A 56,557-nucleotide genomic window follows, 5' to 3' on the forward strand; every position below is an offset into this window, starting at 1 on the left:
AGGCCTTTTACGAACGCGAGATCACTGAGCGCGAACGGGCAGCCCTGCCGCCCTTCGGCAGGCTTGCCGGCGTCATCGTCAGTGCGGTGACGCGGGCCGAGGCCGAAGGCCACGCGCGCGGCCTGCGCCGTGCAGCACCCCAGGCCAGCGACCTGTTCGTGCTCGGCCCGGCCGAGGCGCCGCTGTCGCTGCTTGGTGGGCGCCATCGTTTCCGCTTGCTGATCCAGGGTGAAAAGCGCGCCGACATCCAAGGCTTCATCCGCACCATGCTGGCCGAAGGGCCGAAGCAGCGCGGCTCGGTTCGCGTGCAGGTCGACATCGATCCGCAGAGCTTCTTGTAAGCACAAAGGCTGACGACGCCGCCGGCTGCCCTATGCCGTTTTGTCAAGAAAGCTCAACATCTTAGCGCCGGCTAAAATGCGCGCCGTTCATGTACCCGGCTCCCATCCGTTCGCTGACTAATCCTGATTTGAAAAGCCACAAATAAATGTTGACTCGTTTTATCATGAATTATAACTGGGCCTTTCCGCTCTGGCGCTGGGGACCAGGGCATAGATGGGGACAGCATGCGCAGATTTTTCAGTACGCTTCTTTGGTCATCGGCTTTGGGTTCGTCGATTATGGCAGGCGCGGCATTTGCCCAGGAAGCCGCTCCGACGGACCAGCAGGGAGCCACCGTGCTCGATCAGATACTGGTCACCGGCCGCAATGAAAGGTCGATTTCCAGCGTCGCTCAGTCTGTCCAGGTCGTGGAACAGGAACAGGTCGAGGAAGCCGCGCAGGAAAATATCGACGCCGCGACCCTGATCAGCCGCATCGTCCCCGGCTACGCGCCACGCAACCAGACCATTTCCGGCGCTTCGGAAACCTTCCGCGGGCGCAGTCTTCTCATCATGGTCGACGGTGTGCCGCGCAACACACCGCTGCGGGACGTCTCACGCATCCTGTCGATGATCGACCTGAATTCGGTCGAGCGCATCGAAGTCATCAATGGCGCGTCCAGCCTTTATGGCGCCGGCGCCACCGGCGGCACGATCAACTTCATCACCAAGCGCGGCGACAGCGACAAGCCGAAGGTGACGGTGCGCACCGGCGTCACCGCCTTCACCGAAAACCCCGGCAAGTCGGCCGGGCCAAGCACCAGTGTCTCGGTCGAGGGCAAGAAAGGCGATTTCGACTATTTCTTCTCGGCGTCCGGTGATCTGTCGCGCCTCACCTATGACGGCCACGGCAACGAGATGGCTTCGGACGCCATGCTTGGCCAAGGCGGCGGCGACCGCACCGGCACGGGCAATCTCTTCGGCGTGGCCGGCTACCAGTTCGATTCCAGGCGCTTCGAGGCCAGCGTCGACTGGACCTATGGCAACCAGAAGCCGGACTGGTTCACCGATTACACGACCAATCCCGTCTCCCCGGATTTCGGCGATCCCTATGAAGGCAAGCCGCTGAAGGAAGATTCGAAATATCTGACCGCCAAATACACCGACAGCGACTTCGCGCTCGGAAACCTCGAGGTCAAGGCGTTCTACAACGACATCTTCAAGCAGTCGCCCTTTACCAAATTCTCGGCCGTCAACAGCCAGGTGTATTTACCGACGAACCCGACGCGGCCGGTGATCCTGCCGCCGGGTACGGACCCGACCGCCGACTTCAACCAGACGGCGCTGCAATCGCGGCGCAGCGGCGTCAACCTGACCGTCAACACTCCGATGGACTTTATCACTCAGGGCAGCACGCTGACCTGGGGCGCCGACCACGTCTTCGATGCCACCGATCAGCAGCTGACCAACGGCCAGGACGCCATCTCGCCCACGACCCAGAACTCGGTCGCCTTGTTTGCGCAGGGCGAAATTCCGGTGACGGATCGCTTTCGCATCAGCGGCGGCGCGCGCTACGACCAGTTTTATCTCAACGTTGAAGACTTCACCCGGCCTGCCGCTGCCGTTCTGCTAGGCCGGAACATTATCGGCCTGCCGGCGATCCAGGTGACCGGCGGCTCGTTCGACTACGACGCCGTCACCTTCAACGCCGGCGCCGTCTACGATCTGACCGAAAGGATGCAGCTTTTCGGCAATTTCTCGCAAGGCTACAGCCTGACCGACATTGGCGGCTTCACCCGCCGGGCCGGGTTGAACTCCAACGCCGAAACCTGCGACGCCTATGGCACCGCCATCCGGCCGCTGCTGCCGTGCACCAACGCGCCGGATTACGCGATCAGCTATGCCGATATCGCGCCTGAACCCCAGCTGGTGAACACCTGGGAAGCCGGTCTGCGCGGCGACTGGGGCGACTATCGCGGCGGCGTCAGCGCCTATCTGTCGACCTCGGACAACGGCGTCAGCTACGACATCGTCAACAACCGGGTATCGCAGCAGAAGGAACGCATCTGGGGCGTGGAAGCCAATCTCGAGGCAGATCTCAGCGGCATGTTTACGCTGGGCGGATCGGTCGGCTATGTCGAAGGCAAATACGATGCGGATCACGACGGCCACATCGAAGCTAACGAGTATCTGCCGAACAACCGTATCCCCTCGACCTACAAGGGCCTGGTCTATCTCACCACCCGTTTCGAGAACGAGCTGACCCTGCGCAGCGAGTTGGAGCTGTTTTCCGGGCGCGACCGCATCGCCACCCAGGACCTGGACGGCGCTGCGCTGGTCAATCTCGCCGTATCGAAGACGTTCGCCAATGAAAGCGTGCTGAACCTTGCCGTGCGCAATGTGTTCGACACCTACTACATCAACCCTTCCGCATCGGCGACGCGCGGCGCCGACGTTCCGGGGCTGGGGCGTTCGGTCGCTCTGTCCTACCAGATCACATTCTGAGGGCGGCGATGGCGGTGTCTCTCCAACGAAACGGTGCATTGGTCTCGCTGCTGGCAGAAGCGCCCGCCGATCCGGCGGATGGCGCGCGCTATATCGAGGCGCTCGGCCGCCTTTCGCAGGAACTAGAGCCGTTCGTGCTGCTGGTCGATATCGGCATCGAGATCGCGCTGAGCGACGCCCAGCGCAAGGCGCAAAACCTCTGGTACAAGGCGGAACGCGAGCAGCTCGAAAAGATCTGTCGCGCCTGCGCACTGGTGCGCACCGCCGCCGACGAGAACATGCAGCGCGTCTGGCAAAGCCTGTTCGGCTTTCCAGTGCTCGTCACCCGCAGCCGGGCGGAGGCCGGCGCCTTCCTGAACGGTTACGCACCGAAGGACTATGTCAAATGAGCGGCGACACAGACCGGCCGGCGCCCGCCGGGCTTTCGCGCCTGCGGCTTTTCGTCGTTCTCGCCTGCCTTTATCTGGCGCAGGCCATCCCGAGCTATCTGTTTGCCGCGACGATCCCGCCGATCCTGCGCGAGCAAGGCGTGTCGCGCACCGCCATCGGCATGATGGCGCTGCTGATGCTGCCGCTGGTGCTGAAATTCCTGTGGGCGCCGCTGGTCGATCACTTTCGGCCAGTGGCCCGCGCCCATCGCGCCGGCTGGGTCATCATCACCCAGATCGGCGTCATCGCCGGCATCGCGGCCATGCTTTGGATCGAGCCGACCGATGTCGCCGGTATCTTTGCCGTCGGCCTTGTCGTGAGCCTGTTGATGTCGACCCAGGACATCGCCACCGACGGCTACGCGGCCAAATATCTCGACCCGAAGGACAGGCCGATCGGCAATGCGATCCAGGGCGGCGCCGTCGCGCTCGGCGTCGTTCTCGGCGGCACGCTCGGCCTGTTGGTTTATCATCATGCCGGCTGGCAAACCATGGTGGCCATGGTGGCCGCGCTGTCCGTCATCCCGCTGTTTGCTGCCTTCGCCATGCGCGAGACCGATCCCGTCGCCAGCGCGCTGCAGGCGGCCATCGACCGCCCCTCGATCCTGCGTTTCCTGCGCCGGCCCGAGGCACGCCAGATCCTGTGGATCGCGCTCATCTACCGCGCCAGCGAGGGGCTGGTGAAGTCGATGGAAGGCTCCTATCTCGTCGATGCCGGCGTGCCGCTCGACATCATCGGTTATCTCTCGGGCGGCGCCGCGCTCACCGTCGGGCTCGGCGGCTCGGCGCTGGCGGCATGGCTGCTGCACAAAAGGGGCGCCGCCTCGGTGCTCGGCCTGCTCGGCGCGCTGCGCACCATCTGCTTCCTGATCTTTGCACTGCATGCTTTCGGCGCTATCGCCGGCTTCTGGCCGATCTTCGGCGCCTCGTTCCTGCAGACGCTGGTGCGCTACATGGAGATCGTGGCGCTCTATAGCCTGTTCATGGCCGTGACGTCGTCGGACCAGCCGGGCACCGACTTCACCATCCTGTCCTGCGCCCAGCTTATCGTCTACCTCGTCGGCTCCATGCTTGCCGGGCGCCTCGCCGACATGCTCGGCTACTCCGCGCTGTTCACCCTGGCGACCGTGCTGTCGGGCATCGCCGTGGTGGCGACCTATCGCATGTTGAATGCCCATTTCGCCGATACCGCAAAAGCCCAACCGGGTACTCCGATGCCGCCATTGCCGGAGCTCGCCGAATGAGCGCGGTTTGGCTAGTGCTTGCGAACCATGGCAGCGAGACAGGCAGCGGCCAGCGCCAGCGCCGCGCAGTCGGCCAGCGGCGCAAAGGGCCAGAGCGTGAAGGCAAAGCCGCCGGCCAATGCGCCGATGCTCTGGCCGAGCACATGGGTGCTGGTGAGCCAGCCGGCCGCCGCGCCCTGCTCGCCGGGCTCCAGGCGCTTCATCAGCCAGGCGGTGTAGCCGGGTGTCGCCAGGGCAATGCCGGCCGCCGCCACCACCAGAGACGCTGCCGAGGCAACATGGCTGGCCGTGACGGCCAGCGCCGTCATGCCGACGCAAACCATGAGACAGCCGACGACGACGCTGTTGCGCTCCGCCAGCCGCAGGCGCGCCATGAGCAGTCCCTGGACCAGAACCATGACGATGGCGACCAGCATCAGGGCCAGGCCGGTCACCGTCGTGGCCTGCGTCGCACCAAGGCCAAAACGCTGCTGGGCCATCGGGCCGAGCATCATCTGCACCTGTCCGAAGCCGAGCGTCAGGCACAAGCCCATCGCCAGGCAAGGCAGAGCGCGGCGATCGAAGGGCGATATTCCACGGCCAACGTCGGCCGCCCTGCCGTCGGTCCGTCCGCCGGCTTCCCCTTTGCCCCGCGCGAGCCACAGCAACAGCGGGCTGAACAGGAACAGGATGGGCGGCAGCAGCGGCGACAGGACGGCAGCCGTTGCCGCCAGCGCGCCGGCCAGCCGCCCCATGCTGACGCCGGCGCCAAGCAGTCCCAGCGCGGCCTGTCGCCTGTCATCGGCAACCGAGCGGCTGGCCCAGACCTGCGCCGTCGGCATGACGCCGGACGCGGCAAAACCGTACACGGTTCGCGAAAGCATCAGCAAAGCGATGCCCAGCGCGGCTCCCGTGCCGGCTATCAGCAGAATGGCGAACACCGCCTGGCCGGCCAGCATGGCGAGGCCGAGCAAGCGCAGCAGCCTGGCATGGCCAAGCCGCTCGCCCATGCGACCCCACAGCGGCGAGCCGACCAGAAAGGCCGCCGCGCCGACAGCAGTTGCCGCGCCGATGGCAAACGTGTCGAGCCTCAGCCGCTCCATCACCAGGGGAACGAGCGATACGAAGGCCGACTGGCCGAAGCCGATTGCCGAGACCGCGATCGCCAGGCGGCGCAGAAGCGAAGATCGATTTTTCATACCGGTCGTCATAAGACCAAGCTTATTTCTCGTTTATAATAGTTAATCAACATAAATGTTTAAAGACGACGACTTATAGATGTAATCTGCAGTATTATTAGGATTTATCGAGATGCACATGGAACAAGTAGGACCAGAATCTTCCTCTGCATTAAGCCCGTTCCTCAACGCGTTGCTGCGGGAATGGGATGGCTGGGAATTCGTCGACGCCAGCCAAACCGGGCTGTTTCGGCCGCAGGCGGCCGTGCTGCGTCTGAATTTCCCTGCCTCGCGCGCGGCGGTGCTCGTCGAGGCGCGGCATCGCTCGAAGGTTGGTTACCACGATTTAGCGATGCCGCTCTGGCGCCTCGATATTAGCAACGAGGGGGCCGATGGCGAAGCGACCGAGATCGACCTTTTCAGCCTTTTGGCGCTGATCCTGGCGGATCCCGACATTGCCGGCAGGGCGACAGCGAAAAGCCGACTGACCTTCCTGCGCCGCAGCTTGGCCAGCATCGCCGCAATCGCTGAGGCGACTGCGGCGCGTGGATCTTCGCGGCCCTTCTCCGAAGGCGATCCTGATTTCATCGATGCCGAAAGCGCCCTGCGCTTCGGCCATGCCGTGCATCCGGCGCCTATGAGTCGCGAAGAGTTCACGCACACGGATTCCGCGCGCTTCGGGCATGAATACTGCAATGCGTTCAAACTGCGCTGGTGGGCCGTCGACCCGACCATCCTCACTGGGGGCAGCGTCGAGCCGCTAGATGTCACCGAGATGGTCCGCGGGCTTGCCGCCAGCGATCCGCAGCTGCTTGCTCGGGCTGGCAAGCAACAGGGCAAGGTTTTCGTTCCGATGCATCCGTGGCAGGCCGTACGGCTCATACTGGAAGACCGCGTCGAGCGCCTGTTTCGCGCCGGCCGTATCGTCGATCTTGGGCTCGGCGGACCAGCGTGGCGGGCCACGACCTCGCTGCGCACGGTTCATTCAGCTGAAGCCGAGTGGATGCTGAAATTCTCGCTCAGCCTGCGCCTGACCAATTCCAGGCGCATCGTCGAGGAGCATGAGTGCCGGCGCGGCCTTTCGGTGCACCGGCTGGTCAAGGGCAAGCTCGGCTATGCCTTGCAGCGGCGCTGCCCGACCATGACGGTGCTGGGTGAGCCCGCCTGGTTCGGCCTGCGTGACGAAGACGGCCGGCTGATGACGTATACCATCGTCTCGTTTCGCGAAAATCCGTTTCGCGGCACGGGCAATCCGCCGGCTGCCGTTCTCGGCGCGCTTTGCGAGCGCCATCCCGGCCGTACCGAAAGCCATCTGTCCGACCTGGTCCACCGTATCGCCCGCGACGAGAAGCGACCTGTCGAGGAAACAGCGCGTTTGTGGTTCGAGCGTTTCCTTCATGCTGCCATCGAGCCGTTTATCGTTGCCTTCTCGGAATTCGGCCTGCTGTTCGGCGCCCATCAGCAGAACCTCGTCGTCGGTCTTTCCGGAGGCTGGCCGAATGCGCTCTATTTTCGCGACTGCCAGGGCACCGGTTATGTCGAGGAATTCCTGCCCAGGCTGCGCGAATTAGTGCCCGAGGCTGGTCAGGCGGGCGATCATGTCTTCCCAGCGGAAGCGGCCGCGAAGCTGTTCGGCTACTATCTGGTCGTCAATGGCGCTTTCGCCGCCGTCGCAGCCCTTGCGGCCGCTGGCCTCACCAACGAAGACGATCTGCTGGCGATATTCCGCCGCTCGCTCGAGCGGCTGGCCGCCACGCCGATGGCTGACCGGTCCTGCGTCGACTATTTGCTCAACGCGCCGACGCTTGCCGCCAAGGGCAATTTCCTGATCGCGCTGCGCGACATCAATGAGAACACCGAGGTGACCGACCCGCTGGCCGGTTACGTCGAGCTTCCCAACCCCCTGCATGTGAGAGAATACGCATGAACATCGAGGCTGCGAAAAACTGGTCACCCGCCACCGTCGCCGGCAACGAAGGATGGCAGCATCTGGCCTCGGCCGCGGAGCCGCTCGCCATTTGTGCCGGCGATGGCCATGTCAGCCTGGTCAACGCTGAGGGAACAGCGGTGGGACAGGCCCGCATCTCCGACGCGGATGGCCGCCTGCTCATCGACGATGTCGCGTTTATTGGCGGCCGCCTCGACCAACCGCAAATCCTGGCAGGTCTCGTCGACGCCGCGCTGCGCCTGCATCCTTCCTTCGACTGCGCCTTCCTGCCGGCGGCCAAGACGCTGTGGCCGGTTTCGGCGCTGGCCACCGAGACGGTTCCGGGTGAACCGGAACGCGCCGTCATCCATCGCTCGGTCCTGCGCCAGCTGCCGCTGCTGTGGCGCAGCCAGGCCTCGCATGTCACCTATCCGGCATTGACGACCGCTATCGGCCCGGAAGACCGGCTGCCGCGATTGCGCCAACCGCGCCCCTGCGGCCCGATGTACGAACGCTGGATTCCGGAAATCGGCCTCACCGTGTCGCTGCGGCCGATCGACCGCCGGACCGATCTCGACCTCTTCCATCGCTGGATGAACGATGGCCGCGTCGCCTTCTTCTGGGAACTTGCCCAGAGCCATGAGGATCTCGACAAATATCTCGCCGAGCAGGAAAGCGATCCGCATATTTTCGGCGTCATCGCCAGCTTCGACGGCGAGCCGACCGGCTATTTCGAGTTCTACTGGGCCAAGGAGGACCGGCTCGGGCCCTATTATGAGCCGCTCGACTGGGACCGCGGCTGGCATGGGCTGATCGGCAATATGCGCCATCTCGGCCGGCCGAAGACGCTGTCACTGTTCCGCTCCGTCACCCACTATCTGTTCCTCGACGAGCCGCGCACGCAGCGCGTCGTCGGCGAGCCACGCGCCGCGCACCAGAAGATGCTGAGCTATTGCGCCGGCGCCGCCTACGACAAAGTCAAGGAGTTCGACTTCCCGCACAAGCGCGCGGCGCTGGTCTGCTGCGAACGCGAGCGCTTCTTCCGCGAGGTGCCGCTGTGACGGTGCAGCAACCGATTGCCAAAGCGGGGGAGGCGACACGCTGGGCCGCGATCAACCGCGACGCCGTCGCCAAGGCCATTTCCGAACTGACCTTCGAGGAGTGCCTGTCGCCGCGCGAGCTTTCGCCCGGCCGATGGGAGCTGACGCCCGGCCCCGGCGTGACCTATCGCTTTGCCGCGACGCGGCGCCTGTGGGGCCAGATCGCCGTCCGTCCGGAGACGCTGACTCGCGACGCCGGCATCGAGCTGCCGGTCGACGATGCGGTCGCCTTCTTCGCCGACGCGCGCGAGACGCTCGGCATGTCGCCGGCAACATTCTGCACCTATGCGAAGGAGCTTTACAACACGCTGATGGCCGACATGCGGATCGCCAAGGCACGCGGCAATCGACCGGCCGCCGATCTAGCCGCGCTGCCGGATACCGAGTTGCAGGCATTGCTCGACGGCCATCCGAAGGCCCCTGCCAACAAGGGACGGCTTGGTTGGGGATGGGACGACTTCGAGCGCTACGCGCCAGAATCGGCTACCGCATTCCAGCTCTTCTGGCTTGCCGCCGCCAGCGATCGCTGCCTGCTGGCGCTTGACTGCGGGCTCGACGAAGAGGCGCTGCTGCAGGCCGCACTCGGCGACTACGAGCGCGCAAGGCTCGAAGCGGCTTTCAGCGCCGCCGGGATCTCGCGATCGACGCATAGGCTGCTGCCGGTCCACCCCTGGCAGTGGCAGGCGATGATCGCCTCGCAATATGGTAGCGAGATCGCCGCCGGCCGGCTGGTGCCGCTTGGCCAGTTCGGCGATCCGTTCCTGCCCTTGCAGTCGCTGCGCACGCTTGCCAATGTGGCACGGCCCGAGGCGCTGCACGTCAAGCTGCCGCTGACCGTCCTCAACACCTCAGCGTGGCGCGGCGTGCCGGGCAAATACATGGCGATCGGCGCCGATCTGTCGCGCTGGCTGGCCACGGTGGCGGCCGCGGACCCGGTGCTCAAGGACGTCAAGGTCTTGCAGGAAGTCGCCGGCGCCTTCTATCCGCATCCGCACTATACCGGCGTTGAAGGCGCGCCCTATCAGTTTTGCGAGATGCTGGGCGCCATATGGCGCGTAAGCCCCGAAAAGGATCTGACAGCGGGCCAGCGGCCGATGATGATGGGCGCCCTGCCGCAGCGCGACGCCCATAGCAGGCCGATCGCCAGCGCCCTGATGGAGCAGTCCGGCCTTGGTCCGGAGGCATGGCTCGATCGCCTGTTCTCCACGGCCTTTGTGCCGCTCTACCACTTCATGTGCCGTTACGGCGTCGGCTTCATCGCCCATGGCCAGAACGTCACCATCATCCTCGACGGAGCGACGCCTCTCGGCGTGGCGGTCAAGGATTTCCAGGGCGACCTCGATCTCGTCGACCAGCCGTTTCCCGAACTGGCCGGCCTCGACCCCAAAGTCCTGTCGACGCTGAAGCGCCGGCCGCCGGCACATCTTCTCCAGCATCTGCAAACGGGACACATCGTCAGCGTTCTGCGCTTCCTATCCGAGGCGCTGGCCGCCTATGACCGCTTCGACGAGAGGACTTTCTACGCCATCCTGGCCGCCGCCATCCGGCGCTACCAGGCGCAGAACCCTGAGCTGTCGGAACGGTTCGCGCTCTTCGATCTGTTTGCTCCGAAGATCCCACGCATCGCCATCAACAAGGTGCGCTTCGCCATCGGCTACGGCGACAGCGGCGAACGCCCTCTGCCCGACCTTGGCACACCGCTCGACAATCCGCTTAACCCCGAGTCAGCCCGGCGATCTCCCATCAGCCCAGCCAGCTCCATAAGGAGTTCGCCATGACCCATACGCTTGACCTCGCAGGCATCGGCATCGGGCCGTTCAATCTCAGCCTCGCCGCCCATCTCGACGCGGTGGACGGCGTCGAAGCGCGCTTCTTCGATCGGGCGACGCGGCTCGAATGGCACCCGGGCATGATGCTGCCGGGCGTCGAACTGCAGACATCCTTCCTCAAGGATCTCGTCACCGCGACGCATCCGACCAGCCCATGGTCGTTCATGTCCTATCTGGTCGCGCAGAAGCGGTTCTATGAATTCCTCAACGCGGATTTCTCAGCCATCCCGCGGCCGGAATTCGCCCGCTATCTCGGATGGGTCGGCGAGAACTTGTCTTCGCTGCGCTTCGCCAGCGCCGTCGACCGGATCGACTTCGACGGAACGAATTTCAGGCTGCGTATCGGCCGCGAGCAGGTGAACGCGCGCAATCTCGCCATTGCCGTCGGGCTGGTGCCCAACATCCCCGCCTGGGCGCGGGCGGCGGCCTCCGATCAATGCTTCCACAACGCCCAGGCCGCCAACCGCCTCGATCGCCTGAGCGGACAGCGTGTCGCCGTGATCGGCGGTGGCCAGAGCGGCGCCGAAGTGCTTCTGCATCTGATCTCCTCCGACCGCTTCGCCGGCCGCGAAATCGAGTGGATCTCGATGCGGCCGAATTTCCTGCCACTGGACGACTCGCCTTTCACCGACGAACTCTTCACGCCGGGCTATGTCGAAAGCTTCCATCGGCTGCCGCAAGGGCGGCGTGAGACGATCCTGGAACAGCAACTGCTTGCCGGTGACGGCGCATCGACGAGCACACTGAAGGCGATCTATCGCCAGCTTTACACGCTGCGGCACCTCTCGGAGGAAACGACGGCGGTCAACATGACGCCGCACCGCGAAGTGCTGAACGTGACGCGGGAAGGCAGCGAATACCGGCTGATCATGCGCAACGGCTTCGACGGCGCCATCGAGACGCGCACCGTCGATGCGGTGGTTCTGGCCACCGGCTATGCCTTTGCCATTCCTGATTGCATGGCACCGCTCATGAACAGGATCGCGTTGGACGAGCGCGGTCATTACAGGCTCAACGCCAGCTTCGAGGTCGAATGGGACGGGCCCGACGACCGCCGGATCTACGCACTCAATGCCGGCCGGCTCAGCCATGGCATAGCCGAGCCGCAGCTCAGCCTGATGGCTTGGCGCAGCGCCAAGATCGTCAATTCGCTGCTCGGGCGGGCACAGTTCGATCTCGATCTGCCCGATCCGCCGGTTGCCTGGAGTTCAAGGCACACGACACAAAGCCTGCATCATCTCGGCGCCAATGCGAGGATGACCGAATCGGGCGCGCGGTGATGTTTGTGGAGGCGGGCCAAAGAGCGTGGTACGGCGCGCGTTAAGGTTGACATCGACCCGTAAAGCTTTTCTGTGAGACAGATCGTTCGGTCCTGCTGGAGGCTCAGCGCATGAAAACCCTTGGCCTCATCGGCGGCATGAGCTGGGAATCGACGGCGATCTATTATCGCCTGCTCAACGAGATCGTGCGCGAGCGGCTGAGCGGGCTGCATTCGGCAAAGCTGTTGCTCTATTCCTTCGACTTCGCCGAAATCGCCGACCGGCAGCATCATGGCGACTGGGACAGTGCGGGCGTGCTGCTGGCGGATGCGGCGCGCAAGCTGGAGGCGGGCGGCGCAAAGGGGCTTTTGATCTGCACCAACACCATGCACAAGCTCGCCGACCGGGTGCAGGCGGCGGTGTCGATCCCGCTTATTCACATTGCCGACGCCACGGCCGTCGCGGTCAAGGGCGCCGGCGTCAAGCGGCCGGCGCTGCTGGCGACCCGCTTCACCATGGAGCAGGATTTCTACAAGGGCCGGCTGACGGAGAAATACGGGCTGCAGCCCGTGGTGCCGGACCAGGCCGGGCGCGACATGGTGCACCAGGTAATCTACGACGAGCTCTGCCAAGGCATCGTCAGCGCGGCATCGAAGGCGGCCTATGTCGATGAAGTCGCCCGCTTGCGGCGCGATGAAGAGATCGACGGCGTCATCATGGGTTGCACCGAGATCACCATGCTGATTGGCGAGCGCGATTTCGACATTCCGGTGTTCGACACCACGCGCATCCATGCTGAGGCGGCGGTCGCATTCATGCTGCCCTGAAGGGTCAAAACAAGGATCAGGGCTGGGCAGCCGCGGCGACATTGCCGCTGCCGACCACTTTCAGCTTCCATCGATCTGCTTCCGTGCCGGCCAGATTGAGGTGCCCGGTCAGGAAATAAAGGCGATCGGTGTCGGGGCCTTTGGCTGTGCAAAACCGGTCCTGCAGATAGGAGTGAGGCATCGCCTGACAATACAGGTTGGCCACGATGCTGGCCGGACGCGCGCGCGGCCTAAACAGCCTTCCGCTCCTTCACGAATTGCGTGCCAAAACTGCCGCGCGCTTGACTTCTTTTTGCAGCGACATTCAATACATCCGGCATTGCTGTGAGGGGATGAAAGCAAGATGGAATTTGCGTTTCCGTGGCCGACCAGCCAGGGCGAATGGCTGGCTTGGTCCAGCGCCGTCGTCACCTTGGCGCTCGGTCTGCTGTTTTTCCTCGCGCCAGGGCTGGCATTTCGGATTCTGCGGCTGCAGGTCCGGCCCGAAAGGGCAGCGGCAATCGCGGAAGGGCGCGGCCGGATGTCGGGCTTCTATCTCGGCGTCAGCCTGTGCTGCATTCTGTTGGCGCAGCCGTGGCTCTATATGGCACTCGGCTTTTCCTGGCTGTTCACCGCTTTTGGCCGTTTGCTGTCGATGATGTCGGACGGCGCCAACACGCCTTTCAACTGGGCGTCGATCGTCGTCGAACTCGTCCTGGCCGCGTTGCCGCTTGCCTTCGTCTTCGGCTTTCTGCCCTGAATCGGCAGCCAATCCAAAGGCTTCGGTTGAACTCTGCGGCCGGATGCGACAATAGTGCCCGAAAAGCATGCGGGACGACGCATTGCGGTCTTAAAATGCCTGTGCTAGACGGCAATCGACTTTCGGCCGGGGATAGCGGAAGCCGCGCCTCCGTGCTTGGAAAAACTTAGTAAGGTCAAAGATTTAGCCAGAGTTTTTGCTCGCGCCAACAATCTGCGGCCCCTCAGACAAGAGAAAAGACGGTCCGTGGCTCAATCGTCATCGCCAATCTCGGGTGTCGCAGAACGCTACGCGGGTTCGCTGTTCGAACTTGCGCGGCAGTCGAATTCGGTGGCCAAGGTCGAGGCCGACCTCGACAGTTTCGCCAGGATGCTGGATGACAGCGCCGACCTGACGCGCCTCATCAACAGCCCGGTGTTCTCCAGCGAGGACCAGGCCAAGGCAATCGCGTCGATCGCCGACAAGGCCGGCATCACCGGCCTGACCGGCAATTTCCTGCGCGTCGTCGCCCGCAACCGCCGGCTCTTCGCGGTGCCCGGCATGATCAAGGCTTTTCGCAAGATCGCCGCCGAACAGCGCGGTGAGACATCAGCCGAGGTCACTTCGGCGCATGAACTGACGGCTGCCCAGCAGACCGAACTCAAGGCCGCGCTGAAAGGCGTCGCCGGCAAGGACGTGGCCATCACTGTTACCGTCGATCCGTCGCTGCTCGGCGGGCTGGTGGTCAAGATGGGCTCGCGCCAGATCGATACGTCGCTCAAAACCAAACTCAATTCGCTCAAGCTTGCACTGAAAGAGGTCGGCTGATGGACATCCGCGCCGCGGAAATTTCCGCAATTCTCAAAGACCAGATCAAGAATTTCGGCAAGGAGGCCGAGGTCTCCGAAGTCGGCCAGGTGCTGTCCGTCGGTGACGGTATCGCTCGCGTCTACGGCCTCGACAATGTCCAGGCCGGCGAAATGGTCGAATTCCCCGGCGGCATCCGCGGCATGGCGCTCAACCTCGAAGCCGACAATGTCGGCGTCGTCATCTTCGGCGCCGACCGCGACATCAAGGAAGGCGACATCGTCAAACGCACCGGCGCCATCGTCGATACGCCTGTCGGCATGGGCCTGCTCGGCCGCGTCGTCGACGCGCTCGGGAATCCGATCGACGGCAAGGGCCCGATCAAGGCGACCGAACGCAAGCGCGTCGACGTCAAGGCGCCAGGCATCATCCCGCGCAAGTCGGTCAACGAGCCGATGTCGACCGGCCTCAAGGCCATCGATGCGCTGATCCCCGTTGGCCGCGGCCAGCGCGAGCTGGTCATCGGCGATCGCCAGACCGGCAAGACCGCGATCATCCTCGACACGATGCTCAACCAGAAGGCCGTGCACGACAACGGGCCGGAAAAGGAAAAGCTCTACTGCGTCTACGTCGCCATCGGGCAGAAGCGCTCGACGGTCGCGCAGTTCGTGAAGGTTCTCGAAGAGCGCGGCGCCCTTGAATATTCGATCATCGTCGCCGCCACAGCTTCCGATCCGGCGCCGATGCAGTTCCTGGCGCCGTTCACCGGCGCCACCATGGGCGAATATTTCCGCGACAACGGCATGCATGCGCTGATCAGCTATGACGATCTGTCGAAGCAGGCCGTCGCCTATCGCCAGATGTCGCTCTTGCTGCGCCGCCCGCCGGGTCGCGAAGCCTATCCGGGCGACGTGTTCTACCTGCATTCGCGCCTGCTCGAGCGCGCCGCCAAGCTCAACGACGATCTGGGCGGCGGTTCGCTGACCGCGCTGCCGATCATCGAGACGCAGGCCAACGACGTGTCGGCCTACATCCCGACCAACGTGATCTCGATCACCGACGGCCAGATCTTCCTCGAAACCAACCTGTTCTTCCAGGGCATCCGTCCGGCGGTCAACGTCGGCCTGTCGGTCTCGCGCGTCGGTTCGTCGGCGCAAATCAAGGCGATGAAGCAGGTCGCCGGCTCGATCAAGGGCGAGCTCGCGCAGTACCGCGAAATGGCTGCGTTCGCGCAGTTCGGCTCCGATCTCGACGCCGCCACGCAGCGCCTGCTCAACCGCGGCTCGCGCCTGACCGAACTGTTGAAGCAGCCGCAGTTCTCGCCGCTCAAGGTCGAGGAGCAGGTCACGGTGATCTTCGCCGGCGTCAACGGCTATCTCGACAAGCTGGCGCTGAACCAGGTCGGCAAGTTCGAGCACGGCCTGCTCAGCCATATGCGCTCGGCCGGCAAGGACGTGCTGGACGGCATCCGCAAGGAAAAGGCGCTGTCGGACGATCTGCGCGCCAAGCTGAAGGCCGAGATCGACGCCTTCGCCAAGACCTTCGCTTGAGAAGAAGCCGGACGCTCGGGATCAGGTTTGAAGCATGCCTTCATTAAAAGACCTTCGTAACCGTATCGCCTCGGTCAAGGCGACGCAGAAGATCACCAAGGCGATGCAGATGGTCGCCGCGGCGAAGCTGCGTCGCGCGCAGGAAGCAGCGGAGGCGGCGCGTCCCTATTCCGAGCGGATGGGTGCGGTGCTGGCCAATATCACGCAGGCGATCGGCGGCGGCGGCGATGCCCCGGCGCTGATGACCGGCACCGGCAAGGACGATGTGCATCTGCTCGTCGTCTGCACGGCCGAGCGCGGCCTGTGCGGCGGCTTCAACTCGCAGATCGCACGTCTGGCCCGCGACCATATCCGCCGGCTTCTGGCCGACGGCAAGCAGGTCAAGATCATCTGCGTCGGCAAGAAGGGTTTCGACATTCTGCGCCGAGACTATGCCTCGCTGATTATCGACCGCGTCGACCTACGCGATGTCAAGAAGCTCGGCTTCGTCAATGCCGATGCGATCGCCCGTAAGATCATCCATCTGTTCGGCGAAGGCGGCTTCGATATCTGCACGCTGTTTTATTCGCAGTTCAAGTCGGTGATCAGCCAGATTCCGACCGCGCAGCAGATCATTCCTGCCGGCGTGGCTTCGGCTCCCGCCGAAGCGACCGCCGGTGGCAATGCCGTCTACGAATACGAGCCGGAGCCGGGCGAGATCCTCACCGACCTCATTCCGCGCAACATCTCGGTCCAGGTCTTCCGCGCGCTGCTCGAAAACGCAGCCGGCGAGATGGGCGCCAAAATGAGCGCCATGGACAATGCAACGCGCAATGCCGGCGACATGATCAACAAACTGTCGATCACCTATAACCGCCAGCGGCAGGCGCAGATCACCAAGGAACTGATCGAAATCATTTCGGGCGCCGAAGCGCTCTAGGCGCGACCGCCAGGAGGTCATCGACCTTCTGATGGAGCGTGAGAAACAAAGGACGAGAAGGGTAAAGACGATGGCGAAAGCAGCGACCCCCGCGAAGACGGCCCCCAAAGCGGCCGCAAAGGCTCCGGCAGCAGCGGCGAAGGCCGCTCCGGCCAAGAAGGCGGCCGCGCCCGCCAAGGCCGCGGCCCCGGCAGCGAAGACGACGAGCGTTGCCGTCAAGAAGACCGGCGCCATCGGCAAGGTTCGCCAGGTCATCGGCGCCGTCGTCGACGTGCAGTTCGGCGATCATCTGCCGGCCATTTTGAACGCCATCGAAACCTCCAATGTCGGCAACCGCCTGGTGCTCGAAGTTGCCCAGCATCTGGGCGAAAACACCGTGCGCTGCATCGCCATGGATTCCACCGAAGGCCTGGTTCGCGGCCAGGACGTCTATGACACCGGCGCGCCGATCACCGTTCCGGTCGGCCCGGGCATGCTCGGCCGCATCATCAACGTCATCGGCGAGCCGGTCGACGAAGAAGGCCCGGTCGACGGCATCGAGATGCGCGCCATCCACCAGCCGGCGCCTACCTATGTCGAACAGTCGACGGAAGCGCAGATCCTGATCACCGGCATCAAGGTGCTCGACCTTCTGGCGCCCTACGCCCGCGGAGGCAAGATCGGCCTGTTCGGCGGCGCCGGCGTCGGCAAGACGGTTCTGATCCAGGAGCTGATCAACAACGTCGCCAAGGCGCATGGCGGCTTCTCGGTCTTCGCCGGCGTCGGCGAGCGCACCCGCGAGGGCAACGATCTTTATCACGAGTTCATCGAGTCCGGCGTCAACAAGAAGGGCGGCGGCGAAGGCTCCAAGGCGGCACTGGTCTATGGCCAGATGAACGAGCCGCCGGGCGCGCGTGCCCGCGTCGGCCTGACCGGCCTGACGGTCGCCGAATATTTCCGCGACCAGGGCCAGGACGTGCTGTTCTTCGTCGACAACATCTTCCGCTTCACGCAGGCCGGTTCTGAAGTGTCGGCGCTGCTCGGCCGTATTCCTTCGGCCGTGGGTTACCAGCCAACGCTGGCCACCGACATGGGTGCGCTGCAGGAACGCATCACCACAACGACCAAGGGTTCGATCACTTCGGTGCAGGCGATCTACGTGCCGGCCGACGATTTGACCGACCCGGCGCCTGCGACCTCGTTCGCCCACCTGGACGCGACGACCGTGCTCAACCGCGCGATCTCGGAAAAGGGCATCTACCCCGCCGTCGATCCGCTCGACTCGACCTCGCGCATGCTCGATCCGCTGGTCGTCGGCGAGGAGCACTATGCCGTCGCCCGCCAGGTGCAGTCGATCCTCCAGCGCTACAAGTCGCTGCAGGACATTATCGCCATCCTTGGCATGGATGAGCTGTCGGAAGAGGACAAGCAGACGGTGGCCCGCGCCCGCAAGATCGAGCGCTTCCTGTCGCAGCCGTTCTTCGTCGCCGAAGTGTTTACGGGTGCGCCGGGCAAGCTGGTCGACCTCGCCGACACAATCAAGGGCTTCAAGGGCCTCTGCAACGGCGACTACGATCACCTGCCGGAAGCCGCCTTCTACATGGTCGGCGGCATCGACGAAGCGGTCGAGAAGGCTCAGCGCCTGGCGGCTGAAGCAGCGTAATCAAGGCAATAGGGAGTAGTCAGTAGTCAGTAGTGAATAGCGGCCGGGTGATCAGGACAGCTGTCCTCTCCCTACTCCCTACTCACTATTCCCTACTCACTAAATTGACATGGCTGAAGCTTTCAAGTTCGAACTGGTCTCGCCGGAGCGCCTCCTGGTTTCCGAGCAGGTCGAGTCCGTCGTCATTCCAGGCGCCGAAGGTGAAATGACAGTCATGGCGCACCATGCGCCAGTCATGACCACGATCAAGCCGGGCGTCGTCACGCTGAAGACCGCCGGCGGCAAGGAAGAGCGCTATGTGGTGTTCGGCGGCTTTGCCGACATCGTCCCTGCCGGCTGCACGCTGCTCGCCGAATCGGCGGTCGCCGTCGGCGATATCGACCGCGCCGATCTCGCCCGCCGCATCCAGGAAGCCAAGGAAGACGCCGCCGACGCCAAGGACGACCAGAGCCGCAGCAAGGCGGAGCAGTTCCTTAGCCAGCTTACCACGCTCGAAGGCGCGCTGCTGCCGGCGTAAGCCGCAGAATGACTTGAAGAAAAGGCCGGGCTCAGCCCGGCTTTTTTGTTGCGGCCGCCATCCTGGATCGTCTCGCATAGGCGCAGGGCCTTGGCGGGATTTCAGGGCGGGCAGCCAGCATGATCAGATCGGGTGGCGGCATGCCGGCTGCCAGTCAGGGCGAGATGAGCTTGTATTAGGCGATGGCGCCGGCGGAACCGCGATTTGGCTGCGGCGGTACAGTCGGATCGGGGCTTGCCCCTGCTTTCTGGTTGTTCGACAATCCGGCTGTCTATCGATTTGGGGTGGCCGATGACGGAACAGACAACGCAACCGGAAGCGGCCTCGCGATCCCGGTGGACGACGGCGCTGATCGCGGCCTTTGGCGGTCCGTTCGGCGGGTTCCTTTGGATCGGCGCCGGCCGGCCGGCGGTTGCCAGCCTGGTGGTGATCAGCGCCATAAGCATTGCGCTGACATATGTGGGATTCCCGGTTCTGCCGGGGGTCGATCTCGCCTGGCTGGTGGATCTCTCCAGTTTAGGTCTCATGGTCCTGTGGGTAGCGCTCGTCGTGCCTTTCGCGTCACGATACAGACCGAACCGGTGGTATTCACACGGCCTTTCGGTGCTGCTGTTGGCCGTGCTGACCTCCTACGGAGCCGCGTTAGCGATCCGCACATTCCTCTTCCAGCCGTTTTCGACCCCGGCAGGCAGCATGACACCAACGCTGGAACTCGGCGACTATTTCTTCGTCTCGAAGTTTGCCTATGGTTACAGCCGCTACAGTGTTCCTCTTGGGCTGCTGCCCTTCGAAGGCCGGATCTTTGCCGCCGAGCCGAAGCGCGGAGATATTGTGGTGTTCAAATTTCCAGCGGATCCGAGCATCGACTACGTCAAGCGGGTCGTTGGACTGCCGGGCGACAAAATCCAGATGGTCGACGGAATCCTTCGCATCAATGGTGTGGCGGTCAAACTCGAGGATGTTGGTCCGTACAGCTCCGAGGACTCTCCCCAAAGCGCCAGACTGCAACGTGAAACCCTCCCCAACGGCGTTTCCTATTCCGTCATCAGTCTTACGGACAATTCAATAACCGACAACACGCGGGTGTTCGACGTGCCCGAAGGCCACTATTTCGTGCTTGGCGACAACAGGGATAATTCCTCCGATAGCCGGCTCAGTGTCGGCTTCGTTCCTGCCGAAAACCTGGTCGGCAAGGCAGTGCGACTGTTCTGGAATTCGCAAGGCACGGAGTATTCGTCGCGGCAGAGGCTGGACGCTCCGGCGGGACAATAGGCTTGAAATGGGCGGTTCCGGACCAGCTTCAGCCTACGTTTGTCGGCTCCGGTATGCCGAGCGCTGAGAGCGCAAGCACGATCCCGCCTTGCAGGATATGCTCGCGATGAGCGGCGACCAGTTCGATCAGCGTCTGCCGCTCGGGCTTGCCGCTGGCGAAGCCGGCCCAGTCGAACACCGCCGCTACTCGTTCCAGCATCCGTCGTTCGTCGAGCGCCGCCAGCGCCGCGTCGAGCGGATCGGTAAAGTGGGCTTCCGGCAGGTCCTTGCCGCGCGCCTCGCAGGCGGCGATCCAGGCGGCCATCACCAGCGTCAGATGCTCCGGGACCAGGCCGGCCTGGATGCGCTCGATGGCGGTAGCGACAATGCGTTGCGGCAATTTCTGGCTGCCGTCATTGGCGATCTGCGCCGTGCGGTGGGCCAGCGCTGTGTTGGAGAAACGTTCGGCAAGTTCGGCCGTATAGGCTGAGGTGTCGAGCCCGGCATCCCCAGGCAAGGTCGGGATGGCCTCGGCCCAGAGCCGGTCGACGAACGCGCGGATCGCGGGATCCGCGAAGGCGCGGTCGACCGTGACGTGGCCGCTGAGCAGGCCGATATAGGCGATGCCCGAATGGGCGCCATTGAGCAGCCGAAGCTTCATGTCCTCGAACGGCCGGACATCCTCGACCATGGTGACGCCGAATTTCTCCCAGGCCGGCCGTCCGGCTGGAAACCTGTCCTCAATCACCCATTGCCGGAATGGCTCGGTCATCACCGGCCAGGCGTCCTCGAGGCCGAGTTCGACCGCGATGCGCGCCCGGTCGGCATCGGTGGTTGCCGGCACGATGCGGTCGACCATGCTCGATGGGAATGCAACGTCATCGGCTATATGACCGGCGAGGGCAGCGTCGCCTGAAGCAGCAGCGCCGGCATCGCGCAGTTTTGCAAACCCGACCAGCAGCCGGTGCAGCGTGGCGCCATTGGCCGGCAGGTTGTCGCAGCAAAGCACGGTGAAGGGCGGCGTGCCGGCGGCCCGGCGTCGCACCAGCGCTTCCGCCAGGAATCCATGCGCTGTCCTGGGAGATCCGGGATTGCCCAGATCGTGGACGATATCGGGATGGTTTTCGTCGAGGCTGCCGTCGGCGGCCCTGAGATAGGCCTTTTCGGTGATGGTCAGGGTGACGATGCGGGTGCGCGGGTCGGTCAGCGCGGCCAGCACCGCGCCGGGGTCTTCCGGCGCGACCAGCATCGACTGGATCGAGCCGATAATGTGCAGCGCTTCGCCATCGCTGCCGCGCACCGCCAGCGTGTAGAGCCCGTCCTGTGGCGTCAGCGCATCGCGCGTGTCGGGGCTGCGCAGCGAGACGCCGACAATGCCCCAGCCGGTCTCGCCGGCCGCTAGGCAGTCATCGACATAGGCGGCCTGATGGGCACGGTGGAAGGCTCCAACGCCGAGATGGACGATGCCTGGGGCGACACTGGCGCGATCATAGGGGGGGACCGCGACCGAGGCCGGCAAGGATTGCACTGTTGCGTTGGAAAGGCGTGTGCTGGTCATGGCTTGGCTTGTTGGGCGCGGCTTGTCGCTGGATGGTGTGCGGGGCGGGATCTGCTAGCGGCGTAACATCCGCTCTTCCGCTGCACAATGACCTGACGCCGGTTAAAAGTCATCATACAACAATCCAGTTTTTGTATGTTGACATTATTTCTTTCCAATCCTACCGATATCGCCCCTGGGAGGAACGACGTGGCGGGACTGACCGATCCGGATCTGCTTTTTGCCGCCGCAGGGCGCGCGCTGTCGATCGCGCGCGATCTCCATGCCGGCATCAAGGACCTGCCGATCATCAGCCCGCACGGCCACACCGATCCGCGTTGGTATGCGCTCAACGAACCATTCCCCGATCCCGCGCAATTGCTGGTGGTGCCCGACCACTACATTTTCCGTATGCTGTTCAGCCAGGGCGTGCGGCTGGAAGATCTCGGCGTCCCGACCCTCGACGGCTCGCCGGTCGAGACCGATCCCAGGGCGATCTGGCGGCGCTTCGCCGAGCACTATTACCTCTTCCGCGGCACGCCGACGCGGTTGTGGCTCGACCATGTGCTCGAGCATCTGTTCGGCATCGAAGAGCCGCTCAACGCCAGCGCCGCTAGCCGCCATTACGACACCATCGCGGCGCTTTTGCAGCGCGACGATTATCGCCCACGCGCGCTGTTCGAGCGCTTCAACATCGAGGTCATCGCGACGACCGAGGGCGCACTCGACGATCTCCAATGGCACAAGACGATCCGCGACAGCGGCTGGCAGGGCCGCGTCATCACTGCCTACAGGCCGGATGCTGTCGTCGATCCCGACTTCGAAGGATTTTCGGCCAATCTCGATCGTCTGGGCGAGATCACCGGCTGCGACACCGGCACATGGGCCGGCTATCTCGACGCGCATCGCAATCGCCGCGCTTTCTTCAAAAGCTTCGGCGCAACCTCATCGGACCACGGCCATCCGACGGCCGAGACCGCCAATCTTTCCGATGCGGCGGCGGAAGAGCTGTTCAACCGCATCCGCCGCGGCTCGGACGACGAGCGCGAGCGCAAGCTGTTTCGCGCCCAGATGCTGACCGAGATGGCCAAGATGAGCCGCGACGACGGGCTGGTCATGCAGATCCATCCCGGCTCATGGCGCAACCATTCGCCCGGAATTCTTCAGAGATTCGGCCGCGACAAAGGCTTCGATATTCCGACCCGCACCGACTATGCCGCGGCGCTCAAACCCTTGCTCGACTGCGTCGGGCTGGAGCGCGACCTCTCCATCATTCTGTTCACGCTCGACGAGACCAGCTACGCGCGCGAACTGGCGCCGCTGGCCGGCGTCTATCCGGCGTTGAAGCTCGGGCCGGCCTGGTGGTTCCACGACAGTCCGGAAGGCATGCGCCGGTTCCGCGAGATGACCACCGAGACCGCCGGCTTCTACAACACCGTCGGCTTCAACGATGACACCCGTGCCTTTCCGTCGATTCCCGCCCGTCACGATGTGGCGCGCCGGGTTGACTGCGCCTTTCTCGCCCGTCTCGTCGCCGAGCACCGGCTGCGTGAGGACGAGGCGCATGAGCTGGCGCGGGAGCTTGCCTACACGCTTGCCAAGAAGGCGTACCGGCTGTGAGCCGGGCGCGTGGAATTTTAAAAGGGAGGAAGACAGTCATGTTGCATTTTTCAAAACTGATGGCAGCCACATTCGCCTTCGGCTCGCTGATGATCGGCGTTGCCGGCGCCCAGACCGTACTGCGCTCGGCCGACACCCATCCGGACGGGTATCCGACCGTCGAGGCGGTCAAATATCTCGGCGAGCTCATCAAGGAGCGCACCGCCGGCCGCTATTCGGTCGAGGTCTATCATTCGGCGCAGCTCGGCGAGGAAAAAGACACGATCGAGCAGACGCAGACCGGTGTCATCGATCTGAACCGCGTCTCGATGGGTCCGTTCAACGGCATCGTGCCGGAAACCGCGGTGCCGTCGCTGCCCTACATGTTCCGTTCGGTCGAGCACATGCGCCATGTCATGGACGGGCCGATCGGCGACGAGATCCTCAAGGCCTTCGAGACGCATGATCTGGTCGGCCTTGCCTTCTACGATTCCGGCGCCCGTTCCTTCTACAACACCAAGAAGGACATCACCTCGATCGCCGATCTGAAAGGCATGAAGTTCCGCGTCATCCAGTCCGACGTGTTCGTCGACATGGTCAACGCGCTTGGCGCAAACGCCACGCCGATGGCCTATGGCGAGGTCTATTCGGCGCTCGAAACCGGCGTCATCGACGGCGCCGAGAACAACTGGCCCAGCTTCGAATCCGCCAAGCACTACGAAGTCGCCAAGCACTATACCGTCGACCAGCACCAGATCGTGCCGGAAGTGCTGGTGATGTCGAAATCGAGCTGGGACAGACTGACGCCGGAAGACCAGGCGATCGTCAAGCAGGCGGCCAAGGATAGCGTCGTCAAGATGCGCGAATTGTGGGACGCGCAGGAGAAGAAGTCGCGAGAGATCGTCGAGAAGGCCGGCGTCAAGGTCAGCGAGATCGACAAGCAGCCGCTGATCGATGCGATGAAGCCGGTCTACGACAAGTATCTGAAGACGCCGGAGCTCAAGGACCTCGCGACGCGCATCCAGGCGACCAAGTGATTTTCTGGCGGGGCGGCATGGCGCCGCCCCGCCAATCGCTTTTAGGGGACGGAAAGACCGGGAGGATCGGATGACTGCGGGAACGGCCAGGAGCGGAGCGCCACCGCGCTTCAGCGCGGTGCTTTCGAAGATTTGCGACGGTGCGCTCTATCTCGCGGGCATCGGGATGGTCGCCATGACCGCGCTTGTTGCCTACCAGGTGTTTTCCCGCTTCGTGCTCAACGCGTCACCGAGCTGGACCGAAGTCACCGCCATCATGCTGATGAACTGGTTCATCTTCCTGGGCGCTGCCGTCGGCGTGCGCGAGAATTACCATATGGGCTTCGACGTGCTGCTCTATATCCTGCCCAAGGGCAGCAAATGGGCGCTGCGCACCCTGTCCGACCTGATCGCGTTCGGCTTCGGCTTCGGCATGGTCTGGTACGGCTGCAAGCTGGTCGGGCTGACCTGGCACACTGTCATCCCGGCGCTCGAACTTCCCGGCGGTTTCGACTATCTGCCGCTGGTTGCCGGCGGCTTTCTGATCTGCCTGTTCTCGGCCGAACGCATCGCGCTGCGCTGGTCCGGCGCCGACATCGACAAGGATATCAATCTCGAAGAAGTGCCGGAAATGCCGGCCGTGCAGGAGGCCTAGATGGAACTCTGGATCCTGTTTGGCGTCTTCACGCTTTTGATGTTTGCCGGCACGCCGATCGCCTTTTGCCTGGGTGCGGCGTCCTTCGCCACCGTGCTTTATCTCGGCCTGCCGCCCCTGGTGGTGTTCCAGCAATTGAAGTCGGGCATGTCGGCGTTCTCGCTGATGGCGATCCCGTTCTTCATCTTTGCCGGCGACCTGATGGTGCGCGGCGGCATCGCGCAGCGCATCGTTTCCTTTGCCGGCTCGCTGGTCGGTCATGTCCGCGGTGGGCTCGGTCAGGTCAACATCATCGCCGCGACGTTGTTCGGCGGCATTTCCGGCTCGGCTGTGGCGGAAGCCGCTGCCGTCGGCGGGCTGATGATCCCGCAGATGAAAGCGCGCGGCTACGGAGCCGACTATGCCGTCAACGTCACCTCGATGGCGGCGCTGATCGCGCTGCTTCTGCCGCCGTCGCAGAACATGATCATCTATTCGATCGCCGGCGGCGGCAAGATTTCGATCGCCGACCTGTTCACCGCCGGTATCCTGCCTGGTCTGCTGTTCGCCGCTTCGCTGATGGTCACCGCCTATTTCGTCGCCCGCAGCCGCGGCTACCCGGTCGAGGCTTTTCCCGGCTTCTCGCGTGTCGGCCAGCTGGCGGTCATCGCCATCCCCGGACTTCTGCTCATCGGGATCATCTTCGGCGGCGTTCGCTCGGGCATTTTCACGGCGACGGAAAGCTCCTGCATCGCCATCATCTACGCTTTGCTGGTCACCGTCTTCGTCTACCGGTCGATGGCCTGGGGCGATTTCGTCCATGCCACAAAGGGCGCGGTGCGCACGACCTCAATGGTGCTGCTGATCATCGGCACGGCGGCCTCGTTCAGCTGGCTGATGGCCTATCTCAAAGTGCCGGTGTTGCTGATCGCAGGCATGAACGCCATCTCCACCGATCCGCTGGTGGTGCTGCTTCTGCTCAACGTCTTGATGCTGCTGCTCGGCACCTTCATGGACATGGGGCCGATGATCATCATCTGCACGCCGATCTTCCTGCCGCTGGTCACCCATTACGGCGTCGACCCCGTGCATTTCGGCGTCATCACCATCCTCAATCTCGGCATTGGCCTCAACACGCCACCGGTCGGCACGGTGCAGTTCGTCGCCTGTGCCGTCGGCAAGATTACGGTCTGGGAAGCGATGCGCTCGATCTGGCCGTTCTATGGCGCGGGCATCCTGGTTCTGGGGCTGGTGACCTATATTCCGGCGATTTCGCTCTGGTTGCCGAGCGTGTTCAAATAGGCGTCTTCAAACAGGGGTGCGATATGGCATCGGATAGCGCTGTTGATCTCAGGGTCGAGAGAAAACCCAAACTGTCGGAGACCGTCGTTGCGGCGATCCGCAAGCAGTTGCAGGCGGGCGAGATCCTGCCCGGCCACAAATTGCCGACCGAGGGCCAGCTGACCGAGACCTTCGGCGTCAGCCGCACCGTCATCCGCGAAGCGCTGGCCAAGCTCGCCGCCGACGGGCTGGTCGAGGCGCGCCAGGGCGCAGGCGTGTTCGTCACCGAGCACATCTCAACGATGTTCGGCGCGCTCGCCGCCGACATGGGCAGCAAGGATTCCATCGCGCTCAATGTGCTCGAAGTGCGCCTGGCCGTCGAAATCGAATCGGCCGGGCTCGCCGCCATTCGCCGCAACGCCGCGCAGGAAGCAGCGATCCAGGAAGCGTTCTTCGAATTCGAACGGCTGCTTCTCAACAGCGAGCCGACCGGTCCGGCCGATCTCGCCTTCCACCGGGCAATCGCCAGCGCCACCAACAACCCGTTCTATGTCGAGATGCTCGATGTGCTCGGACGCCGCGCCATTCCCTGCGACGTGACCTCGCCCTGGTCGACGGAACTTGTGCAATCCGACAGCTATCAGCGCGGGCTGCAGCGCGAGCATCTGGTGATCCTGAATGCGATCACGTCAGGCGACGCCGAAGCCGCGCGCGAGGCGATGCGCACCCATCTCACCGCCAGCCAGCAGCGCTACCGCGAGCGCCTGCACGCCCGCCAGGTCTTTTATGCCGACTCGGTCAGGGCGACGGCATCCGAATAACCATTTCAGCCGGAGCAGTAATGTCTCAAAGTCACCCGCATACCGATTTCACCTCGCGTTTCGCCATCGACCCGGTTGCCGCGGCTTCTATGGGCACCGACGAACTGCGGCACAACTTCCATATTGACGACCTGTTCCAGCCGGGACGCGTCAGCCTGACCTATGCCCATTATGACCGCATGATCGTCGGCGGCGCCGTGCCGGAAGGGACAGCGCTGCCGCTGGAAGCGATCAAGCCAACGGGGACCAGGAATTTTCTCGACCGCCGCGAGCTGATCATCGTCAACATCGGCGGCGCCGGCTCGGTGACGGCAGATGGCGACACCCACCAGTTGCAGGCGCGCGACATGCTCTATCTAGGCATGGGCAGCACCGACGTGGCGTTCGCGTCGGCCGACAAGGCAGCGCCGGCCAAATTCTATCTGCTCAGCGCCCCGGCGCATCACGCCTATCCGAACCGGCTGATCCGCATCGGCGACGCCAAGCGGCTCGACCTCGGCAGCAAGGAAACCTGCAATGAGCGCTCGATCTTCCAGTTCATCCATGCCGATGGCGTCAAGACCTGCCAGCTGGTCGTCGGCATGACGCAGCTGGCGCCGGGCTCGGTGTGGAACACCATGCCTTGCCATGTGCATGACCGGCGCATGGAGGCCTATCTCTATTTCGACCTGCCGGAGACGGCGCGCGTCTTCCATTTCATGGGCGAGCCGGACGAAACCCGCCACATCGTCATGGCCAATGAGGAGGCAGTGCTGTCGCCCGGCTGGTCGATCCATTCAGGGGCAGGCACCTCGAATTATTCCTTCATCTGGGCGATGGCCGGCGACAATGTCGACTACACCGATGTCGACCCGGTGCCGCTGGGCGAACTGCGTTGAGCGGCCCTTCCTCCTTCAGCCTGGCCGGCAAGCGCGTCCTGGTCACCGGCGCAAACACCGGCATCGGCCAGGGCATCGCGGTCTCGATCGCGCGCGCCGGCGGCACCGTCATCGGTGTCGGCCGCTCGGCGATGGACGACACGGAAAGACAAGTCGCGGAAGCCGGCGGCCAGTTCGAGACTGTGCGGTGCGATCTCGCCGATCATGTTGCCGCCAAGGCCATGCTCGACCAGGTGTGGGAGAAGACCGGCCCGATCGACGGGCTGGTCAACAATGCCGGCATCATCCGCCGCGCCGATGCGGTCGATTTCTCGGAAACCGACTGGGACGACGTCGTCGACGTCAATCTGAAGACGCTGTTCTTTCTCAGCCAGGGTTTTGCCAGGCGCGTGCTGACCGACCCGAGGCGGCGCGGCAAGATCGTCAACATCGCCTCGGTGCTGAGTTTCCAGGGCGGCATCCGCGTCGCGTCCTATACCGCGTCGAAACATGGCGCGCTCGGCATAACCCGGCTGCTGGCCTGCGAATGGGCGGCAAAAGGCATCAACGTCAACGCCATTGCGCCCGGCTATATCGAAACCAACAACACCGAGGCGTTGCGCGCCGATCCCGACCGCAGTGCTGCCATCCTGGCGCGCATTCCGGCGGGACGTTGGGGCGGGCCGGAAGACATAGGCGATGCCGCCGTGTTCCTGCTGGCGCCAGCGTCCGACTATATGCATGGCGCGGTGGTTCCCGTGGACGGCGGCTGGCTGGCGCGATGAGGAGATGGTCATGATTGAAGCCAAGATTTTCGCACAGCCCGGCGAGAGCGCGTGGACGCCGACGCCGGACGGCAACAGGCGGCGCGTTCTCGTCTCCACCGATGAGCTGATGATGGTCGAGTTCGGCTTCGACAAGGGCGGCGTCGGCGCGCTGCATTCGCACCCGCATGTCCAGGCCAGCTATGTCGCCGAAGGCCGCTTCGAGGTGACCATCGACGGCCGCACCGCGACCATCGAGACCGGCGGCAGCTTCATCGTGCCGTCCAATCTGGTGCACGGCGTCAAGGCGCTGGAGGCCGGGCGCCTGGTCGACAGCTTTACCCCGCACCGCGCCGATTTCCTGGCCTGACCTTTTTCGGCAATTCCAGAAACAGGAAACCCGCGCCTCCTGGGGAGGCGCGGGCTGTTGCCTGTGCGCTCGTGGCGCAGCGGTACTCGAAACATCGCCGCAGGGTTGGACGGTGCCGCAACATGGTGAAGATAGGTTTAACGATGCCAATCAGGTCGATCGCCGGTGGGGTGTTGCTGCTGCTTGTTGTGGTCACGCAGGGGCTGCGCTAATCGTTCTGTCCACGCCGCTGCTTCGGGCGGCCGATCGAAACATCAGTGATGCAGATATTGACGACAAGCGTGCCGACGCACGATCCCAAACGGCGCGTCCTCAAGGACGTGTTCGGCTTCGACGATTTCCGTCCCGGACAGGCCGCGGTGATGGAGGCGCTGCTTGGCGGCCGCCATGTGCTGGCCGTCATGCCGACGGGTGCCGGCAAATCGCTGTGCTACCAGGTTCCGGCGCTGGTCAAGGGTGGGCTGACCATTGTCGTTTCGCCGCTAGTGGCGCTGATGCAGGATCAGGTCGCCGCGCTGCGCCTCGCCGGCGTCGCCGCCGATACGATCAATTCCTCGATCGACCGTGATGCCAATGTCGCGGCATGGCGCCGCGTCGCGTCGGGCCAGACGCGGCTGCTCTACCTCGCGCCGGAACGGCTGATGACCGAGCGGATGCTGGATGCGCTTGCCAGGCTCGATGTCAGCCTGATCGCCATCGACGAGGCGCATTGCATTTCGCAGTGGGGGCCGGCGTTCCGGCGCGAATATGAAGACCTGTCGCAGCTGCGTGGCATCTTTCCCGACGTACCGATCATTGCGGTGACGGCGACGGCGGACGAGACGACGCGGGCAGACATCGAGAGACGGCTGTTTGGCGGGCGTGTCGAAACGCAGGTGCTTGGCTTCGACCGGCCCAACATCAAGCTTGCCATCGAGCCCAAGCAGGACAGCAAGCGGCAGTTGCTCAACTTCATCGAGCGCCATCAGGGGCGCAGCGGCATCGTCTACTGCCTGTCGCGCAAGAAGACCGAAGAGATGGCGGCATTCCTCGAAAAGAACGGCGTCCCCGCGCTCGCCTATCACGCCGGCATGAGCAAGGAGGCGCGTGATGCCAACCAGAACGCCTTCATGACGCTGTCGGGCGTCGTCATGGTGGCGACCATCGCCTTCGGCATGGGGATCGACAAGCCTGATGTCGCGTATGTCTTCCACACCGACCTGCCGGGCAGCCTCGAGGCCTATTACCAGGAAATCGGCCGCGCCGGTCGCGACGGCCGGGCGGCGGAGGCGCATATGCTTTACGGCCTTGGCGACATCCGCATGCGCCGCATGTTCATCGACGACGAGGACGCCGCTGTCGAACACAAGCGCCGCTCGCATGGCCGGCTCGATACGCTGATCGGCTATTGCGAGACGGCCGAGTGCCGCCGCCAGGTGCTGCTCGGTTATTTCGGTGAAGAGGCGGTCCCTTGCGGCAATTGCGACAATTGCCTGGAACAGGCGCCGCGCGCCGACGGCACCTCCGAGGCGCGCCTCATCCTGGCGGCGGTGGCGCAGAGCGGCGAGCGCTTCGGCGCCGGCCATGTCATCGACATCCTGATCGGCCACGAGACTGAAAAGATCGCGGCAAGGGGGCATCACAGGCTGGCAGCCTTCGGCAGTGGCGCCGCGCACAAGAAGGATTTTTGGCAATCTATGATTCGCCAGCTGGTCGCGAACGGTTTCCTGATGCCGGACCCGGCCGGCCATGGCGGGTTGGCCATCGCGGACAAGGGCCACGCACTCGGCCGGGACGAGGTGCCGTTCCAGTATCGGGTCGAGATGCGCACGCGCGCCGCGCGCCGCGCGGCTCGCGCCGGGCAGAGCCCCCAGAGCGAAAATGTAGATGCGTCGCTGCTCGCGGCGCTCAAGACGCTGCGGCTGCGTCTGGCCAAGGAACGCCAGGTGCCGGCCTATGTGGTGTTTTCGGATCGTACACTGATCGACATGGCCGAGCGTCGTCCGCAAGACCTCGACGATTTTGCCGGGGTGAATGGCGTCGGCGCCGCCAAACTCAAGGAGTTCGGCAAGGCTTTTGTGAGCGCCATTGCCGCGCACCTTTCCGAGACGCCAGGCTGAAAGGGTTTTGCTGGACCAAAGCCCGATCCGGCATCAGTACGCCTTCAACTTGCCCGCCCGCTTATCCTTTCATTTTGGCGCTACCCTGCCGTAGGGGAATGGCCTTCTAAATTGTATGGAACCGTGACGACAACACACATTCCTGAATCTATGCGGTCGATTCTTCGGATGTAGCCGTGACTATGGAAACCCGCTGTTGCGCGCGGATGGCGGTTTTCTCGGCCTTGGAGACGCTACCTCGGCAGCCGCTATCCGCTGACCCGAATGGTATGATTCAGACCATCTTTGTTGTTGAAAACCCGCTTTCGACGGGAGTATAAAACTCGAGGTTACCATTGCTTTTCGTATAGAGGCTGTGGTGGAAACGTGGGTCCAATCCGCAAAGCATTGCCTTGCGTGGAAGTGGTCGAAGCCGGCGGCGGATGGTCCGTTCCTGTGGCCAAGGAAGACCAGGAAATTACCCGATCATTCGTGATTGAACCGTTTGCGCTGTCCTATGCTGAGGGCCAGCGGATACGCCTGCATCTCGACAAGTTCGTTCGTCTGTAGAGAGGCTAAGCCCGATGAAAGACCGGTGGGAACCTGACCACCAGTTCATTGAAAGCGCCCGCCGTAGCCAGCTCCGAGCGGAGAGCCAACTGGACTCCCTGCAATCGACCATCGCCGAAACGCGACGCGTCCTAGAGGCTTCACGGAAGCTCTTGGAAAAGATAGGGAATGGCCGGTGCAGGTTGGGCATGCTTGTGGGGCTTCACCGCACCGGCCACTGCGGGAAGATATGAGGCCCCCCGCGCCGCCTAAGATATAGGCATATTAGCAATCGCGCAATTAACCCTATTGCGCTACCCAGCCGTAGAGGCAAGGAAATCGGAGAAGTTGGTGCCGGTTAACCGCCAGCACGCGAGCAAGTCATTCTGAAAGCATGAAAAACGCGATTTTGCTCGTGCCAATTGAGCGTCTGAAATCTAGTTCCTCCTGCCGATTATCCCTAAGTTAACTGGAATACTTATATCCCCGAAGGGTTGCGAATCAGTCGATTGTCAAGCGCATGCCATGGAGCAAGCAAGGGATCGATTTGAGCAGAAGGGCCGCAGCGGTCGAAGCGCGCTGGGAAATCCGAGCGGCTTCGGCAATTGTCCGCTCTGGCTCGCCCGCTACAACTCGACTCGCGCAGTGTGGACGGAATCACCGGCCATGTGGACGAGAACAATCTGGCGATGTCGTTCACCGAGTTTCGTTCGCGCTACAGCCTCTAAGGGCAAGGTAATCAAGGCGCTCGGATCGCCGCCTCAGGCGGCTTCGCGTTCGGCCTGCGCAGTCGGGTCCGGCTCCTGGCGGCTGTACTGCCGCGGCGAACAGCCCATGACGCGCTTGAATGCCGTGCTGAAGGCGCTTTCGGATTCGTAGCCGAGCGCCAGGGCGATGACGGAAACCGGATCGCCGGAATGCATCAGCCTGTCGCCGGCCAGCATCATGCGCCAGCGCGTCAGATAATCCAGGGGTGAGGCCCCGACCGTCTGCTTGAATCTGAGCGCAAAAGTCGATCGCGACATGCCGGCGCGCTCCGCCAGTTGCTGCAATGTCCAGCCATGCGCCGGGTCCTCGTGCATGGCGCCGATCGCCGCGCCGATCTGCCTGTCGGTGAGTGCGAACAGCCAGCCGACATTGCCTTGCGCGGTCATATGCAGGCGCAAGGCCTCGATCAGGATCATGTGGGCGAGGTGCTCGACGATGAGAAAGCCGCCGGGACGCCGCTGGCGCAATTCCTGCATCATCCGCTCCACCGGCCAGCGAAGCGCCGAATGGTCGCTCTCGCCGCGGATGTGGACGATGGGCGGCAGCATCCGCAACAGGATGCCGGCATGGTCGCCGGACAGCGTGAAGCGACTGCTGACCAGGAGGAAATCGCCGCCGCCATTATGGACGGTGATGCCGCCGGTCCGCGCCGGTGAAAAGATCGTTCGCGCATCGACCGTCGGCAGGCCGAGATCGCTGGCAAGGCGGAAAGGCCGGCAGCGCGGCAACAGGAAGCAGTCGCCCACGTCCAGCCGCACCGCGTCAGGGACGCCCTCGACCGACAGCCAGCATCGGCCGGACACCACGGCGCCGCATTTGATGGCGGCCTGCTGGTCAGGGAACTGGATCGCCCAGTCGCCACCGGTTTCCAGCCCAGCCGACAGGTAATTGCGCGGCTTCAGTAGCGACAGCACGTCTGACAGCGGATCCATGAGCGTTCTCGGACGATTGCGAAGATATCTCGGATTTTACAGTATAGATCGTATGATCGCAACCTTCTATCTCCTTCGGCAACGGGCTGCCTGTACGGCCTTCGCCGAAAACCAAGGAGAAATGATCATGCGTGTGTTCGTTACCGGGGCTACCGGTTTTGTCGGTTCGGCTGTTGTGCGGGAATTGCTCGGGGCGGGCCATCAGGTGCTTGGCCTCGCGCGGTCGGAAGCAGGTGCGGAGTCGATCGTGGCCGCGGGCGCCGAGGCGCATCGCGGCGATATCGAGGATTTCGAGAGCCTGCGCAGCGGCGCTGCCCAATCGGATGGCGTCATCCACACGGCCTTCAACCACGACTTTTCGAGATTCGCCGCCAGTTGCGCAGTTGACCAGCGCGCCATCGAAACGCTCGGCGCGGCGCTCGAGGGTTCCGAGCGGCCGCTGCTTGTCACCTCCGGACTCGCCGGTTTTGCTCAGGGAAGGCCGGCAACCGAAGACGACAAACCTGCGCCTCCATCGGTCTCCATGCCGCGCGCTTCGGAAGCAACGGCCGTGGCGCTCGCAGCGCGCGGGGTGCGCGCATCGACGGTGCGGCTGGCGCCGACCGTCCATGGCGAGGGCGATCACGGTTTCGTGCCGATGCTGATTGCCATTGCGCGTGAAAAGGGCGTCTCGGCCTATGTCGGCGACGGCGCAAATCGCTGGGCGGCGGTGCACCGGTTCGACGCCGCCACCCTGTACAGGCTGGCGCTGGAGAAGGGGGCGGGCGGCGTCAGCTATCATGCGGTTGCCGAACAGGGCGTGGCGAGCAAAGAGATCGCCGAGATCATCGGCCGCCGGCTCGGCCTGCCGGTCGTTTCCATAGGCCCCGAGGAGGCGGCTGCGCATTTCGGCTTTCTCGGGCATTTCATCGGCAGGGACTTGTCGGCGTCAAGTGAGCAGACCCGCACTGCGCTGGGATGGCAGCCGACCGGGCTTGGGCTCATCGCCGATCTCGACCGTCCCGGCTATTTCGAGGCCTGATCAGGCCGGCCAGTCGCGTTGCATTGCACGACCGACAGCCTGGCGATCAGCGGCAGTGCCAGCAACACGGCCAGACGCAGCCCGCCGAGCGGGCAGCACCGTCGTGCTGCTGGAACCGCCGCCACATCTGTATGGCGGCAAGCAGAACGAACACGGCGTAGGCCGACCGCAGCCCGGACGAGCTGCTCGCCCGTCGCCGGAAAGCCGGCGAAGACATGGCCTCGTCATGGCAGACCTACCTTGCTACGGGGATGCGCGCGCGATTCCCGCGCCTAGTTAGAGATCGCCCTTCCTCACCTTGCCGTAAACGATATTCCGGTTCGAGCCATAGTAGACTTTCGCGTCGAAAGGACTCCCGCCGAGGGCGGCATTGATGATGTCCCACATATCGTCGGCCGAACGTAGGATGAGCGGCCAATCCATGAAAGTCTCCATGTAACCATCCGTCGTTATCTCGTCGCTGAAATTGGCAAACAGGAATTCGCCACCGGGCTTGACGAGTTCCATGGCTCTTTGAAGCAGGCGGACGCCGATGGCACGCGGCAGGTAATCGTAAAGCCCCGATGCGTAGACGAGATCGAATGTGCCAAGGGCGTAGGCGCGGCGTAGGATGCCGCGTACGGAACCCTGGACTGCCTCGACTGCCGTGCCGGCAAAGTCGTGGTTCACCGTGGCTACGCTGACGGGGTCCTGATCCAGGCCGATCCAACGTTGCAGTTTATGCCTGGCCAACGCGTCGGAGCGTTCGGCTTCCCTGAGGTGGCCGCAGGCAATCGCCAGCACCTCAGCCTTTTCCACACTGCTGGCCGTCTCGTCCACGGTCCTGGCCAGAATATCCCGCCGCTCGCGCCCCGCCACCGAACTGGCAGCTTCACTGGTGTACGCATAGATTTGCCGACCAAGTAAGGTCGACGAGGCCACGATCTCGTCGGCGATCGGATGCTTGTAGTAAATATCCAGCAGGCCTGCATCGCCCGAATACCCGCGCGGTTTTTCGACCGACCACCGCGTGAACGGGTCCTGGAGCAAATATTCCGCGACCCGATGCTGCTGAGCCAAAGGAACGAGTTTCTGCCAAACCGCGGTAGCAACCTGCCGGCGGAGCTTGTGGAGTCGCCCCGCCAAACGATGGACGACGGGGGCGGCCGGTTTGTTTCGCGCAAAGGCTTGATGAGCAAGGTCCAGTATCAGGGCGAGCTGGGCCGTGCTGTCCCTCAACTCGTCGGAGTCAGCCGCCTCTTCGGAGGTCGCAACATGTTTCTTCATCAGCCTGGTGGTGACCAGGCTGTATTGGTCGAGCTGCAGTTTTGGCTTGATAGGCATGCCGTTTACTCTCCGGTTTACCGCCCCGGTCCCCGGCCAGCAGCATAGGTGCGCCGCCAACCAATGCTAACAATTTTAATAAAATTTTAGCAAAATTTTAATCAACGGGACGGCCATCAATCCTGCAAACTGGCTAAATCCGAACCGCCCGTTTACCCTCGGTTAGCGACATCTGACTTTTCTTGCGGACAGGGACGTCTTCATTCCCCGACCGCAGGCGACGTCGGCTGTTGCATTCGCTACTGCAGATCGCGGAGGAGCGTTGCGATGCAACTGAGCGAGGACGTTGCCCAGAAGGTGGCGGCAGCGATTGGACGTCCGCGGTGGCATTCCGCCGATCCGGAACTCCTGACACTGTTCCTGCAGAAGGATGCCGATGAGAATCGCAGCCTTGTGCGATGGGGTATTGCGGCTGCTGTATTCAGCTATGTGGCCTATGGCCTTTTCGATTGGTTTCTCTTTCCGGATGTCGCCGGCCGGCTTGTTTTGACGCGCGTTACGCTAGGGATCACTTCCCTGGCGCTTGTCGAATTTGTCGCCCGACGGGGCTTTGCCCTTGCCACCTTGCACCTTGTAGCAGCGCTGGCGATTGTCTCCGGTGCCCTTGGGTGGCTCGTCTCCGCTGTTGGAACAGAGCATCAGGATGCCCTCTCCCATTTCATGGTTTTTGGCACAGTGTTCATCCTGGGTGCGAATCTGTTCTTCAACTTCCGTTTTTGGCTTTCAGCCCTTGCCTCCGCGACGGTCGCCGCAAGCTTTGTGTACGCCGCGATGTTCTCCCTTCAGGCCGACATCGCCGGCCGCATCGTGCTGTCGGCCTATTTCGTGAACTGTCTCGTCTTGTCGCTTTATCTTTCCTGGCGGCTGAGCCTGGAGCGGTACCAGACTTTCCTGCACGCGCTTCGGGCGCAGTTCCAGGAGCAGGCTGCTATCAAGAAGGGGCAGAAGCTAACCGAAATCGCCGACACCGATCCGCTCACGGGAATGAAGAACCGCAGGGCGATCATTCGAGAATTCTCGGAGCTGCGCGAAGACTGGGCCGCAGACGACGACGAGATAGGGCTCATTCTGATCGACGTCGACTACTTCAAAAGGTTCAATGACGGACTTGGTCATCAGGCCGGCGACGATTGCCTGATCAAACTCGCCCATGTCCTTTCCGAGATGGCGGCTGCCAACAACGCCATCGCGGCCCGCTATGGCGGAGAAGAATTCGTCATTCTCTGCAAGGTCACCGGGCGGGCTCACCTTCATGAGATAACGAATAAATTCTGTCGCGCTGTAGAGGATTTGGATATCTATCACCCTGATCGGGGCGACAAGCTCAACATCGTCACGATCAGTGCCGGAGCGTCGTTGACGCGCGCCGATCAGAGCATAGAGCTTAGAATCCTGCTGCAGGAAGCTGACCGCGCACTCTACGCTTCCAAGTTTGCCGGTCGGGCTACGTTCACGATTTACGACCCGCACGCCACCAGCCAGGATCGCTCCGGCGAAAATCTTTCAGAACTGCTGAAGGTGGCAGTTTCCAACCAGCTCGTTTCCGTCGCTTACCAGCCAATTCGCGAGCTGGCGTCGGGGCGCGTGCTGGGGCACGAGAGTCTGATGCGGCTATGTGACTTCGACGGCACCATGATCAGTCCGTCCGTATTCATACCCCTTGCCGAGCAGACCGGAGCGATCGTGGAGCTGGGTACGTGGCTGATCGATCGAGCGTGCGGCGACATGGCGGAATACGGTTTGGGCTCGGTCGTGACGGTGAACGTCTCCGTTCTTCAGCTCAAGGCTCCCAACTTTTCGCTCCGGATCACCGAAATCCTTGGCAGGCACGGCCTTGCGCCCCAGAAACTGGCCATCGAAATCACCGAAGGCAGTGACATCTTTCTGGAGGCGCAAGCGGTCAGAAACGTGGAGCGGTTGCGAAAACTGGGCGTTCAGATCTGGCTGGACGACTTCGGAACGGGATTTGCCGGCCTGACATGGCTCCGCCGCTTCAAATTCGACGTGGTCAAGATCGATCGCAGCTTCCTCCACGATTGCCAGACGTCTCGTGGCTTGAGCCTGTTGCGGGACATGGTCGGACTGCTGCGCAATCTCGGCCATGTCGTGCTCGCCGAGGGTGTCGAAACGGAAGAGCAGTATATATTGCTGCAGCGCCTGGGGGTAAATTTGATGCAGGGCTTCCTCACCGGGCATCCAGTCCCGATCGAAGAAGTGAACCAGATCAGACAAGGGCTCGTTGCCTAGCGGCAGCCTCTACGCTGAAGCTTCGGAGGGCATCCTGCTTCGTTCCGGTCCCCCTACGCTACTTCGTAGCTTCGGGCGACACTCCTACGCCCAGATGCGGTTCCGGGTGGCCTGCCACCCGAAGCCCGCAGGGCGTAGGGTGGCGGAGAGGGAGGGATTCGAACCCCCGATGGGCTTGCACCCATGCCGCATTTCGAGTGCGGTGCATTCGACCACTCTGCCACCTCTCCGCGGTCATGGTCGGCCGTTGCCGGCGCGGCGCACTAGATAACGGCTGGGCGGGCAGGTTACAAGGCCAAATCCACGGGGAAATTCAGCTTCCTGTGCGGGCTTTGCCGGGAGGGCTGCGCCGCGGCCACGTCGGCAGATAGGCCAACCGGTCCTCGACCGGAGGGATCGGGCGCGGCAAGGAGGCCGCATGGCCAAGGATTCCGCCCGTTTGCCTTGACTCGTACCGAACCTTCGGTTAGGGGAAGCGCGCAATCGGCGTGGAGGGTTCTTCCACGCCGCTTGTTTTTCGAACCCGCAGACTGACAAAAAGACGGCCGAACCGCGTGACGCGGCTCATCGAGGCCGACCGAACAGCGAAAGGCAAAAAATGTTCGCAGTCATTAAAACGGGCGGTAAGCAGTATCGCGTTGCCGCCAACGATCTCCTGAAGATCGAGAAGCTCGAAGCCAATGTCGGCGATATCGTCGAAATCGGCAGCGTCCTCGCCCATGGCGAAGGCGAAAATGTCACCTTCGGCGCCCCGTTCGTCGATGGCGCTCTGGTCACGGCGGAAGTCGTCGAGCAGGGCAAGAACCGCACCGTCATCGCTTTCAAGAAGCGCCGCCGGCAGAATTCGCGCCGCAAGATCGGCCACCGCCAGCTTCTGACCACCGTGCGGATCGCCGAGATCCTGCTGGGTGGCGCCAAGCCTTCCAAGAAGGCCTCAGCCAAGGTGGAAGCCAAGGAAGTCAAGGCTGACGTAGCGCCCGAGGCGAAGGCCGAGGCCGCGCCGAAGGAAGCCAAGGCGAAGAACGAAGCCAAAGCCGAGGCTGCTCCGAAGGATGAAGCCAAGACGGAGACCGCCGTCGCCGCGCCGCTGTTCAAGGCGCCGAAGGGCGAGCCGGACGATTTGGCCGTGATCAAGGGCATCGGCCCGGTTGCCGCCGGCCAGCTGCACGAGCAGGGCATCACCACCTTCGCCCAGCTTGCCAAGCTGTCGGACAAGGACGTGGCCAAGATCGACGCGCACATGCCCTTCAGCACCGACCAGATCAACGACTGGCGCGAGCAGGCCAAGGAACTGGCGAAGAAGTAAACGAACCGGCGACAAGGTCGCCGGATCGGACTTGAAACGGAACGCGAACGCGTTCATAAGACCATTCAAGCGCCCCAGGGCGCATCGGAGTTAGTTAGATGGCACACAAGAAAGCTGGCGGCTCGTCGCGCAACGGTCGCGACTCGCATTCCAAGCGTCTGGGCGTGAAGAAGTTCGGCGGCGAAGCCGTCATCCCGGGCAACATCATCATCCGTCAACGCGGCACCACCTGGCATCCCGGCGTCAATGTCGGCATGGGCACGGACCACACCCTTTTTGCGCTCGAGACCGGCGCAGTCACCTTCAACAAAAAAGCCAACGGCCGAACCTACGTATCGGTCAACCCGATTACCAAAGCCGCGGAGTAGCCGGTTCCGCACTATAAAACCGGCGCCCATCTCGGGAACCGGTGTCTGGCCAAACCAGTGAATGGAGCCAGGAAAAGGATCAGGGGAGATGGGTTTTCCATCTCCCCTTTTTTCTTGCCTGGAGGACGTCGAATGGTTGCCGAAGCGGAAGACACCGAAGACGAAAGTTACGCGATAGATTGCCCGGTGCTGGCCACGGAGCGGCTGGTGATGCGCGCCCCGTGTGAAGCCGACATCGCGCAACTGGTCGAGCTTGCCGACAACCGTCACGTCGCCGAGATGCTGGCCCGCATGCCGCACCCCTATGGCGAGGCCGAGGCACGCGCCTTCCTGGCCATGACCAGGTCGCGCCGGGCCGGCATCGCCTACGCCCTGACGCTGGCCGGCACCGACATTTTCGTCGGCTGCGCCGGCCTCAACATGACCGATCGCGGGCTGGAACTCGGCTACTGGATCGGCGAGCCCTATTGGAAGCGCGGCTATGCGACGGAGGCCGCGCACGCGTTGGTCGACCTCGCCTTCCAACGGACGTCGATCCAGGTGCTGCAGGCTTCGACGCGGGTGATCAATCCGGCCTCGCGCCGGGTCATCCACAAATGCGGCTTCCAGTATGCCGGCCAGGGCATGCTGAACTCGATCGTCGCCGGCCAGGTGCCGGTCGAGCGGTACCGGCTGGACAGAAAGACCTGGATCAGCCTGCGCAATTGGGTGCATTTTTAGGTGTTTTGATATTCAGGTGAGGCCGGCCTGCAAATGCGGGTTTATGCGCTTCCGGTGCACGTACTTAAGTACGCTCCGCTCCGGTTCTCGAAAACCAGTGTTTTCGGCTCGGCCTGACCTGAATCTCAACACACCTAGGCGCGTGCCTCCAAACGACTGGTTTGGCAACGTTGGTTGTGGATCGGACTCAACTCAGCCCATCTCGACCCAAATCGGGAGATGGTCCGAACCGACCGCTTGACGGTCGACCCACAGGCGCTTCAGCGATCCGGCGAGCGAGGCCGAGGTAAAGATGTAGTCTATGCGCTTGTGGCGGCTTGTGTCTTCGGGTCGCGTGGGATCGACCCAGGTGACGACGTCTGGTGTGTTCAGGCGCTGGGCGACGTCGACGGCGAGATCGGCGGTCAGCGGCATACCGAATTCATGGTCCGGGCGGCCGACGAGTTCGACATATTCGGGCGAGCCGGGCAGCATGTTGAAGTCGCCCATGACGATGAAGGCTTCGGGATAGGGCAGGTCCGGCAGGCCGATCTCGGGAATGCCGGAGAGGCCGCCGCCCTCGAAGGCATAGTTCAACAGGCGCTGGCGCAGGAACCGGATCTGGTTGGCGCGTTCAACCGGACTGCGATGGTCGAGATGCGTGGAATAGAAGCGGATGAAGCCGAGCGGGGTCTCGACCAACGCCTCGAGTGCGCCGCGCTGGAAGTTCATCGCCTCAAGGCTGCGGCTGCGTGGCAAAAGCAGATTGCGCGACAGATGGATCGGTGTCTTCGACAGCACCATGTTGCCGAGCTGGAAAGTGGTGGTGATGGCGCGGCCGGCCTCCAGGCGCGAGCCGACATTGACCTCGAAATTGCTGCCGTAGGCGGCAAAATATTCGGGCAGCGCCTCGCCGATCTCGGCCACCATGTCGCGGTTGCCGTTCCTCGGATTGTTGCGGGTCACTTCCTGCAGCGCGATCACGTCGGCGCCGCGAACCGCCTCGGTGATGCGGCCGAGATCGTAGCGGCCATCCAGACCGATACCGTACTGGATGTTGTAGCTTACAACCTTCATTCCCGCGCCCCTCAAGCTCCGTACGCGACACTGCTACCGCGTCCCCGACAAAAGGGCATCCGGCGCTTTAGTCGCAAAACGGCCTCGCCCTTGGCCGCGCCTTGGTTTAGAGCAAGGCGCAAGATCTAAAGCAAAGCCGCAAGGCCAACAGAAACTGCGTAGTCCAATGAAATTTCTCGATCAAGCCAAGGTTTATATCCGCTCCGGCGACGGTGGCGCCGGCTCTGTGTCGTTCCGGCGCGAAAAATTCATCGAGTTCGGCGGCCCGGATGGCGGCGACGGTGGCCGCGGCGGCGATGTCTGGCTGGAAGCGGTCAATGGGCTGAACACGCTGATCGACTATCGCTACCAGCAGCACTTCAAGGCCAAGACCGGTGTCCACGGCATGGGCCGCAACATGACCGGCGCCAAGGGCGCCGATGTGACGCTCAAGGTGCCGGCCGGAACCCAGGTGTTTGCCGAGGACAATGAGACGCTGATCTGCGACCTGACCGTGGTCGGCCAGCGCTTCCTGCTGGCCAAGGGCGGCAATGGCGGCTTCGGCAACCAGCATTTCAAGACCTCGACCAACCAGGCGCCTCGCCGCGCCAATCCGGGCCAGCCCGGCGAAGAGATGAATGTCTGGCTGCGGCTGAAGCTGATTGCCGACGCCGGCCTGGTCGGGCTGCCCAATGCAGGCAAGTCGACTTTTTTGGCAACCGTCACCGCGGCCAAGCCGAAGATCGCAGACTACCCCTTCACCACGCTGCATCCCGGCCTCGGCGTTGCCCGCATCGATGCGCGCGAATTCGTCATCGCCGACATTCCGGGCCTCATCGAGGGCGCGCATGAGGGTGTCGGCATCGGCGACCGCTTCCTCGGCCATGTCGAGCGCACGCGTGTACTTCTGCACCTGGTCTCGGCGCAGGAGGAAAACCCGGGCAAGGCCTACAAGACCGTGCGCGCCGAGCTCGACGCCTATGGCAATGGGCTGATCGAGAAGGTCGAAATCGTCGCGCTCAGCCAGGTGGATATCCTCGACGCCGATGAGCGCAAGAAGAAGGTTGCGTCGCTCAAACGCGCTGCCGGCCGCGCGCCGATGCTGCTGTCGGCGGCCACCGGCGAGGGCGTCGAAGCGGTGCTGCGGGCGCTGATGGCGGTTGTCGGCGAAGCGCGCGACAGGGCTGCCGCTCCCGTCGAGACCCGCTGGGACCAATAGCGATGACGGCGCAATCGCTGACAAAATACCGGCGCATCACAGTCAAGATCGGTTCGGCCTTGCTGGTCGACCGCACCAGCGGCCTGAAGCGCGACTGGCTTGCCTCGCTTGCCGAGGATATTGCGGTGCTCGCCAATGGCGGCGCCGAGATCCTGGTCGTATCGTCCGGCGCCATTGCGCTCGGCCGCACCATTCTCGGTCTCGGCAAACGGGCGCTGAAGCTGGAAGAAAGCCAGGCGGCTGCGGCCGTCGGCCAGATCGCGCTGGCCGGCGCGTGGTCGGATGCGCTGGGCAAGGGTTCGCTGAAATCGGGCCAGATCCTGCTGACGCTGGGCGACACCGAAGAGCGCCGCCGCTATCTGAATGCCCGCGCGACGATCTCGACGCTGCTCAAGATGAAGGCGGTGCCGGTCATCAATGAGAACGACACGGTGGCGACCTCCGAAATCCGCTATGGCGACAATGACCGGCTGGCGGCCCGGGTGGCGACGATGATGGGCGCCGACCTGCTTGTGCTGCTCTCCGACATTGACGGGCTCTATACGGCGCCGCCGGCGCGCGATCCCGATGCAAAATTCATTCCGGTGGTCGACCGCATCACGCCCGATATCGAGGCTATGGCCGGGGCGGCCGCATCCGAACTGTCGCGCGGCGGCATGCGCACCAAGCTCGATGCCGGCAAGATCGCCACCGCCGCCGGCACCGCCATGATCATCACCTCGGGCACCAGGCTGTCGCCACTGATGGCGATCGAACGTGGCGAGCGCGCCACCTTCTTCAGGCCGAGCGCCAATCCGGTGAAAGGCTACAAGACCTGGATCGCCGGCCAGCTCGAACCGGCCGGGCGGCTCACCGTCGACGCCGGCGCCATCGGTGCGCTGCTGTCCGGCAAATCTTTGCTGCCGGCCGGCGTCAGGCTGGTCAGCGGCAATTTCTCGCGCGGCGACACGGTGGCCATCCTGTCGCCGGAAGGGCGCGAGATCGCGCGCGGGCTTGTTGCCTACGATGCCGCCGATGCCGTAAGGATCGCAGGCCTGAAGACCGCCGAGATCGAAACCGTGCTCGGCTACGAGGCGCGCTCGGCGATGATCCACAGGGACGATCTGGTGGTGAGCGATCCGGGTGACCAGATACGGCCTGCCGGCCAGCTATGGGCCGGGGGCGAGGTAAGCGGAGGATGAGACATGCTGAAGTTGCATGAACAATCCGGGGATGACACCGTCGCGCTGATGGCTGATATCGGCCGCCGCGCCCGCGCGGCCGCCCGACCGTTGGCGATTGCGACCGCCGCCGCCAAGGATGCCGCACTTCTCGCCATGGCCGACGCGATCATCGCGCGCCAGCAGCAGATTCTCGATGCCAACGCCATCGATGTCTCTAACGGACACGAATCGGGCTTGTCCGGCTCCTTCATGGACCGGTTGAAGCTCGATCCGGCGGGCACCCGTGCCATGGCGGATGGCATCCGTGAAATCGCCGAGCTCAGGGACCCGGTCGGCGATGTGATTGCCGCCTGGGATCGCCCCAACGGCCTGCAGATCGAGCGCGTGCGCACGCCGCTCGGCGTTGTCGGCGTCATTTATGAAAGCCGGCCGAATGTGACGGCGGATGCCGGCGCGCTCTGCCTCAAGGCCGGCAATCCGGTGATCCTGCGCGGCGGCTCGGATTCGCTCAATTCGTCCGCCGCCATTCATGCCTGCCTGGTCGAGGGGCTGAAGGCCGCCGGCCTGCCGGAAGACGCCATTCAGCTGGTGCCGACCACCGACCGCGCCGCCGTCGGCGAGATGCTGAAAGGGCTTGGCGGCAATCTCGACGTCATCATTCCGCGGGGCGGCAAGAGCCTGGTCGGGCGCGTCCAGAGCGAGGCGCGGGTGCCGGTCTTTGCCCATCTTGAAGGCATCTGCCATCTCTACATCGACCGCTCGGCCGATCTCGACATGGCGGTCAGGATCGCCGTCAACGCCAAGATGCGGCGCACCGGTGTCTGTGGCGCTGCAGAGACTTTGCTGGTCGACCGCGCGGTGGCCTCCACACATCTGGTGCCGATCCTCGACGCGCTACGCGCCGCCGGCTGCGAGATCCATGCCGATCAGGAAGTGATGAAGCTGTTCTTCGACGCCAAGCCGGCGACCGATGCCGACTGGATGACCGAATATCTCGAGGCCATCATCGCGGTAAAGCTGGTAGACGGAATTGCCGGTGCCATCGACCATATCGAGACGTTCTCCTCACACCACACCGAGGCGATCATCGCCGAGGATACCAAAGCGGTCGAGCGGTTCTTCAACGAGATCGACTCGGCGATCCTTTTGCACAATGCCTCGACGCAGTTCGCCGATGGCGGCGAATTCGGCATGGGCGCCGAGATCGGCATCGCCACCGGCAAGATGCACGCGCGCGGACCGGTTGGTGTCGAGCAGCTGACCTCGTTCAAATACCGCGTGCGCGGGTCGGGACAGGTGAGGCCTTGAGCGCTGGCCTTACCCTCCCCCTTGTGGGGAGGGTGGCGAGCGCAGCGAGCCGGGTGGGGGTACGACGCTGAATTCTGCAATCCCCCCACCCCGCTCCGCTTCGCGGATCGACCCTCCCCACAAGGGGGAGGGTGGGGCGCCTCTTTCCTCGCACTACCTCCGCATGCCGCATGCCGAAAAGGGCCTTGCCGTCGGCCTGTTCGGCGGCTCGTTCAACCCGCCGCATGCCGGTCATGCGCTGGTGGCGGAAATCGCGCTCAGGCGGCTGGCGCTCGACCAGCTATGGTGGATAGTGACGCCTGGCAATCCGCTGAAGAGCACCAGGGAATTGGCGCCGCTGAGCGACCGGCTGCTCCAGTCGGAGCAGGTCGCCAAGAACCCGAAGATCAAGGTCACCGCCTTCGAGGCGGCGCATCATATTCGCTTCACCGCCGACACGCTGGCGCTGGTCAAGGCACGCAATCCCGGCGTCGACTTCGTCTGGATCATGGGCGCCGACTCACTTCGCGATTTCCACCGTTGGCAGCGCTGGCGCCAGATCGTCATGACCTTCCCCATCGCGGTCATCGACCGCCCGGGCGCGACGCTGTCCTTCCTGTCCTCGGTCGTGGCCAAGACGTTCGACTATGCCCGCGTCGACGAGGGTGATGCGCCCCGGCTCGCGCGCATGAAGGCGCCGGCCTGGACCTTCATCCACGGCCCACGCTCGTCGCTGTCATCGAGTGCTATTCGCCAGCAAGCCAAGGGGTAACTCCGTAAGACCAGATCGCCGATGTCGCTTTTACGGCGGCCTTTCGCGATTGGCTGGGCGATGCTGCGCTGGATATGGCCACTTCAGTGAACCAGACCGACATCGACCCCAATCATGGCGCCCCGCCGGCGCCCGTCATCGCCATTGCCAGCGTAATCGTGTCGATGGCGCTGATCGCGGTCGGCAACGGGTTGATGTTCGCCTATATCCCGGTCCGGCTTGGCGTCGAGCGCTTCGATCCGACCTGGGCCGGGCTGATCATCACCGGCCTGTCGGCCGGCGGGCTTGCCGGCTGTATCCTGACCGGGCCGCTGGTGCGCCGCGTCGGGCACGCCCGCGCCTTCATGGTGCTGTCGGCGCTGATAGCGCTGTCGAATGCTGCCATTGGCGCCGGCACCTACCCGCTGCTGTGGATCGCGGCGCGCGCGCTTTACGGTTTTGCAATATGCGGCCTGTTCATCGTCGCCCAGAGCTGGCTCAACGATGCCGTCGCAAACGCCATTCGCGGCCGGGTGATGGCGGTGTTTTACGTCGCCTATGTCGCCGGACTTGGCGTCGGCTATGCCCTGCTGGCGGCGGTCGACATCGCGACGGCGCAGGCGCCGCTGATCGGCATTGCCTTCACCGCAGTGTCGATCCTGCCGGTCGGCATGACGCGGTTGGCTCAACCGCCGCCACCTCGCGCAGCCTCCGTGGCGCTTGGCCGCGCCTGGCGGATCTCGCCGGTCGGCGTGGCCGGCATGCTGGCCGTCGGCGGTCTGTCGATGGCGATCGCCGGGTTCGCACCGATCCATGCCACGGCCAAAGGCTATAGCCAGGCCGATGTGGCGCTGCTTTTGTCGGCGATGCCCGTCGGCACGCTGATCCTGCAGATACCGCTCGGCTGGATTTCCGACCGTACCGATCGCCGTTACGTGCTGGCCGGCGCTGCGGCACTGGCCATCGTCGCCGGTATTCTGGCCATCGGCTTCGACCGCGGCGCGCTGATGGTGCTCGTGGTGATCTACATCGTCTGGGACGGCGCCTCGGAATCGATCTATTCGCTGGCCAGCGCGCATGCCGCCGACCGCGCCGGCAAGGACGACATGGTGGCGCTGTCGAGTTCGTTGCTGTTTGCCTGGTCGCTGTCGGGGTTCATCGTGCCGGGTATCGTGACGGCCCTGTCGGCTGTCTATGGCACGCAGGCCTTCATTTATGTGGCCATCGTCATCGCCACTGTCTTCTGCCTGTTCGTGCTGTGGCGAGTGGCCACCACGCGCGCCGTCCCCGCTACGGAGACCAGCAGTTTCGCGCCGATGTCGGCGCAGGCGCCGCTGCCGGTGGAGCTCGCCTACGCCCCGGAAGATAAGCGCTGAACGGTTTCACAGCTCCTACTGCCTGGTGGCGGCAGTTTCCTGTCGAGCCTCCGGCGGAGGTGCGGGAACCGAAATGGCTTCGGCGTCGAACGCCTGCTTGACGCGTTTGGTGAGATCGATCTGGGTGGCGAAGAAATCCGCCGCCGTGGTCCAGTAGCGCAAGGTGATGGCGACGCTGGCATCGCCCACCGTGGCGACGAAGGCGATCGGCGCCGGCTCTCGCTTGACGCGGCGCTCGCCGCCGGCAACGCCCAGCATGGTTTTCTGCGCCAGGTCGATGTCGTTCCAGGAGCCGATGCTCAGCGTGATGTCTCCGCGGCGCACACCGTTGCGGGTAAAATTGCGCACCGGCTGGTTCCACAGCGTCGAATTGGGCGCCAGCACATAGACGCCGTCTGTCGTGCGGAGCTTGGTGGCGAACAGGCCGATTTCCTCGACGGTGCCGGAAATGGCGCCGACCTCGACATATTCGCCGATGCGGAATGGCCTGAGCGCCAGAAGCATGATGCCTGCGGCGATGTTCTGCAGCGTGCCTTGCAGCGCCAGGCCGATTGCCAGCCCGATGGCGCCGATGGCGGCGATGATCGAGGCCGTCTGAACGCCGAACTGGCCGAGCACCATGATGACCACCAGGATCAGGATGGCGTAGCGCACGATCTTCGAGAAGAAATGGCGCAGCGTCGCGTCGAAACCATGGATATGGCCGAGGCCGGCTGAGATCGATCGTTCTGCGAGCCCGGCGACGAGATAGCCGACGACCAGCAGGATGATGGCGCCGATGGCGGAGAAGGAATAGGAAACGATCAGTGTGCTGAGTTGCGCAAGGCCAGCCTGCACGGTGAGCAGCGTGTTCTGGGGGTCGATTGGCATCAGGAAAATCCGTTTGGGGGGTGTGTCGATAACCCCTGCCGCGGCCATGGGTTCCGATTTTTCTCAAGGCTCCGGAACCGGAAGTCGTGCACTGCGTTCGCGGTGGCAGGGCCTCCCGTCTTGAAACTGCAAGGGAACTCTGCCTATCTATAGGGTGTCACCTGATTTCGTGGGTGATTTGGTTGTTCTTGCTGCGAAAGGAAATACACTGAGAACAGCATTGCGGAAGAAGGCTGACATCATGCCTTCGCCGGCCAGGATCAGCGTAGATGACGCCGTGTCCCGTGCCATCAAGACAGTCCTTGCCAGTCTGGAAGACTCCAAGGCCGAAAATATTGTCTCAATCGACATTCAGCGGAAATCGAGCCTCGGCGACTATATGGTCATCGCGTCGGGCCGGTCGCACCGTCATGTCTCGGCTGTCGCCGACCACCTGCTCAAGGCGCTCAAGGATGCCGGTCTCGGCACGGCGCGCGTCGAGGGGCTGTCCGGCGCCGACTGGGTCCTGATCGATTCAGGCGACATCATCGTCCATGTCTTCCGCCCAGAAGTCCGCGAATTCTACAATCTTGAAAAGATGTGGCAGGCGCCGGACCTCGAGGAAGAGACCTTGCACTGAGCTTCGTCTCATGTCGTAACCATCCTGGGTGCGACATGGATTGAAAGCTCGCCGAGGCAGGGATGAAGATAGCAGTTCATGCCGTGGGCCGGATGAAGGCCGGCCCCGAGAGAGAGCTCGCCGACCGCTATTTCGAGCGTTTCGCCAAGAGCGGCCCGGCGATCGGGTTCGAATTCTCTGGTGTCGCCGAGATCGCCGAGGGACGAGCCCAGAACGCCAATGAGCGCCGCCGCGAGGAAGGCCAGAAGCTGCAGGCACAGCTGCAGCCGGGCACGGCGCTGTTCCTGCTCGACGAACGCGGCAAAAACCTGTCCTCAGACGATTTCGCCAGCCGTATCGCCCAGCTGCGCGATGGCGGACGCAAGGCGTTGGTCATCGCCATTGGCGGCGCCGACGGGCACGACCAGTCGATTCGCGATCAGGCTGAGCTGATGGTCTCGTTCGGCGCGGCGACCTGGCCGCACCAACTGGTGCGTGTCATGCTGGGCGAGCAGCTCTATCGGGCGGCAACGATTCTTTCGGGACATCCCTACCACCGTTCGTAAATCAGTGGGTCGAGGGTCAATCGTCCGGATTTCCGCCCCAATGCGCGGCTGTTTTGTGCTAGGCTTCGGTTCGATCATGGTTGATGGTTCGTTAACGAAGCCACGCATAGAGTCGGGCTTCAATGGCTGACAACGGGAAATCACGAACGGGCTTCCGGCACGCGCGCTGCGGCATCGCTGCGGCGGTGGTTTTGCTGTCGCTCGGGCTTGCACGGGCCGAAAATACGCTGGACGTGGCGCCCGACCCCGATCTGAGCCGTGCCGAATATGAGAAGGTGTCGGCCGAGATCACGCTGTCGTCCGAACGGCTGGCCAAGCTCGCCGCCGACATTGCTTCGGTCAAGAAGGACCATGCCTCGATCACCGCGGCGCTTATCCAGTCGGCTATGACCGAGCAGAAGCTCGGCCAGGACATCGAGGATATCGGCGCCAGGCTCGAAGGACTGAAGGGCGAGGAACAGAAGATCCGTGTCTCGCTGGCGGCGCGGCGCGACGTGCTGGCCGAGGTGCTGGGCGCGCTGCAGCGCATGGGGCTCAATCCGCCGCCGGCGATCCTGGTCAAGCCGGAAGACGCGCTGTCGTCGGTGCGCAGCGCCATCCTGCTCGGCGCAGTGGTTCCGGAACTGCGCCAGCAGACCGACAAATTGCTGGCCGACCTCAGGGAACAGACCCGGGTGACGGCCTCGATCGAGGCCGAGCGGACGCGGCTGACGGCGGCGGTCGGCGAGCAGACGGCGGAAAAGAAACGCCTCTCCATGCTGCTCGAAGCCAAGCAGAAGCTCGAGGCGGACACGTGGACGGCGATGGCCGCTGAAAAGCAGCGGTCCCAGGCGCTTGCGGCCAAGGCCGGCAGCCTGAAAGAGCTGATCGCTTCGCTTGAAGCCGACAAGAGCCGCAAGGCGGCGGATGCCGTCAAGGCAGGCGAACAGAAAGCGGCCGACAGCGATAAGCCGGACGCCGATAACGCCGATGCAGGCACAACCGCGTCGACGGAGCTGGCTTCGCTGCCCGTGCCGGAAGGCAACCGCCTCACCGCCGCCGCGCCGTTTTCGGCACTTCAGGGACAAGTCTCGCTGCCGGTCACCGGCAAGATCAAGCTGCGTTTCGGGGCCGATGACGGTAACGGCGCGGTGATGCTTGGCGACATGGTTGCGACACAATCGGGAGCCATCGTCACGGCACCGGCGGACGGAAATGTGCTTTATGCGGGGCCTTTTCGCTCCTATGGTCAACTCTTGATCCTCAATGCGGGAGACGGCTATCATGTCGTCCTGGCGGGGATGAGCAGAATCAGCGTCGCGTCTGGCCAGTCGGTGCTCGCAGGAGAGCCGGTCGGCGCGATGGGAGAGGCCCGGGTGGCAAGCACCTCGGCCTCGAAGAATGGAAATGCCACGCCGGAACTCTATGTCGAGTTCCGCAAGGATGGAAAACCCGTCGATCCGACCCCATGGTGGGCGGACCGCTTCTCTGGAAGGACGTGAAATGATGCGGAAACTGTCGCTTCTTATTGCCGGTGCGCTGATGGGCGCGTCAGCGATGAGCCTGGTCTATGGCGCGCCCGGCTCGACGGCGAACGCTGCAGGCTCCGAGACCTATAAGCAACTGGCGATCTTCGGCGACATCTTCGAGCGCGTGCGGGCGCAGTATGTGACGCCGCCGGACGACAAGTCGCTGGTCGAAAACGCCATCAACGGCATGCTCACCTCGCTCGACCCGCACTCCTCCTACATGAATGCCGAGCAGGCGCAGGACATGCGTGTGCAGACCAAGGGTGAGTTCGGCGGCCTTGGCATCGAGGTCACCATGGAGAACGATCTGGTCAAGGTGATCACGCCGATCGACGACACCCCGGCTGCCAAGGCAGGCGTGCTGGCCGGCGACTATATCGCCAAGATCGACGGCCAAGAGGTTCGCGGCCTGACGCTCAACGATGCAGTCGAAAAGATGCGCGGCCTGGTCAACACGCCGATCAAGCTGACCATCCTGCGCCAGGGCGCCGACAAGCCGATCGAGCTGACGGTGGTGCGCGATATCATCAAGGTCAAGGCGGTCAAGTTCCGGGTCGAGAACGACATCGGCTACATGAAGATCACCTCCTTCACCGAAAAGACCTATGACGACCTCGAGAATGCCATCGACACCATTAAGAAGCAGGTGCCGAACGACAAGCTCAAGGGCTATGTGCTCGATCTCAGGCTCAACCCGGGCGGCCTGCTCGACCAGGCGGTGAGCGTGTCCGACGCCTTCCTCGACCGTGGCGAGATCGTCTCGACCCGCGGCCGCGACCCGAAGGACGTCACACGCTTCGACGCCAAGGCAGGCGACGACATCGGCGCCAAGCCGCTGATCGTGCTCGTCAATGGCGGTTCGGCCAGCGCCTCCGAGATCGTCGCCGGCGCGCTTCAGGACCTGCGCCGCGCCACAGTGGTCGGCACGCAGTCGTTCGGCAAGGGCTCGGTGCAGACCATCATCCCGCTTGGCGAGAACGGCGCGCTGCGCCTGACGACGGCGCTCTATTACACGCCGTCCGGCAAGTCGATCCAGGGCAAGGGTATCACACCCGATATCAAGGTCGACCAGCCGCTGCCGCCCGAACTGCAGGGCAGGGACCTGACGCGCGGCGAATCGGACCTCAAGGGCCATATCAAGGGCGCCGACGAGAGCGATACCGGCTCGGGCTCGGCTGCCTATGTGCCGCCGGATCCGAAGGACGATCTGCAGCTGATCTATGCCGAACAGCTGCTGCGCGGCCAGAAGACCGATCCGGCATTCCCGCCGAATCCGGAGAAGGCAGTGCTCAACCAGTAAAATCGACTGGTAGCTCTGGCTGCCCAATCGAAGCGATGCAATGCTGCCGGGACCGTGAGGTTCCGGCAGTTTGATTCGGGGGCAGCTGGGCGCTGTGCCTCAAAGGCGCAGGGGACGCGCCGTCAGTTTTGGATCTGCGCATGGCGAAGATTTCGCTGATCACGCGCCGGGGGATGCGGCTTGGCTGACATCGGCAAGGACATCGAACGCCCGCTCGGACAGACCGTCCGACCGCGTGCCGCGTCGCGCGGGATCAGCGCTGGCGCCGTCGCGGCGACGCTGGTCGTGCTGGCCGCGGTCGGCATCTCCGGCGCGATCGCGCTGCGCGAGAAGCCGTTCCGCAAACCGGAAGCAATCGCGGTCTCGACGCCGAAGGTGACGGCGGCGGCCGAGCCCGCGGCCGCAGCGCCCACTGCTCAAGCGACGGCGGCAGCGCCGAAGGCGGAAACGCCCAAGGCCAGCGGTCCGCAGATCATCCATGTGCAGTCCCAGGAGGGTGACGGCCCGCCCAATGCAGCCATCGTCATCCACGACCCGTCGACGATCGGCCAGAACCTGAAGATCGCGCATATCCCCGACAGGGCGCTGATCGAGGCCAGCGACACCGGCCCGTTGCCGGTTCGCGCCGCTGACGGCCGGCGGCCGTTCGATGTCTATGCGCGGCCGTGGTCGGGTTCGCGTGGCGCTCGAGTGGCAATCGTCATCGGCGGGCTTGCCGTGTCGCAGACCGGCACGCAGGCCGCGATCGCCAAGCTGCCGGCCGAAGTGACGCTGGCTTTTGCGCCGCAAGGCAACAGCATCGGCCGCTGGATGCAGGCGGCACGGCAGAGCGGGCATGAGGTGGTCATGCAGGTGCCGCTCGAACCGTTCGACTATCCCAACGTCAATCCCGGCCGCAACACGCTGACAGTGGCGGCAAGCCCGGACGACAATCTGAAGAATCTGCGCTGGGCGCTGTCGCGGACCACCAACTATACCGGCGTCATGAACTATATGGGGGCGCGCTTTTCGGCCGACGCGACAGCGATGGGGCCGTTCATGGCCGAACTCGGCAAGCGCGGCCTTGCCTATATCGATGACGGCTCGTCCGCACGGAGCCTGGCGTCCGATCTCGCCTTGAAGGACGGTGTGCCATTCGTCGCCGGCGATACGGCAATTGACGCTGTGCAGGACCGCGGCGCCATCCTGAAAAAGCTCGACGCGCTGGAAGCGACCGCGCGTGCGAAAGGCTCCGCCGTCGGCATCGGCTCGGCTTTCGACCTCACCGTCGACACCGTGGCGTTCTGGGCGGTCGAAGCGAAAAAGCGCGGCATCGAGATCGTGCCGATCTCGGCGGTGGCCATCGACCCGGAAAAGGGCTGACCGGCGCTTGTGGCGATTTTCAACGATGCCGAGAAAAGAGCTCTCTCTGGGCCTGATTGATTGAACCATCATCCCAGTCGACCTCGCGCTTTGATTGCGGGATGTGTCTCCGCCGATATTCGTTGTTGTAGAACAGGGTGCCGTGGATTCCGAGCACATCGCGTTTCAGGATGGGACGACCCCAAAGCGGCGCCAGCACGCGACCTGCCTCGTCTTCACCAAGCCGCTCAAATAAATCTTCGGCCAGTTCCATGTCTCTTCCATCCGGGAAGATGGCGGCGTACTCCTCCTCTGTTGCCTCGAACACGCTGAAGGTTGCGTTCAAGGCGCCGTCGATGATTTGAATATTTTTCATGGAATTACTCTGCCATTCGACCGCAACGGCGGCAACGGGGCTGGGTGGCAGTGACTGGAACGAACCCACGTTTTCCGCTTCCGGGGCAAGCCTACTTTGAGTACGCTCCGCTCCGGTTCTCGAAATCATTCGCCACTGCCTCGCCGGAGCGAATCTCAGAACGGCTTTAAACTCCGATGGCTAAAAAGATCGATCCCGAGACGCTGCCATACCGCCCCTGTGTCGGGCTGATGATCCTCAATGGCGACGGGCTGGTCTGGGTCGGGCACCGCATCGCCGAACCGGACAGCGAATTTGCCGGGACCACGCAGCTCTGGCAGATGCCGCAAGGCGGCATCGACGAGGGCGAGGAGCCGCTGCAGGCGGCCGGGCGCGAGCTCTATGAAGAGACCGGCATGCGCTCGGTCACGCTGCTGGCCGAGGCGCCGCATTGGATCAACTACGACCTGCCGCCCGATCTGGTCGGCATCGCCCTCAAGGGCCGCTATCGCGGCCAGACGCAGAAATGGTTCGCCTACCGCTTTCACGGCGAGACCAGAGAGATCCAGATCAATCCGCCGCCAGGCGGCCACACCGCCGAATTCGATGAATGGGCATGGCGGCCGATGCAGGACCTGCCCGATCTGATAGTGCCGTTCAAACGCAAGGTCTATGAGGATGTGGTGGCGGCGTTCCGTCATCTTGCCTAGCTGGATGTGACGGTTCGCACGGCACCTGATTCGTGCTTTATTGATCGGGACACCCGCAGCCACGAGACCCATATGAACGACGCCGGGCAATGGCCTCTTAGCGCAGCGTATGGGCTGCCCCTCACCCGCCTGCCGGCTTTCGTCACTCGAAAAGCCAAGCAGTTGGCTTTTCGTCCGCTTTACGCCGACCGCTCCTCAACTCCCCGTATAGGGATAGGGAGAGATATCCGGCAGGACAATGAGGGGCAGCGCCGACTTCAGCGGGTCTGCGATGCATAAAGCCAAAGATACCATCAGCGAAGCGGCGGCCGGCGCCATTCTCACCATCGATCTCGGCGCTATCCGAGAGAATTACCGGCGGCTCAAGGCAAAGCTCGGCGGCGTGCGCTGCGCCGGCGTCGTCAAGGCCGACGGTTACGGGCTCGGCGCGCGGCAAGTGGCGGCGGCACTGGTTGCCGAAGGCTGCGACAGCTTCTTTGTCGCGCATCTCACCGAGGGTGTCGCGCTGCGCGACGCACTCGGACCGAAGCTGGAAATCCATGTGCTGAACGGGCTGCCGCCGGGCTCGGAACCCGAAGCGGTGGCTGCCGACCTTGTTCCCGTCATCAACAGCACCGGGCAACTGAAGGCGTGGAGCAAAGCCGGCCAGAAGGCCGGCCGCAAGCTCAAGGCCGCCATCCAGGTCGACAGCGGCATGTCGCGGCTGGGCATGGCGCCGGCAGAGGTCGAGGCGCTTACGGCCGATGCTTTCGCCGGCGTCGATGTCGTTCTCGTCATGAGCCATCTGGCCCGTGCGGACGAACCGACCAATGCGGCCAATGACGCGCAACTCAGGGAGTTCGAACGGCTGCGCAAAATGCTGCCCAAGGCGCCGGCGTCGCTGGACAATTCTTCCGGCATCTTTCTTGGGCCGCGCTATCAGTACGACCTCGCGCGTCCGGGCGCTGCGCTCTACGGCATCAATCCGACGCCTGATGAGGCGAACCCGATGCTGCCGGTGGTGCGGCTCGAGGCAAAGATCATCCAGACACGCGGCATCGATAAGGGCGCGGGCGTCGGCTACGGACATGCGTTTCTGGCCAGCGGTCCCTTGCGCGCGGCCACGATCTCGCTCGGCTATGCCGATGGCTGGCACCGGCGCGCGGCTTCGGCTGCCTGGCTCGACGGCGTGCGACTGCCCTTTGTCGGGCGGGTGTCGATGGATTCGATCATACTCGACATCTCGGCCCTGCCGGCCGGCCGGCTGCGCGAGGGCGACCTTGTCGAACTCCTAGGCCCCTCGCAGAGCGTCGATGACGCCGCCGGTCATGCCGGCACGATCGGTTATGAAATCCTGACCAGTCTCGGCCCCCGCTTCCACCGCCGCTATATCAACGAATAGAGCCGCGACACGCCGCCCCTTGGCGGACGCCGCAGAATCCGGCAGACAGGAGGCGGCGGCCCTCTGACGGAAGTCGTCGTGGAGAGTGATGCGATGAAGATCTTCGTGTTGGGCGGCGGCGTTATCGGGGTCACCACTGCCTATTATCTCGCTGAGGCCGGCCACGAGGTTACGGTATTCGACCGCCAGAAAGGGCCGGCGCTGGAAACCAGCTTCGCCAATGCCGGCGAGATCTCGCCGGGCTATGCTTCGCCCTGGGCCGGCCCCGGCATTCCGCTGAAGGCAATCAAGTGGCTGTTGATGAAGCACGGCCCGCTGGTGGTGCGGCCGGCCTTCGATCCGTATATGTGGACATGGCTCATCAAGATGCTGCGCAATTGCACCGCGGATCGCTATGCCATCAACAAGGCGCGCATGGTGCCGCTCGCCGAATACAGCCGCGACACGCTGAAGGCGCTGCGCGAGGCGGCCGGCATCGCTTATGATGAGCGGACCAAGGGCACGCTGCAGCTGTTTCGCACGCAAAAGCAGCTCGACGGCACCGGCGGCGATGTAGAGGTGCTGAAGAAATATGGCGTTCCCTACGAGTTGCTCGATCCCGAAGGCTGCATTGGCGCCGAGCCGGCGCTGGCCGGCGTGCGGGAAAAGTTTGTCGGCGGGCTGAGATTGCCCGGCGACGAAACTGGCGACTGCAAGATGTTCACCGATCGGCTGGCCGAGCTCTGCGTGGCGCGCGGCGTCACGTTCGAGTACGGTACGCAGATCCGGCGCTTCTCCAAGAACCGCAATCGCATCGTCAGCGTCGGCACCGACCAGCGCTCGCGCGCGGCCGACGCTTATGTGCTGGCGCTGGGCAGCTATTCGGCGCGCTTCATGCGCCTGCTCAGGCGCCCGATCCCGGTCTAT

The 56,557-nt window shown here is 63.6% G+C and carries 52 protein-coding genes and 1 tRNA gene (2 of these 53 only partly in view); 44 read left to right on the forward strand and 9 right to left on the reverse strand.

Annotation, left to right across the window (positions count from 1 at the left end):
- The 4 genes from NKI15_RS17840 to NKI15_RS17855 all read left to right on the forward strand — a co-directional run.
- Positions 1-341 carry the 3' portion of a primosomal protein N' gene (locus NKI15_RS17840; protein WP_023704948.1) on the forward strand. The gene continues 1,843 nt to the left of window position 1, outside the view, so only the last 341 of its 2,184 coding nucleotides appear in the window; its start codon lies beyond the left edge, outside the window; it ends in the stop codon at positions 339-341.
- 279 nt (positions 342-620) lie between these two features.
- Positions 621-2,825 (forward strand): TonB-dependent receptor, encoded by a 2,205-nt coding sequence (locus NKI15_RS17845; RefSeq protein WP_352514890.1) that lies wholly within the window; start codon positions 621-623, stop codon positions 2,823-2,825.
- A gap of 8 nt (positions 2,826-2,833) precedes the next feature.
- Positions 2,834-3,214, forward strand: coding sequence for a hypothetical protein (locus tag NKI15_RS17850; RefSeq protein WP_155923622.1), 381 nt, complete (start codon positions 2,834-2,836; stop codon positions 3,212-3,214).
- Positions 3,211-4,497: an MFS transporter gene (locus NKI15_RS17855; protein WP_352514889.1), complete on the forward strand. Its 1,287-nt coding sequence runs from the start codon at positions 3,211-3,213 to the stop codon at positions 4,495-4,497. Before NKI15_RS17850 ends, NKI15_RS17855 begins: the two co-directional genes overlap by 4 nt.
- An 11-nt stretch (positions 4,498-4,508) precedes the next feature.
- On the opposite strand, the gene NKI15_RS17860 is transcribed toward NKI15_RS17855, so the two are convergent.
- A complete protein-coding gene (locus NKI15_RS17860) occupies positions 4,509-5,675 on the reverse strand; it encodes an MFS transporter (protein ID WP_352514888.1) in 1,167 nt (388 codons plus the stop codon).
- Positions 5,676-5,793: 118 nt separating this feature from the next.
- Between NKI15_RS17860 and NKI15_RS17865 the strand changes: the two genes are divergently transcribed.
- From NKI15_RS17865 to NKI15_RS17885, 5 genes are all read left to right on the forward strand, one after another.
- Positions 5,794-7,581, forward strand: a complete 1,788-nt coding sequence (locus NKI15_RS17865; protein ID WP_352514887.1) for an IucA/IucC family protein — start codon at positions 5,794-5,796, stop codon at positions 7,579-7,581.
- Positions 7,578-8,642 (forward strand): GNAT family N-acetyltransferase, encoded by a 1,065-nt coding sequence (locus NKI15_RS17870; RefSeq protein WP_352514886.1) that lies wholly within the window; start codon positions 7,578-7,580, stop codon positions 8,640-8,642. Before NKI15_RS17865 ends, NKI15_RS17870 begins: the two co-directional genes overlap by 4 nt.
- The gene (locus NKI15_RS17875; protein WP_352514885.1) at positions 8,639-10,459 is read left to right on the forward strand and encodes an IucA/IucC family protein; all 1,821 of its coding nucleotides are present in this window, start codon (positions 8,639-8,641) and stop codon (positions 10,457-10,459) included. The genes NKI15_RS17870 and NKI15_RS17875 overlap by 4 nt, the downstream gene beginning before the upstream one ends.
- A complete protein-coding gene (locus NKI15_RS17880) occupies positions 10,456-11,790 on the forward strand; it encodes a lysine N(6)-hydroxylase/L-ornithine N(5)-oxygenase family protein (protein ID WP_050485873.1) in 1,335 nt (444 codons plus the stop codon). The genes NKI15_RS17875 and NKI15_RS17880 overlap by 4 nt, the downstream gene beginning before the upstream one ends.
- Positions 11,791-11,900: 110 nt before the next feature.
- Positions 11,901-12,596 (forward strand): aspartate/glutamate racemase family protein, encoded by a 696-nt coding sequence (locus NKI15_RS17885; RefSeq protein WP_352514884.1) that lies wholly within the window; start codon positions 11,901-11,903, stop codon positions 12,594-12,596.
- A gap of 16 nt (positions 12,597-12,612) precedes the next feature.
- Here the strand turns inward: NKI15_RS17885 and NKI15_RS17890 are convergent, their stop codons facing one another.
- The gene (locus NKI15_RS17890; RefSeq protein ID WP_352886470.1) at positions 12,613-12,801 is read right to left on the reverse strand and encodes a hypothetical protein; all 189 of its coding nucleotides are present in this window, start codon (positions 12,799-12,801) and stop codon (positions 12,613-12,615) included.
- Between the two features lie 138 nt (positions 12,802-12,939).
- Here NKI15_RS17890 and NKI15_RS17895 point away from each other — a divergent pair, with 138 nt between their 5' ends.
- The 7 genes from NKI15_RS17895 (at position 12,940) to lepB (ending at position 20,021) form a co-directional block, all read left to right on the forward strand.
- A complete protein-coding gene (locus tag NKI15_RS17895) occupies positions 12,940-13,335 on the forward strand; it encodes an AGROH133_08824 family phage infection protein (protein WP_023684099.1) in 396 nt (131 codons plus the stop codon).
- A 246-nt stretch (positions 13,336-13,581) separates the two neighbouring features.
- Positions 13,582-14,142 (forward strand): F0F1 ATP synthase subunit delta, encoded by a 561-nt coding sequence (locus tag NKI15_RS17900; protein ID WP_023688887.1) that lies wholly within the window; start codon positions 13,582-13,584, stop codon positions 14,140-14,142.
- Entirely contained in the window at positions 14,142-15,671 is a 1,530-nt protein-coding gene (gene atpA / locus NKI15_RS17905) for a F0F1 ATP synthase subunit alpha (RefSeq protein WP_023684101.1), read from the forward strand. The genes NKI15_RS17900 and atpA overlap by 1 nt, the downstream gene beginning before the upstream one ends.
- A gap of 34 nt (positions 15,672-15,705) precedes the next feature.
- On the forward strand, positions 15,706-16,590 hold the full coding sequence (locus tag NKI15_RS17910; RefSeq protein ID WP_023668672.1) for a F0F1 ATP synthase subunit gamma: 885 nt from the start codon (positions 15,706-15,708) through the stop codon (positions 16,588-16,590).
- A gap of 70 nt (positions 16,591-16,660) precedes the next feature.
- On the forward strand, positions 16,661-18,232 hold the full coding sequence (atpD, locus tag NKI15_RS17915) for a F0F1 ATP synthase subunit beta (protein WP_023668673.1): 1,572 nt from the start codon (positions 16,661-16,663) through the stop codon (positions 18,230-18,232).
- Positions 18,233-18,341: 109 nt separating this feature from the next.
- On the forward strand, positions 18,342-18,749 hold the full coding sequence (locus tag NKI15_RS17920; protein WP_023668674.1) for a F0F1 ATP synthase subunit epsilon: 408 nt from the start codon (positions 18,342-18,344) through the stop codon (positions 18,747-18,749).
- Between the two features lie 525 nt (positions 18,750-19,274).
- Complete coding sequence (lepB, locus tag NKI15_RS17925; RefSeq protein WP_032892998.1) at positions 19,275-20,021, forward strand: signal peptidase I; 747 nt, start codon at positions 19,275-19,277, stop codon at positions 20,019-20,021.
- Positions 20,022-20,049: 28 nt separating this feature from the next.
- Here the strand turns inward: lepB and NKI15_RS17930 are convergent, their stop codons facing one another.
- On the reverse strand, positions 20,050-21,558 hold the full coding sequence (locus tag NKI15_RS17930) for a mannitol dehydrogenase family protein (protein ID WP_023668676.1): 1,509 nt from the start codon (positions 21,556-21,558) through the stop codon (positions 20,050-20,052).
- A gap of 189 nt (positions 21,559-21,747) precedes the next feature.
- Here NKI15_RS17930 and uxaC point away from each other — a divergent pair, with 189 nt between their 5' ends.
- From uxaC to NKI15_RS17980, 10 genes are all read left to right on the forward strand, one after another.
- Positions 21,748-23,157, forward strand: a complete 1,410-nt coding sequence (gene uxaC / locus NKI15_RS17935) for a glucuronate isomerase (protein ID WP_352514882.1) — start codon at positions 21,748-21,750, stop codon at positions 23,155-23,157.
- Positions 23,158-23,195: 38 nt separating this feature from the next.
- A complete protein-coding gene (locus NKI15_RS17940; RefSeq protein ID WP_023684104.1) occupies positions 23,196-24,173 on the forward strand; it encodes a TRAP transporter substrate-binding protein in 978 nt (325 codons plus the stop codon).
- A gap of 70 nt (positions 24,174-24,243) precedes the next feature.
- Positions 24,244-24,807 (forward strand): TRAP transporter small permease, encoded by a 564-nt coding sequence (locus tag NKI15_RS17945; RefSeq protein ID WP_023668678.1) that lies wholly within the window; start codon positions 24,244-24,246, stop codon positions 24,805-24,807.
- Positions 24,808-26,088, forward strand: coding sequence for a TRAP transporter large permease (locus NKI15_RS17950; RefSeq protein WP_023704938.1), 1,281 nt, complete (start codon positions 24,808-24,810; stop codon positions 26,086-26,088).
- 23 nt (positions 26,089-26,111) lie between these two features.
- Positions 26,112-26,888 carry a FadR/GntR family transcriptional regulator gene (locus tag NKI15_RS17955; RefSeq protein ID WP_023684107.1) on the forward strand — a complete coding sequence of 259 codons (777 nt, stop codon included), beginning with the start codon at positions 26,112-26,114 and terminating at the stop codon, positions 26,886-26,888.
- Positions 26,889-26,908: 20 nt separating this feature from the next.
- Positions 26,909-27,766, forward strand: coding sequence for a 5-dehydro-4-deoxy-D-glucuronate isomerase (kduI, locus tag NKI15_RS17960; protein ID WP_023704937.1), 858 nt, complete (start codon positions 26,909-26,911; stop codon positions 27,764-27,766).
- Positions 27,763-28,530: a 2-dehydro-3-deoxy-D-gluconate 5-dehydrogenase KduD gene (gene kduD / locus NKI15_RS17965; RefSeq protein WP_023704936.1), complete on the forward strand. Its 768-nt coding sequence runs from the start codon at positions 27,763-27,765 to the stop codon at positions 28,528-28,530. The genes kduI and kduD overlap by 4 nt, the downstream gene beginning before the upstream one ends.
- Positions 28,531-28,540: 10 nt before the next feature.
- Positions 28,541-28,879, forward strand: coding sequence for a cupin domain-containing protein (locus tag NKI15_RS17970; protein WP_023684110.1), 339 nt, complete (start codon positions 28,541-28,543; stop codon positions 28,877-28,879).
- 260 nt (positions 28,880-29,139) lie between these two features.
- A complete protein-coding gene (gene recQ, locus NKI15_RS17975) occupies positions 29,140-30,978 on the forward strand; it encodes a DNA helicase RecQ (protein ID WP_352514913.1) in 1,839 nt (612 codons plus the stop codon).
- Positions 30,979-31,374: 396 nt separating this feature from the next.
- Entirely contained in the window at positions 31,375-31,527 is a 153-nt protein-coding gene (locus NKI15_RS17980) for a hypothetical protein (protein WP_023668683.1), read from the forward strand.
- A gap of 740 nt (positions 31,528-32,267) precedes the next feature.
- Here the strand turns inward: NKI15_RS17980 and NKI15_RS17985 are convergent.
- The gene (locus tag NKI15_RS17985; RefSeq protein WP_023704934.1) at positions 32,268-33,206 is read right to left on the reverse strand and encodes an AraC family transcriptional regulator; all 939 of its coding nucleotides are present in this window, start codon (positions 33,204-33,206) and stop codon (positions 32,268-32,270) included.
- A 127-nt stretch (positions 33,207-33,333) separates the two neighbouring features.
- Here NKI15_RS17985 and NKI15_RS17990 point away from each other — a divergent pair, with 127 nt between their 5' ends.
- Positions 33,334-34,227: an SDR family oxidoreductase gene (locus NKI15_RS17990; RefSeq protein ID WP_023704933.1), complete on the forward strand. Its 894-nt coding sequence runs from the start codon at positions 33,334-33,336 to the stop codon at positions 34,225-34,227.
- Between the two features lie 276 nt (positions 34,228-34,503).
- On the opposite strand, the gene NKI15_RS17995 is transcribed toward NKI15_RS17990, so the two are convergent.
- The gene (locus NKI15_RS17995) at positions 34,504-35,550 is read right to left on the reverse strand and encodes a class I SAM-dependent methyltransferase (RefSeq protein WP_023684116.1); all 1,047 of its coding nucleotides are present in this window, start codon (positions 35,548-35,550) and stop codon (positions 34,504-34,506) included.
- A 267-nt stretch (positions 35,551-35,817) separates the two neighbouring features.
- On the opposite strand from NKI15_RS17995, the gene NKI15_RS18000 reads away from it, so the two are divergent.
- Entirely contained in the window at positions 35,818-37,797 is a 1,980-nt protein-coding gene (locus NKI15_RS18000; protein WP_023704932.1) for a putative bifunctional diguanylate cyclase/phosphodiesterase, read from the forward strand.
- A 140-nt stretch (positions 37,798-37,937) separates the two neighbouring features.
- On the opposite strand, the gene NKI15_RS18005 is transcribed toward NKI15_RS18000, so the two are convergent.
- Positions 37,938-38,027 (reverse strand) — tRNA-Ser (locus NKI15_RS18005).
- A 368-nt stretch (positions 38,028-38,395) separates the two neighbouring features.
- Between NKI15_RS18005 and NKI15_RS18010 the strand changes: the two genes are divergently transcribed.
- The 3 genes from NKI15_RS18010 (at position 38,396) to NKI15_RS18020 (ending at position 40,191) form a co-directional block, all read left to right on the forward strand.
- Positions 38,396-39,103, forward strand: a complete 708-nt coding sequence (locus tag NKI15_RS18010; protein WP_023704931.1) for a 50S ribosomal protein L21 — start codon at positions 38,396-38,398, stop codon at positions 39,101-39,103.
- 98 nt (positions 39,104-39,201) lie between these two features.
- Positions 39,202-39,471 (forward strand): 50S ribosomal protein L27, encoded by a 270-nt coding sequence (rpmA, locus tag NKI15_RS18015; RefSeq protein WP_015315190.1) that lies wholly within the window; start codon positions 39,202-39,204, stop codon positions 39,469-39,471.
- Between the two features lie 132 nt (positions 39,472-39,603).
- On the forward strand, positions 39,604-40,191 hold the full coding sequence (locus NKI15_RS18020) for a GNAT family N-acetyltransferase (protein WP_023688901.1): 588 nt from the start codon (positions 39,604-39,606) through the stop codon (positions 40,189-40,191).
- A gap of 192 nt (positions 40,192-40,383) precedes the next feature.
- Here the strand turns inward: NKI15_RS18020 and NKI15_RS18025 are convergent, their stop codons facing one another.
- Positions 40,384-41,247, reverse strand: coding sequence for an endonuclease/exonuclease/phosphatase family protein (locus tag NKI15_RS18025; protein ID WP_023704930.1), 864 nt, complete (start codon positions 41,245-41,247; stop codon positions 40,384-40,386).
- Positions 41,248-41,413: 166 nt separating this feature from the next.
- Here NKI15_RS18025 and obgE point away from each other — a divergent pair, with 166 nt between their 5' ends.
- The 5 genes from obgE to NKI15_RS18050 all read left to right on the forward strand — a co-directional run bounded on the left by obgE (position 41,414) and on the right by NKI15_RS18050 (position 47,022).
- On the forward strand, positions 41,414-42,445 hold the full coding sequence (gene obgE / locus NKI15_RS18030; protein ID WP_023693164.1) for a GTPase ObgE: 1,032 nt from the start codon (positions 41,414-41,416) through the stop codon (positions 42,443-42,445).
- 2 nt (positions 42,446-42,447) lie between these two features.
- On the forward strand, positions 42,448-43,626 hold the full coding sequence (gene proB / locus NKI15_RS18035) for a glutamate 5-kinase (RefSeq protein WP_023744952.1): 1,179 nt from the start codon (positions 42,448-42,450) through the stop codon (positions 43,624-43,626).
- Between the two features lie 3 nt (positions 43,627-43,629).
- Positions 43,630-44,916, forward strand: coding sequence for a glutamate-5-semialdehyde dehydrogenase (locus NKI15_RS18040; protein WP_023834621.1), 1,287 nt, complete (start codon positions 43,630-43,632; stop codon positions 44,914-44,916).
- A 163-nt stretch (positions 44,917-45,079) separates the two neighbouring features.
- Entirely contained in the window at positions 45,080-45,667 is a 588-nt protein-coding gene (locus tag NKI15_RS18045; RefSeq protein ID WP_023693161.1) for a nicotinate-nucleotide adenylyltransferase, read from the forward strand.
- 74 nt (positions 45,668-45,741) lie between these two features.
- Positions 45,742-47,022, forward strand: coding sequence for an MFS transporter (locus NKI15_RS18050; RefSeq protein ID WP_352886475.1), 1,281 nt, complete (start codon positions 45,742-45,744; stop codon positions 47,020-47,022).
- A 15-nt stretch (positions 47,023-47,037) separates the two neighbouring features.
- Here NKI15_RS18050 and NKI15_RS18055 read toward each other — a convergent pair whose 3' ends face one another.
- Complete coding sequence (locus NKI15_RS18055) at positions 47,038-47,892, reverse strand: mechanosensitive ion channel family protein (protein WP_023736854.1); 855 nt, start codon at positions 47,890-47,892, stop codon at positions 47,038-47,040.
- A gap of 241 nt (positions 47,893-48,133) precedes the next feature.
- Here NKI15_RS18055 and rsfS point away from each other — a divergent pair, with 241 nt between their 5' ends.
- The 5 genes from rsfS (at position 48,134) to NKI15_RS18080 (ending at position 53,226) form a co-directional block, all read left to right on the forward strand.
- The gene (gene rsfS, locus NKI15_RS18060; protein ID WP_023668698.1) at positions 48,134-48,511 is read left to right on the forward strand and encodes a ribosome silencing factor; all 378 of its coding nucleotides are present in this window, start codon (positions 48,134-48,136) and stop codon (positions 48,509-48,511) included.
- 62 nt (positions 48,512-48,573) lie between these two features.
- The gene (gene rlmH / locus NKI15_RS18065) at positions 48,574-49,056 is read left to right on the forward strand and encodes a 23S rRNA (pseudouridine(1915)-N(3))-methyltransferase RlmH (RefSeq protein ID WP_352886478.1); all 483 of its coding nucleotides are present in this window, start codon (positions 48,574-48,576) and stop codon (positions 49,054-49,056) included.
- 122 nt (positions 49,057-49,178) lie between these two features.
- Positions 49,179-50,537: a murein hydrolase activator EnvC family protein gene (locus tag NKI15_RS18070; protein WP_023668700.1), complete on the forward strand. Its 1,359-nt coding sequence runs from the start codon at positions 49,179-49,181 to the stop codon at positions 50,535-50,537.
- A gap of 1 nt (position 50,538) precedes the next feature.
- Positions 50,539-51,864, forward strand: coding sequence for a S41 family peptidase (locus tag NKI15_RS18075; RefSeq protein ID WP_023668701.1), 1,326 nt, complete (start codon positions 50,539-50,541; stop codon positions 51,862-51,864).
- A 180-nt stretch (positions 51,865-52,044) separates the two neighbouring features.
- The gene (locus NKI15_RS18080; RefSeq protein ID WP_352666434.1) at positions 52,045-53,226 is read left to right on the forward strand and encodes a divergent polysaccharide deacetylase family protein; all 1,182 of its coding nucleotides are present in this window, start codon (positions 52,045-52,047) and stop codon (positions 53,224-53,226) included.
- A gap of 19 nt (positions 53,227-53,245) precedes the next feature.
- Here the strand turns inward: NKI15_RS18080 and NKI15_RS18085 are convergent, their stop codons facing one another.
- The gene (locus NKI15_RS18085) at positions 53,246-53,581 is read right to left on the reverse strand and encodes a DUF8220 family protein (protein WP_023688909.1); all 336 of its coding nucleotides are present in this window, start codon (positions 53,579-53,581) and stop codon (positions 53,246-53,248) included.
- Positions 53,582-53,757: 176 nt separating this feature from the next.
- On the opposite strand from NKI15_RS18085, the gene NKI15_RS18090 reads away from it, so the two are divergent.
- The 3 genes from NKI15_RS18090 to NKI15_RS18100 all read left to right on the forward strand — a co-directional run.
- On the forward strand, positions 53,758-54,270 hold the full coding sequence (locus NKI15_RS18090) for an RNA pyrophosphohydrolase (protein WP_023693158.1): 513 nt from the start codon (positions 53,758-53,760) through the stop codon (positions 54,268-54,270).
- Between the two features lie 271 nt (positions 54,271-54,541).
- Positions 54,542-55,651, forward strand: coding sequence for an alanine racemase (gene alr / locus NKI15_RS18095; RefSeq protein ID WP_352666431.1), 1,110 nt, complete (start codon positions 54,542-54,544; stop codon positions 55,649-55,651).
- 93 nt (positions 55,652-55,744) lie between these two features.
- A protein-coding gene (locus tag NKI15_RS18100; protein ID WP_352886482.1) for a D-amino acid dehydrogenase crosses the window boundary here: on the forward strand, positions 55,745-56,557 show its 5' portion. 444 nt of this gene lie beyond the right edge of the window; the window shows 813 of its 1,257 coding nt (coding positions 1-813); the start codon lies at positions 55,745-55,747; the stop codon falls past the right edge of the window.

Origin of the sequence: Mesorhizobium sp. M0862 (assembly GCF_040319795.1) — a bacterium.
Taxonomy (GTDB): Bacteria; Pseudomonadota; Alphaproteobacteria; order Rhizobiales; family Rhizobiaceae; genus Mesorhizobium.

Excerpts from the sequence above, each read along its gene's own strand:
- NKI15_RS17895 (WP_023684099.1), top strand. The coding sequence starts at position 12,940 with ATGGAATTTGCGTTTCCGTGGCCGACCAGCCAGGGCGAATGGCTGGCT.
- alr (WP_352666431.1), top strand. The coding sequence starts at position 54,542 with ATGCATAAAGCCAAAGATACCATCAGCGAAGCGGCGGCCGGCGCCATT.
- recQ (WP_352514913.1), top strand. The coding sequence starts at position 29,140 with ATGCAGATATTGACGACAAGCGTGCCGACGCACGATCCCAAACGGCGC.
- NKI15_RS17880 (WP_050485873.1), top strand. The coding sequence starts at position 10,456 with ATGACCCATACGCTTGACCTCGCAGGCATCGGCATCGGGCCGTTCAAT.
- NKI15_RS17870 (WP_352514886.1), top strand. The coding sequence starts at position 7,578 with ATGAACATCGAGGCTGCGAAAAACTGGTCACCCGCCACCGTCGCCGGC.
- NKI15_RS17860 (WP_352514888.1), bottom strand. The coding sequence starts at position 5,675 with ATGAAAAATCGATCTTCGCTTCTGCGCCGCCTGGCGATCGCGGTCTCG.
- NKI15_RS18000 (WP_023704932.1), top strand. The coding sequence starts at position 35,818 with ATGCAACTGAGCGAGGACGTTGCCCAGAAGGTGGCGGCAGCGATTGGA.
- rsfS (WP_023668698.1), top strand. The coding sequence starts at position 48,134 with ATGCCTTCGCCGGCCAGGATCAGCGTAGATGACGCCGTGTCCCGTGCC.
- NKI15_RS18020 (WP_023688901.1), top strand. The coding sequence starts at position 39,604 with ATGGTTGCCGAAGCGGAAGACACCGAAGACGAAAGTTACGCGATAGAT.
- NKI15_RS18075 (WP_023668701.1), top strand. The coding sequence starts at position 50,539 with ATGATGCGGAAACTGTCGCTTCTTATTGCCGGTGCGCTGATGGGCGCG.
- NKI15_RS17850 (WP_155923622.1), top strand. The coding sequence starts at position 2,834 with ATGGCGGTGTCTCTCCAACGAAACGGTGCATTGGTCTCGCTGCTGGCA.
- NKI15_RS17930 (WP_023668676.1), bottom strand. The coding sequence starts at position 21,558 with ATGACCAGCACACGCCTTTCCAACGCAACAGTGCAATCCTTGCCGGCC.
- NKI15_RS17865 (WP_352514887.1), top strand. The coding sequence starts at position 5,794 with ATGGAACAAGTAGGACCAGAATCTTCCTCTGCATTAAGCCCGTTCCTC.
- atpD (WP_023668673.1), top strand. The coding sequence starts at position 16,661 with ATGGCGAAAGCAGCGACCCCCGCGAAGACGGCCCCCAAAGCGGCCGCA.
- NKI15_RS17910 (WP_023668672.1), top strand. The coding sequence starts at position 15,706 with ATGCCTTCATTAAAAGACCTTCGTAACCGTATCGCCTCGGTCAAGGCG.
- NKI15_RS18055 (WP_023736854.1), bottom strand. The coding sequence starts at position 47,892 with ATGCCAATCGACCCCCAGAACACGCTGCTCACCGTGCAGGCTGGCCTT.
- NKI15_RS17920 (WP_023668674.1), top strand. The coding sequence starts at position 18,342 with ATGGCTGAAGCTTTCAAGTTCGAACTGGTCTCGCCGGAGCGCCTCCTG.
- NKI15_RS18050 (WP_352886475.1), top strand. The coding sequence starts at position 45,742 with ATGGCCACTTCAGTGAACCAGACCGACATCGACCCCAATCATGGCGCC.
- NKI15_RS17970 (WP_023684110.1), top strand. The coding sequence starts at position 28,541 with ATGATTGAAGCCAAGATTTTCGCACAGCCCGGCGAGAGCGCGTGGACG.
- atpA (WP_023684101.1), top strand. The coding sequence starts at position 14,142 with ATGGACATCCGCGCCGCGGAAATTTCCGCAATTCTCAAAGACCAGATC.
- NKI15_RS18085 (WP_023688909.1), bottom strand. The coding sequence starts at position 53,581 with ATGAAAAATATTCAAATCATCGACGGCGCCTTGAACGCAACCTTCAGC.
- lepB (WP_032892998.1), top strand. The coding sequence starts at position 19,275 with ATGGTCCTGTGGGTAGCGCTCGTCGTGCCTTTCGCGTCACGATACAGA.
- NKI15_RS17855 (WP_352514889.1), top strand. The coding sequence starts at position 3,211 with ATGAGCGGCGACACAGACCGGCCGGCGCCCGCCGGGCTTTCGCGCCTG.
- rlmH (WP_352886478.1), top strand. The coding sequence starts at position 48,574 with ATGAAGATAGCAGTTCATGCCGTGGGCCGGATGAAGGCCGGCCCCGAG.
- NKI15_RS18070 (WP_023668700.1), top strand. The coding sequence starts at position 49,179 with ATGGCTGACAACGGGAAATCACGAACGGGCTTCCGGCACGCGCGCTGC.
- rpmA (WP_015315190.1), top strand. The coding sequence starts at position 39,202 with ATGGCACACAAGAAAGCTGGCGGCTCGTCGCGCAACGGTCGCGACTCG.
- kduI (WP_023704937.1), top strand. The coding sequence starts at position 26,909 with ATGTCTCAAAGTCACCCGCATACCGATTTCACCTCGCGTTTCGCCATC.
- NKI15_RS17955 (WP_023684107.1), top strand. The coding sequence starts at position 26,112 with ATGGCATCGGATAGCGCTGTTGATCTCAGGGTCGAGAGAAAACCCAAA.
- NKI15_RS17885 (WP_352514884.1), top strand. The coding sequence starts at position 11,901 with ATGAAAACCCTTGGCCTCATCGGCGGCATGAGCTGGGAATCGACGGCG.
- NKI15_RS17950 (WP_023704938.1), top strand. The coding sequence starts at position 24,808 with ATGGAACTCTGGATCCTGTTTGGCGTCTTCACGCTTTTGATGTTTGCC.
- NKI15_RS17940 (WP_023684104.1), top strand. The coding sequence starts at position 23,196 with ATGTTGCATTTTTCAAAACTGATGGCAGCCACATTCGCCTTCGGCTCG.
- NKI15_RS18045 (WP_023693161.1), top strand. The coding sequence starts at position 45,080 with ATGCCGCATGCCGAAAAGGGCCTTGCCGTCGGCCTGTTCGGCGGCTCG.
- NKI15_RS18090 (WP_023693158.1), top strand. The coding sequence starts at position 53,758 with ATGGCTAAAAAGATCGATCCCGAGACGCTGCCATACCGCCCCTGTGTC.
- NKI15_RS17845 (WP_352514890.1), top strand. The coding sequence starts at position 621 with ATGGCAGGCGCGGCATTTGCCCAGGAAGCCGCTCCGACGGACCAGCAG.
- obgE (WP_023693164.1), top strand. The coding sequence starts at position 41,414 with ATGAAATTTCTCGATCAAGCCAAGGTTTATATCCGCTCCGGCGACGGT.
- NKI15_RS17995 (WP_023684116.1), bottom strand. The coding sequence starts at position 35,550 with ATGCCTATCAAGCCAAAACTGCAGCTCGACCAATACAGCCTGGTCACC.
- NKI15_RS18025 (WP_023704930.1), bottom strand. The coding sequence starts at position 41,247 with ATGAAGGTTGTAAGCTACAACATCCAGTACGGTATCGGTCTGGATGGC.
- NKI15_RS17990 (WP_023704933.1), top strand. The coding sequence starts at position 33,334 with ATGCGTGTGTTCGTTACCGGGGCTACCGGTTTTGTCGGTTCGGCTGTT.
- proB (WP_023744952.1), top strand. The coding sequence starts at position 42,448 with ATGACGGCGCAATCGCTGACAAAATACCGGCGCATCACAGTCAAGATC.
- NKI15_RS17945 (WP_023668678.1), top strand. The coding sequence starts at position 24,244 with ATGACTGCGGGAACGGCCAGGAGCGGAGCGCCACCGCGCTTCAGCGCG.
- NKI15_RS18040 (WP_023834621.1), top strand. The coding sequence starts at position 43,630 with ATGCTGAAGTTGCATGAACAATCCGGGGATGACACCGTCGCGCTGATG.
- NKI15_RS17985 (WP_023704934.1), bottom strand. The coding sequence starts at position 33,206 with ATGGATCCGCTGTCAGACGTGCTGTCGCTACTGAAGCCGCGCAATTAC.
- NKI15_RS18010 (WP_023704931.1), top strand. The coding sequence starts at position 38,396 with ATGTTCGCAGTCATTAAAACGGGCGGTAAGCAGTATCGCGTTGCCGCC.